This window comes from Liquorilactobacillus sp., assembly GCF_047719775.1.
Taxonomy (GTDB): Bacteria; Bacillota; Bacilli; order Lactobacillales; family Lactobacillaceae; genus Liquorilactobacillus.
The window spans coordinates 171,448-229,118 of sequence record NZ_JBDNTS010000001.1 but is presented as its reverse complement, the minus strand read 5'-3'; the positions used below and the strand labels follow the sequence as shown (position 1 = coordinate 229,118).

General features: G+C 36.8%; 48 protein-coding genes and 1 pseudogene (1 of these 49 running past the window's edge). 15 read left to right on the top strand and 34 right to left on the bottom strand.

Going from position 1 to position 57,671, the window contains the following annotated elements; all coding sequences use genetic code 11:
• Positions 1-1,231, bottom strand: partial view of a sigma 54-interacting transcriptional regulator gene (locus ABF682_RS01120; RefSeq protein ID WP_415618736.1) — the start only. The gene continues 1,610 nt to the left of window position 1, outside the view; 1,231 of the gene's 2,841 nt are visible here — the first part of the coding sequence; the start codon lies at positions 1,229-1,231; the stop codon falls past the left edge of the window.
• Positions 1,232-1,466: 235 nt separating this feature from the next.
• Complete coding sequence (locus ABF682_RS01115) at positions 1,467-3,092, bottom strand: peptide ABC transporter substrate-binding protein (protein ID WP_415618735.1); 1,626 nt, start codon at positions 3,090-3,092, stop codon at positions 1,467-1,469.
• 287 nt (positions 3,093-3,379) lie between these two features.
• Between ABF682_RS01115 and ABF682_RS01110 the strand changes: the two genes are divergently transcribed.
• From ABF682_RS01110 to ABF682_RS01095, 4 genes are all read left to right on the top strand, one after another.
• Positions 3,380-3,811, top strand: coding sequence for an Hsp20/alpha crystallin family protein (locus ABF682_RS01110; protein WP_289978679.1), 432 nt, complete (start codon positions 3,380-3,382; stop codon positions 3,809-3,811).
• 373 nt (positions 3,812-4,184) lie between these two features.
• A complete protein-coding gene (locus ABF682_RS01105) occupies positions 4,185-5,408 on the top strand; it encodes an OFA family MFS transporter (RefSeq protein WP_289978681.1) in 1,224 nt (407 codons plus the stop codon).
• A 165-nt stretch (positions 5,409-5,573) separates the two neighbouring features.
• Positions 5,574-6,515 (top strand): DMT family transporter, encoded by a 942-nt coding sequence (locus ABF682_RS01100; RefSeq protein ID WP_289978683.1) that lies wholly within the window; start codon positions 5,574-5,576, stop codon positions 6,513-6,515.
• Positions 6,516-6,539: 24 nt separating this feature from the next.
• Positions 6,540-7,409 carry an NAD(P)-dependent oxidoreductase gene (locus tag ABF682_RS01095; protein ID WP_415618734.1) on the top strand — a complete coding sequence of 290 codons (870 nt, stop codon included), beginning with the start codon at positions 6,540-6,542 and terminating at the stop codon, positions 7,407-7,409.
• 622 nt (positions 7,410-8,031) lie between these two features.
• Here the strand turns inward: ABF682_RS01095 and ABF682_RS01090 are convergent.
• Both ABF682_RS01090 and ABF682_RS01085 read right to left on the bottom strand, forming a co-directional pair.
• The gene (locus ABF682_RS01090) at positions 8,032-9,240 is read right to left on the bottom strand and encodes an NAD(P)/FAD-dependent oxidoreductase (RefSeq protein ID WP_415618733.1); all 1,209 of its coding nucleotides are present in this window, start codon (positions 9,238-9,240) and stop codon (positions 8,032-8,034) included.
• An 18-nt stretch (positions 9,241-9,258) separates the two neighbouring features.
• Positions 9,259-10,170 carry a prenyltransferase gene (locus tag ABF682_RS01085; RefSeq protein ID WP_289978686.1) on the bottom strand — a complete coding sequence of 304 codons (912 nt, stop codon included), beginning with the start codon at positions 10,168-10,170 and terminating at the stop codon, positions 9,259-9,261.
• 105 nt (positions 10,171-10,275) lie between these two features.
• On the opposite strand from ABF682_RS01085, the gene ABF682_RS01080 reads away from it, so the two are divergent.
• Entirely contained in the window at positions 10,276-11,256 is a 981-nt protein-coding gene (locus ABF682_RS01080; protein WP_415618732.1) for a polyprenyl synthetase family protein, read from the top strand.
• Positions 11,257-11,466: 210 nt separating this feature from the next.
• Here ABF682_RS01080 and cydC read toward each other — a convergent pair whose 3' ends face one another.
• From cydC to ABF682_RS01060, 4 genes are read right to left on the bottom strand one after another with little or no spacing between them, the layout of a single operon-like run.
• Entirely contained in the window at positions 11,467-13,224 is a 1,758-nt protein-coding gene (gene cydC, locus ABF682_RS01075; protein WP_415618731.1) for a thiol reductant ABC exporter subunit CydC, read from the bottom strand.
• Between the two features lies 1 nt (position 13,225).
• Complete coding sequence (cydD, locus tag ABF682_RS01070) at positions 13,226-14,941, bottom strand: thiol reductant ABC exporter subunit CydD (RefSeq protein WP_415618730.1); 1,716 nt, start codon at positions 14,939-14,941, stop codon at positions 13,226-13,228.
• Complete coding sequence (cydB, locus tag ABF682_RS01065; RefSeq protein WP_289978696.1) at positions 14,941-15,957, bottom strand: cytochrome d ubiquinol oxidase subunit II; 1,017 nt, start codon at positions 15,955-15,957, stop codon at positions 14,941-14,943. Before cydB ends, cydD begins: the two co-directional genes overlap by 1 nt.
• Entirely contained in the window at positions 15,957-17,375 is a 1,419-nt protein-coding gene (locus tag ABF682_RS01060; protein WP_289978698.1) for a cytochrome ubiquinol oxidase subunit I, read from the bottom strand. Before ABF682_RS01060 ends, cydB begins: the two co-directional genes overlap by 1 nt.
• A gap of 448 nt (positions 17,376-17,823) precedes the next feature.
• On the opposite strand from ABF682_RS01060, the gene ABF682_RS01055 reads away from it, so the two are divergent.
• Positions 17,824-18,900: a glycosyltransferase gene (locus ABF682_RS01055; protein ID WP_415618729.1), complete on the top strand. Its 1,077-nt coding sequence runs from the start codon at positions 17,824-17,826 to the stop codon at positions 18,898-18,900.
• A gap of 202 nt (positions 18,901-19,102) precedes the next feature.
• On the opposite strand, the gene glmS is transcribed toward ABF682_RS01055, so the two are convergent.
• The 8 genes from glmS to ABF682_RS01015 all read right to left on the bottom strand — a co-directional run bounded on the left by glmS (position 19,103) and on the right by ABF682_RS01015 (position 29,221).
• Complete coding sequence (gene glmS, locus ABF682_RS01050) at positions 19,103-20,923, bottom strand: glutamine--fructose-6-phosphate transaminase (isomerizing) (RefSeq protein ID WP_415618728.1); 1,821 nt, start codon at positions 20,921-20,923, stop codon at positions 19,103-19,105.
• Between the two features lie 241 nt (positions 20,924-21,164).
• The gene (locus ABF682_RS01045) at positions 21,165-22,319 is read right to left on the bottom strand and encodes a mannitol-1-phosphate 5-dehydrogenase (protein ID WP_415618727.1); all 1,155 of its coding nucleotides are present in this window, start codon (positions 22,317-22,319) and stop codon (positions 21,165-21,167) included.
• Positions 22,319-22,762 carry a PTS sugar transporter subunit IIA gene (locus ABF682_RS01040; protein WP_289978702.1) on the bottom strand — a complete coding sequence of 148 codons (444 nt, stop codon included), beginning with the start codon at positions 22,760-22,762 and terminating at the stop codon, positions 22,319-22,321. Before ABF682_RS01040 ends, ABF682_RS01045 begins: the two co-directional genes overlap by 1 nt.
• Before the next feature lie 8 nt (positions 22,763-22,770).
• Positions 22,771-24,840: a BglG family transcription antiterminator gene (locus tag ABF682_RS01035; RefSeq protein WP_415618726.1), complete on the bottom strand. Its 2,070-nt coding sequence runs from the start codon at positions 24,838-24,840 to the stop codon at positions 22,771-22,773.
• A 15-nt stretch (positions 24,841-24,855) separates the two neighbouring features.
• Positions 24,856-26,661 carry a PTS mannitol transporter subunit IICBA gene (locus tag ABF682_RS01030; protein ID WP_415618725.1) on the bottom strand — a complete coding sequence of 602 codons (1,806 nt, stop codon included), beginning with the start codon at positions 26,659-26,661 and terminating at the stop codon, positions 24,856-24,858.
• A 246-nt stretch (positions 26,662-26,907) separates the two neighbouring features.
• Positions 26,908-27,090 (bottom strand): hypothetical protein, encoded by a 183-nt coding sequence (locus ABF682_RS01025; protein WP_415618724.1) that lies wholly within the window; start codon positions 27,088-27,090, stop codon positions 26,908-26,910.
• Positions 27,091-27,491: 401 nt separating this feature from the next.
• Entirely contained in the window at positions 27,492-28,268 is a 777-nt protein-coding gene (locus ABF682_RS01020) for an ABC transporter permease (protein ID WP_415611596.1), read from the bottom strand.
• Positions 28,269-28,279: 11 nt separating this feature from the next.
• On the bottom strand, positions 28,280-29,221 hold the full coding sequence (locus ABF682_RS01015) for an ATP-binding cassette domain-containing protein (RefSeq protein ID WP_415611597.1): 942 nt from the start codon (positions 29,219-29,221) through the stop codon (positions 28,280-28,282).
• 138 nt (positions 29,222-29,359) lie between these two features.
• On the opposite strand from ABF682_RS01015, the gene ABF682_RS01010 reads away from it, so the two are divergent.
• On the top strand, positions 29,360-29,866 hold the full coding sequence (locus tag ABF682_RS01010) for a MarR family winged helix-turn-helix transcriptional regulator (RefSeq protein WP_415611598.1): 507 nt from the start codon (positions 29,360-29,362) through the stop codon (positions 29,864-29,866).
• 375 nt (positions 29,867-30,241) lie between these two features.
• Here ABF682_RS01010 and ABF682_RS01005 read toward each other — a convergent pair whose 3' ends face one another.
• Together ABF682_RS01005 and ABF682_RS01000 are read right to left on the bottom strand one after the other, a co-directional pair.
• Positions 30,242-31,714 carry a PTS transporter subunit EIIC gene (locus tag ABF682_RS01005; RefSeq protein WP_415618723.1) on the bottom strand — a complete coding sequence of 491 codons (1,473 nt, stop codon included), beginning with the start codon at positions 31,712-31,714 and terminating at the stop codon, positions 30,242-30,244.
• A gap of 11 nt (positions 31,715-31,725) precedes the next feature.
• On the bottom strand, positions 31,726-32,211 hold the full coding sequence (locus ABF682_RS01000; RefSeq protein ID WP_289978740.1) for a PTS glucose transporter subunit IIA: 486 nt from the start codon (positions 32,209-32,211) through the stop codon (positions 31,726-31,728).
• 179 nt (positions 32,212-32,390) lie between these two features.
• On the opposite strand from ABF682_RS01000, the gene treR reads away from it, so the two are divergent.
• The 4 genes from treR (at position 32,391) to ABF682_RS00980 (ending at position 37,371) form a co-directional block, all read left to right on the top strand.
• A complete protein-coding gene (gene treR, locus ABF682_RS00995; RefSeq protein ID WP_415618722.1) occupies positions 32,391-33,149 on the top strand; it encodes a trehalose operon repressor in 759 nt (252 codons plus the stop codon).
• On the top strand, positions 33,142-34,821 hold the full coding sequence (gene treC, locus ABF682_RS00990) for an alpha,alpha-phosphotrehalase (protein WP_415618721.1): 1,680 nt from the start codon (positions 33,142-33,144) through the stop codon (positions 34,819-34,821). Before treR ends, treC begins: the two co-directional genes overlap by 8 nt.
• 92 nt (positions 34,822-34,913) lie before the next feature.
• Positions 34,914-35,741: an undecaprenyl-diphosphate phosphatase gene (locus tag ABF682_RS00985; protein ID WP_289978744.1), complete on the top strand. Its 828-nt coding sequence runs from the start codon at positions 34,914-34,916 to the stop codon at positions 35,739-35,741.
• A gap of 319 nt (positions 35,742-36,060) precedes the next feature.
• Entirely contained in the window at positions 36,061-37,371 is a 1,311-nt protein-coding gene (locus ABF682_RS00980) for an amino acid permease (RefSeq protein WP_415618720.1), read from the top strand.
• A 154-nt stretch (positions 37,372-37,525) separates the two neighbouring features.
• Here ABF682_RS00980 and ABF682_RS00975 read toward each other — a convergent pair whose 3' ends face one another.
• From ABF682_RS00975 to ABF682_RS00945, 7 genes are all read right to left on the bottom strand, one after another.
• Positions 37,526-37,948, bottom strand: coding sequence for a YjdF family protein (locus ABF682_RS00975; RefSeq protein ID WP_415618719.1), 423 nt, complete (start codon positions 37,946-37,948; stop codon positions 37,526-37,528).
• Positions 37,949-38,303: 355 nt separating this feature from the next.
• Positions 38,304-39,728, bottom strand: a complete 1,425-nt coding sequence (locus tag ABF682_RS00970) for a glutamate synthase subunit beta (protein WP_415618718.1) — start codon at positions 39,726-39,728, stop codon at positions 38,304-38,306.
• Between the two features lie 12 nt (positions 39,729-39,740).
• Positions 39,741-44,213, bottom strand: coding sequence for a glutamate synthase large subunit (gene gltB / locus ABF682_RS00965; protein WP_415618717.1), 4,473 nt, complete (start codon positions 44,211-44,213; stop codon positions 39,741-39,743).
• A gap of 475 nt (positions 44,214-44,688) precedes the next feature.
• Positions 44,689-45,648 (bottom strand): ABC transporter permease, encoded by a 960-nt coding sequence (locus ABF682_RS00960; protein ID WP_289978753.1) that lies wholly within the window; start codon positions 45,646-45,648, stop codon positions 44,689-44,691.
• Positions 45,645-46,727, bottom strand: a complete 1,083-nt coding sequence (locus ABF682_RS00955; protein ID WP_289978754.1) for an ABC transporter permease — start codon at positions 46,725-46,727, stop codon at positions 45,645-45,647. The genes ABF682_RS00960 and ABF682_RS00955 overlap by 4 nt, the downstream gene beginning before the upstream one ends.
• Before the next feature lie 12 nt (positions 46,728-46,739).
• Entirely contained in the window at positions 46,740-48,263 is a 1,524-nt protein-coding gene (locus tag ABF682_RS00950) for an ABC transporter ATP-binding protein (protein ID WP_415618742.1), read from the bottom strand.
• Between the two features lie 147 nt (positions 48,264-48,410).
• On the bottom strand, positions 48,411-49,397 hold the full coding sequence (locus tag ABF682_RS00945) for a BMP family lipoprotein (RefSeq protein WP_415618741.1): 987 nt from the start codon (positions 49,395-49,397) through the stop codon (positions 48,411-48,413).
• A gap of 269 nt (positions 49,398-49,666) precedes the next feature.
• Here ABF682_RS00945 and ABF682_RS00940 point away from each other — a divergent pair, with 269 nt between their 5' ends.
• From ABF682_RS00940 to ABF682_RS00930, 3 genes are all read left to right on the top strand, one after another.
• Positions 49,667-50,608 (top strand): nucleoside hydrolase, encoded by a 942-nt coding sequence (locus tag ABF682_RS00940; protein WP_415618716.1) that lies wholly within the window; start codon positions 49,667-49,669, stop codon positions 50,606-50,608.
• 118 nt (positions 50,609-50,726) lie between these two features.
• A complete protein-coding gene (locus ABF682_RS00935) occupies positions 50,727-51,044 on the top strand; it encodes an ArsR/SmtB family transcription factor (RefSeq protein ID WP_415618715.1) in 318 nt (105 codons plus the stop codon).
• Between the two features lie 289 nt (positions 51,045-51,333).
• Positions 51,334-51,627 carry a putative quinol monooxygenase gene (locus ABF682_RS00930; protein WP_415618714.1) on the top strand — a complete coding sequence of 98 codons (294 nt, stop codon included), beginning with the start codon at positions 51,334-51,336 and terminating at the stop codon, positions 51,625-51,627.
• Positions 51,628-51,863: 236 nt separating this feature from the next.
• Here ABF682_RS00930 and ABF682_RS00925 read toward each other — a convergent pair whose 3' ends face one another.
• From ABF682_RS00925 to ABF682_RS00905, 5 genes are all read right to left on the bottom strand, one after another.
• Entirely contained in the window at positions 51,864-52,100 is a 237-nt protein-coding gene (locus ABF682_RS00925; RefSeq protein WP_289978761.1) for a hypothetical protein, read from the bottom strand.
• Positions 52,101-52,393: 293 nt separating this feature from the next.
• Complete coding sequence (locus ABF682_RS00920) at positions 52,394-52,744, bottom strand: PH domain-containing protein (RefSeq protein ID WP_415618713.1); 351 nt, start codon at positions 52,742-52,744, stop codon at positions 52,394-52,396.
• 10 nt (positions 52,745-52,754) lie between these two features.
• Entirely contained in the window at positions 52,755-53,171 is a 417-nt protein-coding gene (locus tag ABF682_RS00915) for a TetR/AcrR family transcriptional regulator (RefSeq protein WP_415618712.1), read from the bottom strand.
• Positions 53,172-53,381: 210 nt separating this feature from the next.
• Positions 53,382-53,576: a helix-turn-helix transcriptional regulator gene (locus ABF682_RS00910; protein ID WP_289978765.1), complete on the bottom strand. Its 195-nt coding sequence runs from the start codon at positions 53,574-53,576 to the stop codon at positions 53,382-53,384.
• A 2-nt stretch (positions 53,577-53,578) separates the two neighbouring features.
• Positions 53,579-53,890, bottom strand: coding sequence for a hypothetical protein (locus tag ABF682_RS00905; RefSeq protein WP_415618711.1), 312 nt, complete (start codon positions 53,888-53,890; stop codon positions 53,579-53,581).
• A gap of 141 nt (positions 53,891-54,031) precedes the next feature.
• Here ABF682_RS00905 and ABF682_RS00900 point away from each other — a divergent pair.
• Positions 54,032-54,307, top strand: a pseudogene (locus tag ABF682_RS00900) (tyrosine-type recombinase/integrase); the annotation flags it as partial.
• Positions 54,308-54,314: 7 nt separating this feature from the next.
• Here the strand turns inward: ABF682_RS00900 and ABF682_RS00895 are convergent.
• From ABF682_RS00895 to ABF682_RS00880, 4 genes are all read right to left on the bottom strand, one after another.
• Positions 54,315-55,019, bottom strand: coding sequence for a class I SAM-dependent methyltransferase (locus ABF682_RS00895; protein ID WP_415618710.1), 705 nt, complete (start codon positions 55,017-55,019; stop codon positions 54,315-54,317).
• A gap of 458 nt (positions 55,020-55,477) precedes the next feature.
• Entirely contained in the window at positions 55,478-56,164 is a 687-nt protein-coding gene (locus ABF682_RS00890; RefSeq protein WP_415618709.1) for an IS6 family transposase, read from the bottom strand.
• 521 nt (positions 56,165-56,685) lie between these two features.
• A complete protein-coding gene (locus tag ABF682_RS00885; RefSeq protein ID WP_415618708.1) occupies positions 56,686-56,859 on the bottom strand; it encodes a hypothetical protein in 174 nt (57 codons plus the stop codon).
• Between the two features lie 32 nt (positions 56,860-56,891).
• Positions 56,892-57,389 carry a hypothetical protein gene (locus tag ABF682_RS00880; RefSeq protein ID WP_415618707.1) on the bottom strand — a complete coding sequence of 166 codons (498 nt, stop codon included), beginning with the start codon at positions 57,387-57,389 and terminating at the stop codon, positions 56,892-56,894.
• Positions 57,390-57,671 lie beyond the last annotated feature (282 nt).

The window sequence follows — 57,671 nt, the reverse complement described above, 5'->3', positions numbered from 1 at the left end:
ATTCATAACTATCAACTTCAGCATACCTTTTTTGTGCAGCAGGCTTAATAATCATCTTAGCCTCTAATAATTTTGTTATTTCACCTAATTCATGTCGATTACCAGCTAAATGTGACAACCCATCTTTGATATTCGGCGGTAATTGTTCAAATTGCAATCTAATTTCATTTCTGTCTTGCATACTGTTCAAGAAACCCTGCGCACATACAAGTTGCACATTTGACTTGAGCTGTCCAACATTTCCGTATGTGACACTACCAATTAAAGCCTGTACTACATCCTCATTTAAACAAATATTTTTCTGAATTCGATTAGCTTCAAGTGTCAGTAGTTGTTCTAATAATTGAATCTTTTCATGCGCTGTTCTTTGTTGAAAAGCAGGTAACTGAATAATAATAGGAATTCTTCTTACAAATGTTTGAAGCAGTGAACTTTCTGGATTCTCAGTTGTGGCACAAACCAGTCTAACATCAGCATGGTGTACCTTAGTTGTTTCACCAAGTCTGCTATATATCCCATGATCCATGAAATAGAAGATCATCTCTTGCCCTTCGGGCGGCAAGCGATGAACTTCATCCAAGAAAAGCATTCCACCCTCAGCTTGTTGAATCAACCCATCATTATCCTCATTAGCTCCCGTAAAAGCACCCTTAACATATCCAAAAAGATGAGACATCAGCAGCTGCGGATTATGTGCATAGTCTGCACAATTAAATGTAATAAATTGCTTTTTCGTTAGAATATCGGAATCCACAGCAAACCGATACATAGTGTTGGCAAAATAAGTCTTTCCCGAACCAGTCGGGCCGATAATCAACGTGTTTAGACCATGAGGCGGATAGAGTAAGGCAGCTTTTGCTTGTTCAACTTGGTTTTTTAAACTATCATAGCTTCCTACCATGCTATCAAAAGTGTTTCCGTTTCTTTTAGAAAAAGGATTCAGCACTTTCTTCCCTTCAATACTTTTATCTGCAGCAAAACCCACCTTAGTGCTTTTAATCTTTTCTTCTTCAATCGGATCCAGCTGTATTTCGGTTGTATTGAGCCAATATCTTACCGGTCTGCCATTTTGTTTATTCACAAGCCCTTCGCGAACAAGCTGATTCAGCTCCTTACTGACATTAGATCTAAAAATACCTAATCCTGTCGCCACCTCACTGGTTGTATGGGCCCCCAGCATTCCAGTGTCATGACTAGCTAAATAATCAATAATTTTTTCACGCCGTGTCATGTATGTAACCCCTTTCGCTTTGTGTATCAAAAGTGTATCACTCATTTCAATTAGTTTCAATTTTTGACACTCAAAAACAAAAAAATCGATTTATTACAATAGCGTATACTACTACACAAAAAAGGGAATTGTCGAAAATCCAAAAACATTTTCGATAATCCCCTCCTCTTTTGAGGCTTTTTTAACTTACAACTTAGCTCTTTTTGATTACTTTAAAACTATCATTAATTCTTAATTATTTCACGTACGCATCTTTAAAGTTAAAGTTGACACCAGCAGAATTGTAAATAACGCCCTTAACCTTCGATTTAACCAAAGTCGCTTGTGATTGCTGATACAACGGTGCAACTCCTTGTTCTTTCATAAGAACTTCTGAAGCCTCTACCATATCACTCCAACGTTTCGCTGTTGAACCCGCATCCTTATCTTTTGAAGCAGAAATTAATGAATCATATTCAGAATTACTCCACTTACCATTGTTATATGAATTATCAGATGTGAATAAGTCTACGAAACTAATTGGATCTGAGAAATCAGCTCCCCATCCTGACAGAACTACATCAAACTGTCCATTTTGAGATTTACTTAAACGCGTCTTGAAAGGTACATTGTTCACAGATACCTTAATCCCTGACAATGTTTCTTCAAGTTGGCTCTGAATGTATGCAGAAACATCTTTTGCAGCATCTGTATCATCTGCTAATAAAGTAAACTGTACACTACTGGTTCCCAACTCTTTAAGCCCTTCTGCCCAAAGTTTCTTTGCCTCCGCTTTGTCACTCTTAACTCCGTCATAAGTTTTAGCATCCTGTGTAAAGTCTTTACCATTGTACGATGCAAGACCCTTCGAAACAATTCCAGGGGCAACTATAGAACCATCACCAAGAACCTTTTTGACTAATTGTTTACGATTGATTGCCAAAGAGATAGCTTGACGAATCTTCTTATTTTGGAAAACTTTTTGTGTTTGATTAAATTCAAGATAATTGATTCGGGCTCCACTGCGAGCCGTAAATTCTTTTGAACTTGACAATTGTTTTGCCTGCTCAGAACCTAAAAGCGTCTCATCAAGTTTTCCACTCTGATATAAATTATAACTAGTTGTCGTACTCTTATTAACCTTAAAATTAATTGCAGATAATTTTACATTTTTCTTATCCCAGTAGTCACTATTCTTCTTCAATGTCCAGCTAAGGTTGGAACCTGTCCAGCCGGTCATCTCGAATGGGCCACTATATACCATATACTTGGAAGCCGTTCCGTATTTACTACCATACTTGGTAACTATACTCTTATTTTGTGGGAAGAATGAAGGGAATCCCATCAAAAGTTTAAAATACGGTACTTTCTTTTCAAGTGTGACTACCAGCTTGTAGTTACCTTGTGCCTTTATTCCAAGTGTACTAACTGCCTTTTTACCTGCGACAATGTCATCTGCATTTTTGATACCACTAAATAAGTATGCATATTCTGAAGCCGTTTTCGGATTGACAGTCCTTTGCCATGAATAAACAAAGTCCTTGGCCGTCAATTTTTCACCATTACTCCACTTTGCATCTTTACGTAAAGTAAATGTATAGGTCATCCCATTATTAGAAATCTTGGTAGATTTCGCAATTCCCGGCTCAATCTTACTATTCTTGCCCAAACGATATAACCCTTCGTTTGTATTGTTCAACATATCAAAACTAATCGTATCTGTAGCTTTTGAGATATCCATTGATGGTAACTCAGATGCTTCACTCCAATTAATAACTTGTTTTGAACTAGAACTGGATGAACTACTTTTGCCACAAGCCACTAGAATCAGTGAACAGGCAGCAACTGCCATCCCCAAACTAAACTTTTTTTGTATCTTCATCAAAACATCCCCTTTTTTCATCAAAAACTCAACACGTTAACATGAAATTAATTCTAAGTTAAAATATAATTAAAAGCAATATTTTTATTTAATTTTGCATAATTCTGTTGACAAAAAAATGGCGCCCACCTTCCGCAGTGGACGCCTCACCGTATAATAGAATCTTAAGCTTATCAGTTAACTTAGAAAAAGTCAATAGCAAAAAGGGAACCTAAGTTCGTTTTTATTGCCTTTTTTCATAAAAAGACTAAAATAGAGTTGAAAATTAAAGAAAGGAAGTCTTAGTAATGAGTAACGAATTAACAAACAGAATCAACAATTGGATGGAACAAGACGATTTCTTCAGCAATTTAGGTCATTCGTTTTTTGAAGGAGCAAAATCTCTTAATCAGTCTCTCAAAACTGATATCAAAGAAACAAATGATGCATATAATGTCAAAGTTGATATCCCAGGAATAAGTAAAGACGACATTTCTTTATCTTATGATAGCGGAGTGCTTTCGATTAGTGCAAAAAGAGATTCTTTTGAAGATAAAAGTGATAAGGATGGAAACATCATTACCAGTGAACGCAGCTATGGCAGTTATTCTCGGCAGTATCGTCTTCCTAATATTATTAAAGATCAGATTTCTGCAAAGTATACTGCTGGAGTATTAGAAATCACACTTCCAAAATCAAAGACTGATTCCTCACCCGAAAATCAGATTAAAATTGACTAATTGCTTTAACGCATTTTACTAATTAATCCCATTTTTTAAGTGCTACCAGTTATGCTGTTGTTTATTTATTCACCGTCCTCTCATATTTAAGAATTCACAAGTCGTTCGTTCTAATAAAATAACATAAGAGACCAAACTAAGAACTACATTCTGCTTGGTCTCTTATGTTATTTTATTAATCTTATTCTTAGAATAGGGGCTGGGTCAAAATTTAAATTTTGATTCAGTTTCTCTATTTAGCATTCAATATATTGTTCGCAAAATAGTCAATAAGTATCTTACAAAATATATTATTATGTGATATAATCCAAATAAGCATACTATTATGTTTTAAACTACAATATAGTTCGTATTTTGCGAAGGAGAGTTCGATTTGAAAACAAATAGATATATTGTTGCTTTAGCAGGAATTATGTTACATCTGATGATTGGCTCAGTTTACGCCTGGAGCGTTTTTACAGGCCCCATCGCTAAACAGACCGGTTGGGCTGAATCTTCTGTTGCAGGAGCATTCAGCATCGCAATCTTTTTTCTAGGAATGTCCGCGGCCTTCATGGGTAGAGTCGTTGAAGCAGCTGGGCCTAGATTAACTGGTACAATTTCTAGTATCTTATATAGTCTTGGAATAATTTTGACAGGTTACTCAATTCACATCCACTCACTTGTTCTTTTATATATTGCATACGGAGTTATTGGTGGTTTAGGACTCGGATCCGGCTACGTTACACCAGTATCAACCATCATCAAGTGGTTCCCTGACAAACGCGGATTAGCAACGGGACTTGCAATCATGGGCTTTGGTTTTGCCGCGATGCTCACGGGTCCAGTTGCACAAAAACTAATATCCATAGTAGGACTCGAAAGAACGTTCTATATTCTTGGCATATTCTACTTTATTGTAATGATTATTTCTGCACAATTCATTCGCAAACCCAGTACTTCAAATAAAACCGTAAATCTTGAAAAAAAAGGCATTCGAATTACTACAGGTCCTGATTTGACCGCTAATCAGGCAGTTAAAACAAAATCATTTGCTCTTCTTTGGCTCATGTTCTTTATCAACATCACATGTGGAATTGGTCTTGTATCCGCAGCTTCACCAATGGCACAAGAAATGACTGGTATGTCAGCAGCTACGGCGGCCGTCATGGTTGGAATAATTGGACTGTTCAACGGATTTGGGCGCCTTATCTGGGCAACTCTTTCTGATTTTATTGGCCGGCCTGTCACTTTTAGTGCTATTTTCATCGTAAATGTTATAATGCTGTCTATCATCCTTACCTTCAGCACTCCATTAATATTTGTAATTGCATTATGCTTAGTGCTGTCATGCTATGGCGCTGGTTTCTCAGTAATTCCTGCCTATTTAGGGGATACCTTCGGTACAAAAGAACTTGGTGCTATCCATGGATATATTTTGACTGCTTGGGCTGCTGCCGGGATAGTTGGTCCTTTGCTCTTATCTTTCACGCACCAAGTTCTCCATAGTTATACAGTTACATTAATTGTTTTCATTATAATTGATATTCTTGCATTGATTTCATCATTTTGGATTCAACGAGGATTTATCAAACTGGGAAGATTAACAGATAAGTAACCATCTAAGGAAGACTTACGGAGCTTTGAGCAACTTCATGTTCCGTATTTTTTTGTAAAAAAATCTCTTTGGCTTTACTGCTTATTTTTATCTGCTAATATGTAGACATAGATTACTAAAAATTGACTATCTATCATAATTTTTACAAAGCGAGGTTATAAAAATATGTACTTATTTGCTATTGGTGTCCTCATAGGCATTTTTTTGCCACTACAGACAGCAATTAATTCGCGCCTGCGTGTCTCCGTAATTTCTCCTTTCATTGCTTCTACAATTTCTTTTAGCGTGGGTACCGTCTTCTTAGGAATTCTTGTGACTGCTACTCATGGCGTACTAATTCCGAGCGCCACACTCATATCAAACCAACCATTGTGGATTTGGTTAGGTGGAATTCTTGGAATTGTCTTCTTAACTGGTAACATTTTTCTTTTCCCACATATCGGCGGAGTCCAAACAGTTATCATGCCCATATTGGGTCAAATACTTTCAAGCATGTTAATTGATAATTTCGGATTATTTTATTCATCACAGCATCCGTTGACCTTGCTTCGCCTTTGTGGAGCAGTACTAGTTTTTGTGGGAGTAATTGCTGCTGTGGCACTCCCAAGTATCCTTCATAAAGATAAGCTTGTTGCAAAAACAGAGACAAGAGAGTCACCACTCCTATTATTTTTTTGGCGTCTTTTCGGAATTATCACGGGATCTCTTAGTGCTATCCAAACTGCAATTAATGGTCATTTAGGTGTTATACTTAGTTCATCGATTAATGCTGCTTTCTTTTCTTTTTTAATTGGAACAATCTTCTTATGGCTAATCGTTTTAATCAAAGATCGTAAGAACCTCAAAAATCTAAAGAATCCGCAAATTATCTGGTGGAATTGGACAGGTGGTTTGTTAGGTGCTATTTTCGTAACTGGCAATTCATTCTTAGTTCCACATCTTGGAACGGGGGTTGTAACTGTTATTGTGTTGATTGGAATGATTATTGGGAGCCTCTTGGTCGACCATTTTGGCTTGTTTCACTCACCAAAACATCCCGTTCAATTTACACAAATCAGCGGAATTATTATTATGATCATTGGTGTTGGTATTATCAAGTTATTGTAAAAATTTGCGTTGTTGATAGAAAGGATGACAAAATTGAAAATTGGATTTATCGGAACTGGTGTAATGGGTGCTGCAATCGCAGGACATTTAATAAAGGCAGGGCATGACTTAACTGTCTATAATCGTACAAAAAGTAAAACTGACAAATTAGTCGCAGCTGGTGCAACTTGGGCTGAAACCCCAACTAAAGTCGCAAAGGCAAGCGACATTGTCTTCACAATGGTAGGCTTTCCTACTGATGTTGAAGAAGTTTATTTTGGTAATAATGGTATCTTTAAAGGATTAAAAGCCGGAAGTATTACAGTTGATATGACAACAAGCCGTCCAAGTTTAGCAGTTAAAATTGCAGACTATGCAAGAGAGCATGGTTTTCATGCCGTTGACGCCCCTGTTTCTGGTGGTGATGTCGGTGCTCAAAATGCTGCATTAACTATAATGGCTGGCGGAGAAGAAGAAACATATAACAAGCTTCTCCCTCTCTTTGAAGTCATCAGTAAAGCAACCAATCTTTTTGGAGCTGCGGGATCTGGACAACACGCTAAGATGGCAAATCAGATTATGATTGCTGGAACAATGACAGGCTTAACAGAAATGCTTCTTTATGCCCAACATGCTGGATTAGATGAACAAAAAGTTCTTGAAACGCTTTCCGCTGGCGGTGCAAATAACTGGAGCATGAATAATTATGTTCCTCGCATCCTCAAAGATGACTTTACCCCTGGTTTCTTTGCTAGACATTTTCTCAAAGACTTACGTATTGCTTTAGAGGAAGCTGATAAAATGGGACTTGATTTAAAAGCAACAGCTGAGGCTAAACGACTCTACGAAGTGATGGTTGATGTTAAAGGCCTTGGAAATCAAGGAACTCAAGGATTAATCAATATTTATAAATAATAACTCAAGAGTGTTTCATAAGTCGGGGAAATTTGACTTATGAAACACTTTTATTCGTAATTTATCATCCGACTTATATAAATTAAATCTTGCACAATCTTGTTTTGAAATAAATTACTAACTTCAAAGATTCTTTTATTAAACTTACTAAAGGCCATTGACAATTTGAACATAAGTGAGCAAAATATATAAAAGAAGCCAGGTCAAAGTTTAACTTCTGACCCAACATCTAATGTGATAACGTCAGACAAGAAAATCACTCTCCTAATTAAATTTATGAAGCTAAACTAAACTTTCAACGCAGATATCATTTCCTAAACACGGCCTCAAAGGGTCCTCAATCTTAAATCATATTTGTGCGTAGAAAGTAAAGGAAGTCATTTTAAAATACGAACTCGAAGTCCCAGGGGTTATAGTCGACCTTAGCTTCACTTTCAGTGTAAAACAAAAAGTTCTGATATTAACTGATTTTCACCAATTAATACCAGAACTAATCTTAAGTTGTTTTTTTCTGTTAATTGTAAATATCTCTGTCTCAAAACTAAGTTTAACCTCAAGATCTAACTCGAGTTACAAATACAACCCTTCTCGAACCATATTTGTAATTGCTAATTAAAATACTCTAATGGTACAAATCAAAGCGTCCCTTAGCAAGTACTTCTTTGACACCACCAGTAGCAAATAATGACTTATCCATAATGGCTTTCTTAACGAATGATGCTGGATAGCCCTTGATTGCTGACTTACCAACCATCCCAAATGCATGGGTATTTCCAATAGAAGCAACTGAACCAAGCGATTTAAATGTAAATCCTTCGATGCTACTACCATTTAGTTGCGCAAGTAAATGCTTTGCAGCGTAATCACCCATTTTAAGAGCAACTTGCGCTGTTGTTGGATATGGGCGATTGTTTTCCTTATTCATAAATGCTGCAACATCACCAACAATATAAACATTATCAAAATCAGAGTCTGTCAAATTATCACTCACGATGACGCGTCCACGTCTTTGTGAGAACCCAGAAGCCTCCATTACTTGGCTGCCACTTACACCGGTGGTCCAAATAATTGTATTAGCAGAGAGCTCTTTGGTGGTACCAGTTTCTTTATCATCCTGATAGATAACTGTATTTGGTCTAATCTCTTTGATGGGTTTGCCGGTAAGAAACTTGATACCCCAATTCTTCAAACTAGAAATCCCGTAATCAGCCAAGTCTTCATCAAACATTGGTAAAAGGCGAGTAACAGCTTCAACACAATAGATTTCTAATTGAGTATCAGATACACCTGCAATCTTAGCTAAGGCTGCCCGAGATTCAATAAGAGCACCTAAGAGCTCGATTCCTGTAAAGCCAGCACCACAGACAACAATTTTTAAATCATCTGGATTTTGTGTCTTGTTGTAGTCTTGCATCTGTCCAACAATATGACGATATACTTTCTCTGCACTTTCAATATCCACCATTTCAAGTGCATTGTCTTCAACACCCGTAATTCCGAATGATTCAGAACGAAAGCCAAGAGAAACAATTGCATAATCGTAGTTAAGAACTTGACCATTGTCTAACGTAACCGTCTTTGCTTCACGATTGATAGTTTCAACTTTAGCTTGAACAAATGTCGTCACTGAAGGCTTGACAACATCAGATATTGTATAGGTAATCTTTTCCTTTAATTGCGTACCTGCTGCGACCTCATGTAAGTCTGTCGCCTCATAATGGTAATTATTGCGATCAACAAGAGTAATATGAAAATCACCCTTGCTTGCTTGTAACCGATGAAGGGCACGCAAACCGGCATATCCTGCACCTAAAATAACTATTTCCTTCATTTCTACATCTCCTTCTTCTTAATTATTAATGAACGGCATGTAAATCAAAAAAGTTAATGTTTGACTTACGGCTCCAATGGCAAGTATTTTGATAGCGCAGCTGAATGTTTCTTTTTTTACTTGTTTGTTCAAAAACAGCCTAACTTGCCTAATAATGACTGGCAATACAGCCAAGGATAAAAGCATTGTCCAAGGTGCAATTTTCAAAACAAATGCAGCCACCAGAGCAATTATAGCTACAAAGTTCATTATAACAAATAATTGTAATGAATGTCTCTTCCCAAGATAGTGAACTAGAGTGTATCTATTATTTTTTTCATCTTCTGCAAGGTCGCAGATATTATTAGCCAACATTAAGTTCGAAATCCACATCGTATTGGGTAGTGAAATCACCAAGATTGCGCCCACGTTTACTAAACTCCAAGAAAAATTCTGATATGAATTAATATACACACAAATTAGTGTAATCATAAATCCCATTGTAGGACCTGAAAAAACCTCTCCTAAAGGTAAGCTGGAAAGCGGTCGCGGACCAGAAGAATAAAAAACCCCAACAAAATAACAAATCCCCCCCATTATCAATAATGGCCAGCCTGTTATGTAGGCTAAAATAAAACCGATAATTGCCGATACAGCGATCATACTAATCATAATTCCAAATACAAGCCTCAATGATAGGTTCTCACGTCCAATAATATTTGTTTCTTTCTTGTAATCATGTGCTTCAGTCGCATTTAGATAATCATTGTAATTATCTAAAATATCAACAGCCATATTGAACAAAAACATTGCAATAAAAAACATGACTAGCAATCCAAGATTTAATGAACGATAATTGAACCAGCTAAAACATGTCCCTAATAAAAACGGTAAAATGCTTGCCGTTTTAGCCTTTATTTCGACTAATTCTAAAAATACTGGAACAGTCAATTAAATCACTCCTTTTCTTTATTATAGCTAAACTGCTGATTTTGGTTTAATATAGTGTAGAACATATTATGGTCATCGCTCATCGGAAAGGAATTCAATGTTAATATGCTAGATATATGGTCCCACTACCCAAATGTTGCTCAAAAACTCAATACTGTCAGTTCTTTAATCAATGAACACCTCAGCACTGATAACCCTGATGTGCAGCAGCTGCTTACTGCTGCAGCCCAAGAACAAGGGAAAATGCTGCGCCCAGGGCTTTTTCTTCTTTTTTCAGAACTTGGAGATAAACATGAACAAAATGAAGAACAATTACTTAAAATTGCTGCGTCCTTAGAAATATTACATAAAGCCACACTTATTCATGATGATATCATCGATGACTCTCCCCTTAGACACGGTGTAGTTACCATTCAGTCTAACTTTGGGAAAGATGTCGCTGTTTATGCAGGTGACTTATTATTTACCGCATTTTTTGAAATACTGATTGATACCATGAATGGTACATCTATGATGAAAGATAATGCAGCAGCAATGAAAAAACTCTTGTTTGGTGAACTCAGTCAAATGCATGCTCGTTTTAATCAAACACAAACAATTGAAAATTATGTTGAAAACATCAAAGGAAAAACAGCAGAATTGTTTCGCCTAGCATGCCTTGAAGGAGCATACTTTGGCAAGAGTTCCTCTGAAATAACTCCGGCAGCAGCCTCAATTGGTGAAAACATTGGAATTGCCTTTCAAATTTATGATGATATCTTAGATTATACTTCTTCAAGCAAGATCTTGAAAAAACCTGTGTTAGAAGACTTAGCTCAGGGAGTCTACACCTCACCACTACTCTTTGCGCTTGCAAAAGATCCACAAGCCTTTGCACCTCTTTTAGATAAAAAACAAAATATCACTGTTGCTGAAATTAAAACTGTGAGCAATCTGGTTCATAAACTTGGAGGTGTCAAAGATGCAATTTCTTTCGCCCAGAGCTACACGGAAAAAGCATTAGAAGAAATCAATAAATTACCACAAAATGAGATCACACACAGCATCAAAAAGCTAACACACAGCCTCTTAAACCGTAAGTTTTAAAAGCATATGCACCATAAGCCTAGAATGTTTGAATTTAGCTGGAGATTTTTGACTTATAAAATGCGTTTACTCGTAATAAATAGAGGAGCTGGTCCAAAATTTAGGTCAGCCCTCTTTTCTCGTATTCAGCCAATCCTTATAGGACACATTTTTTTGGTGGAGATACAGCCTACATTCTAATTCAAGGAAAAATTCTGGCCTAGCAATTATCTATTCAACCACATAATCACCATGGTCAATTGCTAAGAGTCTTCTGTAATGCTCATTGGAAGCCGCGAGTTTATCAGGGGAACCTTCAATTTTAAGTTCACCATCTTCAATAAAAACAACTTTATCCATCAGCGATAAACCCTGCAAATGATGTGTAATCCAAATTATCGTTTTCCCTGTTAGTTGCTGCATGAATGTTTCTATCAAATCCTGTTCAGTTAGGGGATCAAGACTAACCGTTGGCTCATCCAGTATCACTATTGGAGTATTTTTCAATAGTATTCTAGCCAATGCTAACCTGTGGCGCTCTCCCCCTGAAAATCGAAGACCTGCTTCATCAACCACCGTTTCAAGGCCCTCAGGGAGACTTGTTACAAGGCTTTTCAACCCTACACGTTCTAATACCTTCCAAAGGCTAGCAGTTGTTGCATCTTCATTCCCAACTCTGAGATTATTGCTGATTGTCGTATTGAAGAGATATGGAGCCTGATGAATAACACCAACATAATCACTAATAGATTCACCAAGTTCCTGCACATCAATTCCATTCAATTTCAGACTGCCTGCACTTGGCTGTAGGTCTCCACGTAATAGTTCAGCTAAGGTTGTCTTTCCTGATCCGCTTCGACCCAAAATTGCCAATTTTTGACCGCTATTAATATTCAAACTCAGATTATTCAAGACTCGTTTAGCATCAGCTGGATAATGAAAACTAAGATTATCTATGGTAATTACAAAGGGCGCTTCCAATTGCCCAACTTTTTTGTTTGTCTTTTTAACATCAGCGTCAGCGGATAATTCATTTAGCCGTTTTAAGGAATCTTGATAAATATTCGTTTCTTGTGCGGCATCACCTAATGGAGCAAAGGCATCAATTAATGGGAACACCACTAGGACAAACGCTGCAATCCAATTAGCTGCACCACCATGATTTCCGGGAAATTGAATTCCTGCCCAAAGTAATAAAGCAATCGCCATCACTCCAAACATCAATTGAACTCCCATGTTACGATAATGATTACTTGTTTTGATTTTGTGTGTCACCTGGTGAAGTTTGTCTTCAATCTTCTTGTGAAAATCTAAATATTCTTGTCCACGCTGACTGAATATCCAATCGGAAACACCCAAAATATTATCTGTAAGTTCTGTGTAAAGCTCATTTTTTAACATTTTTTGCTTTTCTTGCCGTGCGCCGTTAACAAGAATTGCCATGAGTGGGAACAAAACAACTTGTACAAAAAGCAATAATAGCATTATCAATGCAAACCAGACCGAAAAGAAACCAAGAGCTATTATAGTAAACACATAAAGTATCCAAGCTATTACTGTTGGAAAAACTGTTCTTAGATACAAATTTTGAATGTGGTCGATGTCCTCTGACAACAGACCTAAAATATCTCCAGTTTGATATTTATTTTTAAAGAAAACAGCATCCTTTTCCAATACCTTATATAACTTTAAGCGCAGTTCCGAAGTTAACTTCAGGACCCAATTATGACTTGTCAGGCGCTCTAAATATCTAAAAAGTGGACGACCTATTCCAAAGGCTCTTGTTAGTACGATTGGAACATATACTAAGAGGATATTCTCAGGATGTGCAGCAGACTTACTAATTAAATAACCCGAGTTAAACATAAGTGCCCCTCCACAAAAGAAGGTCATGAAGCCTAACACTAGTGCAAAGAAGAGTGACTTACGGTATTTACTCAAAAATGGCCTAATCCAAGTATCTTTCTTGAATAATTCAAATATTTTCATCCTATATTCTCCTCAAAGACTGCGTTAATTCTGCAAAAGCTCCATTACTTTGGCGTAATTCATCCAGCGTTCCAGCCTCAACTACTTGCCCCTTGTCCAGCACCAAAATCAAATCCATCTCTCTCATCCAGTGCAGCCTGTGAGTGGCAAAGAACACCAAGTGATTCTCCATCAAAGGCAGCATTCTTTCTTTTAACTCTACTTCAGTTTCAATATCCAAATGGGCAGTTGGTTCATCGAACAAAAGGACTCTTCGCTGCTTATCCAAGAAGGCCCGCGCTAATGCTATTCGTTGCGCTTGCCCTCCACTAAGAGCTCGTGCACCCTCACCGATTTGAGTATCTAATCCATTTGATAATTCAGAAACCAGTTTATCTAACCCCACAACTTCTACAGCCTGCCTAATCTGTTCCATTGTTGAATCGGGTTGATAGAAGACAATATTGTCCCGCAGTGTTCCCTTGAATATATAAGGATTTTGTGGAATATACGTCAGTTGTTTCTGCCAATCTTTTTGGGCAAAAGAACTAGTTTTTTCATTGTTGAATCTAATAGTCGCTTCATTCGGATTCAAAAAGCCACTTAGAATATTAATTAACGTCGATTTGCCCGAACCGCTCAATCCAATAATCCCGACTTTTTTATATCCAGAAACTGCCAAATTAATCCTTTTTAATGCTGGTTTATTTTCTGTGTAAGAAAAATTTAGATTACTAAGTTCCAGCTGTGAAGAATTACTCCATTTAGTGACAGGAACTGGTAAAATAGGAGGCTCTGATACATCCAAAATCTTGTTTATTGCATTCAATGCATTCTTGCCATTCAGCGTTGCATGGTAATCACTCGAAAAATCTCTAATCGGCAGAAAATACTCCGGACTAAGAATCAAAATCGTCAACGCTGGATAAAGAATCATATGATTATCAATCAAACGCAATCCTAAGAAAACAGCAACAACAGCTATTGATAAGGTTGTAAAAAAATCCAATGCAAATGTTGAAAGAATTGCAATCTTAAGTGTATTAAGTGTCGCCTTACGGAATTTTTCACTTGTCTTAAAAATACTGTTTGCATAATTCTTGCTAAGCCCGAAATACTTTAAAGTGTCGATACCTCTAAGGGAATCAACAAAGTGATTGGACAGCATCTGATATGAAGCATACTGCCTGTCTGCCCTTGATTGTGCAGCATAGCCCAAGACAATCATGAAAATAATAATGACAGGAAAAATGCCTAATAAGAACGCGGCCGACTCCCAATCAAAATAAAAAATTGCCACTAAAACAACCCACGGAACAATCATTAACGTCGTAACCTTAGCAAGAATCAGATGTAAATAATCTTCAACCTGATCAATTCCTTCAAGCGCCATTGTTGTGGTATTACCAGTTCCATTACTTTGAATAACAATTGGACCAAGATGAAAAACTTTATTCAATAACTTCCCTCGGATTTTACCAGCCTGCTCAGCAGCATAGTCATCCAATAGCCCTTCACGATAGAAATTGACTAGATGTCTGATTGCAAAGCATAAGAAAAAAAGTAAGATCCACTTAACTTGGTTACCTATCTCATTTCCACTCCACAGCCCAACTATTGCTGTCGACAAAAAGCAAGCTTGTCCAACAATTGCGACAGCTTGCATCAGAGCCAATCCGGTCAGGATTACTAACACTTTTTTTATCCCTGGCAACATCATCAGCTTTTTATCAATCATTATTTCGTCTCCATGACAGGTGCATGTTTTACTCTTCTTCTAAAAATATAATAAGTCCATGCAAAATATGCCAAGACTAAAGGTAAGAAAGTAATCGCTACATATGACATAATCTTCAATGTATATGGGCTAGAAGAAGAATTCGTAATCAATAAGTCATATTTAGAGTTGATTGAACTAATCATTACTCTTGGGAACATCCCCGTAAAGATCAGTGCAACTAATGCTACAAAGGTCGCACCGCTTGCAACAAAAGTTGTTATCTCGGCATCCTTCATGACTGCAATATTGGCAACTATCGTCAAGACAACAATCAAGATAAGTAATCCCAAAGTAGTTGCAAAATGTAATTCAAAAAAGTCCGTATTAAAATACATCAAAACAGCAAATGCAACCAAGCCAAGATACAAGACGCCATATAAGAACTTGGCATAATTTTTTGCACGATTACGAATAGGTCCAGTCGTCTTAAGAGCAATATAGTTCAATCCATGCAAGTAACTAAGCAAGACGACTGCAATCCCACCAACAAGCGAGAATAAATTAATATAGTCACCAAAGGTCGCAGACATATCACCATGCGCATCAATCGGCATTCCCTTAATCATGCTAATAAACATCACACCAAAGAAAAATGGAACAATCAGACTACCAATTGAGAGTGTCCAATTCCAAAACTGTTTTTGCTTAGCTGGAACATTCTTTCTAAATTCAAATGATACCCCACGAATAATAAGTCCAGTCAATATCATTAATAGTATCAAATAGTAACCACTAAATAATGTCGCATACCAGAAGGGATATGAGGCAAACAATGCCCCTCCAGCTGTAATTAACCATACTTCGTTCCCATCCCAAACAGGCCCAATTGTTGCAACAATTTGATCCTTCTCATTCTCATTATGTGTTAGAGATTGAACTGCCATCCCTACTCCAAAGTCGAAACCTTCGAGAAAAAAGAAGCCTGAGAATAAAACTGCGATTAAAATAAACCATAATAGTTGTAATCCACTCATTATTCAAATGCCTCCTTATCAAATGGATCAATCCGAGCAGCTCTTTTTTCTTGCTCATCGAGTTTCTCTTCATAATCTGGTCCCTTTCTAAGTTCACGAACAACTAATGAAATCATCGTTACCCCAATACCTGTGAACAAGAGAAAATAGACAATATTAGATATCAATAACGATGCAACTGAAACATTTGGTGAGATACTTTGTTTAATCGTGAATAAGCCGTAAACTGTCCATGGATAACGACCTAATTCCGTTACTAACCAACCAGTAGTATTAGCTAGGAATGGCGTGAAAGTACATAATCCTAAAATCCACAGCATCCATTTTTGTCGATATAAAAGCTGATTTTTCTTTCTCGTAAAGAACAGTCCCAGCAAGGAAACAAGTAGCATCAACGTCCCAAAGCCAGCCATTATTCTAAAACTCCAAAATAGTGTGTTAACTGGTGGATAATAGTTGCGGTTCCCATATTCCTTAACCAGCTGTTTGTTTATGGCATTCATTCCCTTAACAGAACCTGATGGCTCGTCGTATGCCAAAATACTTAATACATAAGGAACTTCAACGCCCCAAACACGTTTATGACCATTCTCATTTGCCCAAGCAACAAGTGTCCATGAAGCCGGATCACCTGAGTTCTTATATAAACCTTCAGTAGCTGCAAACTTCATTGGCTGCTCTTTTACTAGCTCCTTCATCTGCAGATCGCCTGCTGTTAAAACCGCGATTGATCCAAATAAGGCTACTAATAACCCGATATGCAATGATTGCTTGTAAAAATCAGGATTCTCAATTTTTTTCTTAAGCAATTGAAACGCTGATAATCCTGTAATAATTATCCCACCAGTTACGACTGCGGCAGCAATGACATGTCCAAATTCATACCATAATTGCGGATTCTTTAGAAGTGCACTGAAACTTGTCATTACAGCATGCCCATCTTTGATTGTATAACCCACAGGATGCTGCATAAAGCTATTGGCCGCCAAAATCCACAACGCCGACAGCGAAGAAGCTAAGGTTACAATCCACATAAAAGTAACGTGTAATTTAGGACTGACCATCTTCCAAGTGAAAATCCATAGTCCCAAAAACGTTGATTCCATGAAAAAAGCAAGCAATGCTTCCACTGCCAATGGTGCTCCAAAAATATCGCCGACAAACCGCGAATAAGCTGACCAGTTCATCCCAAATTGGAACTCTTGAATAATACCCGTCACAACTCCAACAGCGAAGCTTAATAGAAAAATATTACCCCAGAATTTCGTCATTTTAAGATATTTATCTTTTTTTGTAATAACATACATTGTTTCCATAATTGCAACTACCAATCCTGTTCCAATCGAAAACGGAACAAAAAAGTAATGATAAATCGTTGTCATCGCAAACTGAAATCGTCCAAGTTCAACAATACTCATACGAAACCCCTCCCTTTTGTTTTTTTAAGAACGTCAGTATTTCTCACACACCGTAAATTTATGTAAGAACATCAAACACATTCACTTAAAAATATACTACTATAATAAGTAAAATCAATTATTAGGCTACAAAACATTGTGAAAAACCTATTTTTTTATTCAATTTTAATATTACTTTCTATTTATCTAATATTCTCAATTATTCTTGTTTTAATTGCACTTAATTTGTACTAGTATTCTCTTACTGAAATATGCTTTTTTCTTTATTATTACAGCGATTTATAGTAATTTTGAGGAAGACAAATGGAGTACCGCTTTTTTATGAATAACTTTAAGCAGTCAGCACAAATTAGTTTGAGAATGTGCCTGAAGAAATAATACGTGGAACCATTTTTTGAGAAACTTTGTAAATAAACCTGGGAAGATTTCATATTAGGGGATGTAAATTATGAAGATATTAATTTGTGTAGAAAATCTAGTAATGGATGGACTTAAAAGAGTTGCAACAGTCATTGGCAATGAGCTTTCAAAAAAAATGGAAGTAACTTATTATTCTCTTTCAGATAACACTGCCTTCTTCAAGCTCACCGCGCCGCTCATTACATCAAAGTCTCCTGTAAATTCTGGAAAAAGCTTCAGAGGCAAGGAACCGTTTATTAACTATCGGGACCAAATAGTGGATTTGATTAAAGTATTGGAGGTTGGCGAATATGATGCAGTCATCTTAACTGCGGGTCTACTAACCAGCTTTATTCCAAAAATTAAAAAACAACTTCCCGATATCCATTGCATTGCTTGGATGCATAACAGCTATGAGACTTATATGAACAATTATTATCAATTCATGAAAACAGAATTCGTAGCTGGCTTGGCTGCAGCCGATAGATTAGTGGTTTTGACAGAACACGATCTGCAAGGCTTTTCGGAAAAACAGACGAAAACCTTAGTATTATATAATCCGCTCACCATTGATGTTACCAAATTATCCACATTAAATAATCCTATCATTAGCGCTGTATCTAGAATTGATACACCACAAAAAGGGTTAGATTTATTGCTCAGTACAGCTGAGCAACTACAAGATGGCTGGATTATCAAGTTAGCTGGTGATGGTCCTGACTATAATAATCTGCAAAATGAAATTAAGCGCCTAAAACTAGAAGATAAATTACAACTTTTGGGAACACTCTCAGATCAACAATTACAAGAACACTATCAAGCCTCTTCAATCTTTCTCATGACCTCACGTTGGGAAGGAATGCCGTTAGTAATCGGTGAAGCCATGAATTTCGGTTTGCCCGTTATTTCCATGAATAACACAGGTGCCTATGAATATTTACTAGACAATCAGTTTGGTATTATTACTGCTGACCATGATGTTGCAGACTTAGTTAAGCAGCTCAAACAGCTTACACAAAATAAAAAAACACGTGAGTATTGGGCAAAAAAATCTCGGGAAAGATCGCAAAGTTTTGTACTTCAAAATATTGTTGAAGAATGGCGGGTGATGTTGGAAGAAATCTGAATATTAAAAATTTAAGAACAGAGTTTCTTTCATCTACATTCGCATTACTTATAGTAAGGAATCACTATGTTATTTCAAGTTGGTAATTAAACTTTATCAACTTTTATGTGTCTCTTTTTATGGTTATATCAAAACAGCTATCTCAGAAAAAGTATCATTTTTTCTGAGATAGCTGTTTTATTGGAAACTTATATAATCCAGTTTACTCAACCGTTACACTCTTAGCCAAGTTACGAGGCTTATCAACATCATACCCACGCTGCAGGCTCGTGTAATAAGCCAATAACTGACAAGGTATAATTGCTAGTAGTGGCGTTAATAGTGAATGCACATCTGGCAAGATAACCTGATCACCATCTTCTGCCAAATTACGACTTACGATATTTATCACATTTGCGCCACGAGCCAAAACTTCTTGTGTATTGCTCCTAGTATGCTTTGCAGTTTTTGCTCCAGTAATAATTGCAATTACAGGAGTTCCTTCTTCAATTAATGCAATTGTTCCATGTTTCAATTCACCTGAAGCAAATCCTTCAGTTTGTACATAAGATACTTCTTTTAACTTCAATGCAGCTTCTTGTGCAACATCATAGTCAATTGCTCTGCCAATATAAAAAGCATTGCGTGTCGTTGCAAGAACATTTGCCGCAATCTGTTCATACTGGCTCTTTTCATCAACTAATTCTTGCATCCCGTTAGCAACCGTTGTAAGTTCATGTGCAACATCAAATGAAGTTGCAGCTGAAATGCCTTTCTCTTCACCAATTTTCTTCGCAAGAATTGCCTCAAGTGCAATCTGTCCAGTATATGCTTTAGTTGAAGCCACAGCTATTTCAGGACCAGCATACAATAATAATGTAAATGTTGCCTCCCGTGATAACGTCGAATTCTCAACATTTGTAATCGTTAAACTCTCATATCCCCACTTATTGACTTGTGCTAAAACTTGACGACTATCGGCAGTTTCTCCGCTTTGAGTCAAAAAGACAAAGAATGGTTTTTTGGACAACAATGGTGGATTATAACCAAATTCTGATGCTACATGAACTTCTGTTGGGGTCTTCGTTAATCCCTCAAAGAGTTCTTTACCAACAAGCCCTGCGTGATAACTCGTTCCAGCCGCTACGATATATAAACGATCTGCTTTTTTGATACTATCCAAAAGCGTGTCATCAATTGTAACTGACCCATCATCTGCAATATAATGCTTAATCAATGAACGCATTACAGTAGGCTGCTCATCAATTTCTTTCAACATATAATAAGGATATGCACCCTTTTCAACTTCAGAAGCATCTGTATCAACATGAAATGGCTTACGATCAATAACATTTCCCTGTGGATCTTCAATTGTTACACTTTGTGGTTTGACAATCACGATCTCACCATCAACGAGTTCAATAAAGTCATGTGTTTGATCAAGCATTGCAATTGCATCACTACATACCACATTAAAGCCATTACCTACCCCAATCAGAAGGGGGCTCTTGTTCTTTGCAACATACAGGGTTTCAGGTTCTTGGTTATCCATCAACAAGAATGAATATGAAGAACTTTCATCTACCAGTGAGATAACCTTTTTAAAAGCCTCTTTGGTTGCAAGATTTTCTTCTTTCGCAAATTTCGCAATCAACTGTACAATTACTTCGGTATCCGTGTCACTAGCAAATTTAACGTCTTGCAGATAAGTTGTTTTTAATTCTGCAAAGTTGCCAATCACACCATTATGTACCAAAAAGAAACGTCCATCTGCTGAAACATGTGGATGTGCATTCTCTTTGCTTGGTACTCCATGCGTTGCCCATCTCGTATGACCGATTCCACTTGTACCATGAACATCGGCCCCAATTTCTTCACGTAAGTCGTCAATCCGTCCTTTTTCCTTAACAAGATACTCTTTACCATCTTGCGAGTTCACATATATACCTGCAGAGTCATACCCTCGATACTCCAGACGTTGTAATCCATTCAACAAAATATCAACTGCATTTTTATTACCAGTAATACCTACTATTCCACACATACCAAAACCAGCCTTCCTAACCATTTTCTAATTAATTATTAATTTTCATTAAATTGGTCTATATCAAAATGTGATAATCTTAGCTTCAATACATCTAATATAGTACCTATTAATATGGTTGTCAAACTATAATTCAAATATTGGTATATAAAAACATATGACAAAAAATAAGGATATACCAAAAAGGCATACAGCTTCGTATAGTCTTTCAGCCGTATACCTTTTCTAGAAAAGAATCTAGTTATTTATTAGCAAGTGCTTTTTGATAAGAACTAACAATCTGTGTTACTAATTCATGATCATCCAATCCCGTTGTCTGTGCCACAACATCTGCAATTGGCTTATCTACGATTAACTTTTTCAAGTCTTGACTCTCAGTATCATTAGGCTCGTCAAAAGTATAAATCATCCCAACTGTCTCTAATAATGCTTCATATGATAGTCCTCTATCTTTTGCTTCACGAATTGGTCGAATGAACCGTTCGTCATATCCTAATTTGCGAATCGGAGTTCTTCCAACTCTTGCAATATCATCAGATAAATATTTGTTCTCAAACCTACCAATTATCTTACGTTGATATGCTTCATGGTTCGCACGATCAAAGTCCCATTTTGTAATTAATAAGTCGCCTGTCTCTTTCAAGACCCGCTTTAATTGCTCAAGAACTTGTTCATCGGCGATTGCTGAACCAATATCTGTATATCCTTTATATTTGCCTGTATATGCAACTGTTGCATGCCCTGTGTTTACGGAGAATAACTTACGTTCAATATAAGGTTCCAAATCAGGAGCATACTCTACACTCGTTAATTTTATTTCAGGAGCCTTCATCTGATGTTCATCAACAACCCATTCTTTAAATGGTTCAACTGACACAAACAAAGGATCTTCATGCTTTTGTAATGGAACAATCCGATCAACTGCAGCGTTAGGAAATCCGATTATCTCGTCTGCATACTTCTGATCTTCTTTAGCTAAGTGTGTGTATACTTCTTTCTTCAGGTTCTGACTTCCACCAATCATATTCTCACAGGCAATTACATCAATCTTACTCTCGTTACCTGCAGACTTCCTAGCAACAATTCCATCTGCAATTAATGGTGCAATGAATTTTAGAATCTTGGGTCCGATTGCTGTCGTTACAATATCAGCATCCGCGATTGCCTGAACAACCTTTTCTGGATTCTTAGCATTATTAATCCCGCTGACATTAGTTACTGTAATTTCTTTTTGAGATTCATCAGCCAACTGGATTGTGTAGCTTTTCTTCTCATTTAATACATCAATGATTGTCTCATTAACATCAACGAATTTGATTTCAAATCCATTAGCTGCTAATGTTTCTCCAATAAATCCACGTCCAATGTTACCTGCTCCAAAATGTACTGCTTTCATTATTTATCGACCTCTTTCAACAAGTTTATAATTTCTTGTTCCGATTGCGCATCCGCAAGCTTTACAACATTATTAACATCGCTACAAAAAAGTGCTATTTGTGACAATAAATTTAGATGTTCTCCATTTAGACCTGCTATCCCAAAGACTACAGTTACAACATTCTCATTCTGACTATCCTCTGAAAAGTCAACTCCCATTGGCACTTGAACAACTGAGATTCCAGTCTTCTTAATGAATTTCTTTCCATCTTCGGTTCCATGAGGAATTGCGATAAAATTCCCCATATATGTCGAAACATCATCATTTCTAGCAATCATAGATTCTACATATTCAGGTTCAACATCCCCACTATCTACAAGCAGTTTTCCCGCAAGACGAATAGCTTCTTCCTTGGTTGCCACATGCTGATCAAGCTTAATCATGTCTTTCTCTAAATCCATCTTCATCATCACTTTCCTTTCATTTCAATTTGCTCCAAGAACTGAGTAGCTATCAGGTCACGAACTTGATCCTGATTGCCCTTTTCAAAAATACCTGTAGTAAAGTTGCTCATTACGATTGCCCCACTGACTGTCCCCATCAAAATATTTTGAAAATCCGTCATTGGAGTTGGCCCCAGCATCAAAAGTATTCTACTGACTTTGATTGGAGCTTGATCCATCGCCAACATATCAATCGGCTTTGTGAGGTCATAAATATTGAAGAATGGGCGTTTTACATTGGAATTTGTAGCGTGAACCAATGCAATTGTTGCTCGCGGAATTCCAACTGGTGCTAAGCGTATTCGCTTTAAAAGTTCCTCTTTTACCACTTGTTTTTCATTTGTGATTTTTTCTGGAATTGAACCAAGTATCAAATCCAATGTACTCCCTAAATCACCTGTACTATTAACTCTAGAAACTTCGACTGAATTCGCAAACTCATTTGCTTCCTTTATCTCTTGGGCTAATCGCGTTAATTTTTCTTGACCTTTATCATATATGGCATTTGTCACTTTTTTATTTTGTGCTTCTACATACTCAAGCCGTCCACCGATTTTCCTAATTAAAGACTTAACTTGCTGAACTTCATCATCCAACAGGAGCGGGCTGACCACTAGATAATTCCAACCAAACCCTGGAAGGCTCACCGTTGACAAGATTAAATCATACTGACTGAGTTCAACATTATTAAGCTCTGAAACCTTTGCTATTTTAACTGCATGAATCTCAACTATCTCTCTTTGCAGACGGCTCTTCAAGATACTTGCTGTTCCAATTCCATTAGGACATACAATCAAAGTCTTCAGTTTTTGTATTTTAGAATCACTTGTATAGCTATTTGCGAAATATAATAGTATTAATTGTGCTTCCATTGGTGTAAAAATAAATTCAGGAAATACTTCGCGCAAAGCATCTTGTATTGCTTTGTAAAGTTCTTGATATTGTTGGCTAACATTTTCAAGTGTTTCAATTCTTGTATTAGGCAACTTGAGTGTGTTATTTTTCAGCAATAAGGTAATATGCTTGCTAAGCCTGTCAAACAAATCCCGATCGCGGCCAAAGTTCCACCCAAATGCATCTGAGACCCATTTAATCAATTCTTTAACATCATATGATATCTGTAACCCATAATCATCTGACCAGCTTTCAGCTGAAAAATGATAATCAAGGCCCTTCAACTGAACTGCTAAAAAATCAATTTCTCCAGATGTTATTTTTTCCTTTATTTCACTTCCAAATTTATCTAGTATTACTAAGACTTTCTGACGATACTTGAATATACTCTTTTGTTTTGCTGCAGAATAACTTTTTATGACTGTCGTCTTCATTCGCAGTATTGAGATTGCAACCAGCAACACCCACTGAACTTCCTGAATATCCGATTTTGTGGTATATTCTACCATTGCCTTTTTGAGTGCCGCAACACATTCAAACAAAATCTGTCTCGGTAATAAATTCAGAAAAAAGCTTTTAGCTGGTTTCTCATCAGTGGAGTTCAAATAATCAAAAAACTCATATTCGTTAATTTCATTTGTAAGAACTCCACATAATATTAGCCGCTTTTGTGCTTCCTCACCTGTACTTTGAACTCCAACAGACTTCCTCACATCCACTTTTATCCCATATTCTCTCAAAGCTTTTGCAATACCCTTCAAATCTCTTTGAATAGTATTTTCACTAACTCCTAGTGTAATGGCTAAAGAAAATATCTTAATTGGTTCAGTACCAAGCAGAAGCAGACAGACAACCGCCGCCTGCCTCTGGCTGCTCGACAAAGCAACCTCTGCAACCTGATTATTTAGTTCAGTCATTAATCTTTTTCGATTTTCATCTGATCCATGTAGCCAGTAACGCCCATCGTTGCTTGCAATACTTAAGCCATGTTGTAAAAGGTACAGTTTTAATTCTGAGAATTCCCGATATACTGTTCTTCTGCTAATCACCAACGAATCTTCAATCGCAGACATCGAAACACCCTCATCGTGCTTGCACAGCTTTTGCAGAATCTTTTTCTGGCGTTCTGACAACAAAATCAAGCTACATCATCCTTTTTAATTTAAATGTGCTACAACCGAATCATATTCGTCAGCTTCAAGCAAACTGGATACACTTAAAATCTGAACATTTGTATATCTCAATTTGAGATTCTTTTCTGCTTCCTTTGTCACTATAACCAAACGTTCTCTACTATCTTCAAGTTCATCTATTCCAATATTCTTGACTGGTGTCTTTCTACCAGCCTTCTTCAAACGATCTTTGAACATTGATGTTGCCATCGTAGCCGAACCTACTCGCTGATCGTGATGAATAAAGTCAACTTCTTTAATAGCTGTGAAGTTCAGATTTTGCAATCCTGTCTCGACTGTTGTGTCTTCATCAACAACAGTTGGTTTCTCTTCACTTGGAGAAATCTGGTTCAATGCCTTCAAGTTAAGAACTACTTCATCATATTTTGGACTGCTCAAGAAGTTATCAACTGAAATATGCATTGCACCTGGTGTCTTTTGTAATGCTCTTTCAGCCAATTCTGCCTGTGTAATAACAAGCAGTCCACTCTCGTCTTTCAAACGACTAATTGCGGTGTTTGTAACAGGAATATCTGTAATACCCGACTTTTTAACTTTGTCTCTCAACAAGGAAGCCCCCATTGCAGAAGAACCCATCCCCGCATCGCATGCAAAAATAATCTTTTTAACATCTTCATATGCCTTGACCTGTTCTGTAGCACTCTGACCACTAGCAGCAGTTGACGCACCACCCTTTGATTCAGACTTCATCGCATCCATCTGTCGTTGACGTGCTTCAAGGTCACTATCGTCTGTCATTGTTTTATCAGCCTTCAAGATTATTGCTGCAACCACGAATGATACAATTGCCGCAACCAAAACACCAATTAGAATCTTCAAATAATTTCCTTTGGGTGTCATCAATAAAATTGCGATGATTGAGCCAGGAGATGCAGCTGCTTTTAATCCTGTGTTCAATAATTGGAAAGTAAATGTTCCACTCACGCCACCAGCAATGGCTGCAAAAACTAATGCTGGTTTCATCAAAATATATGGGAAGTAAATCTCATGAATTCCGCCAAAGAATTGAATTATTGCTGCCCCAGGAGCAGATGCTTTCGCAGTTCCTTTACCAAAAATCATAAATGCTAACAAGATGCCAATCCCAGGACCTGGATTAGATTCGAGAAGGAACAAGACTGACTTGCCTGATTGCGAAGCCTGTTGAATACCCAAGGGTACCAAGATTCCATTCCCGATTGCATTATTCAAAAACAAGATTTTCGCAGGTTCGATGAAAATATTTGCAAGAGGTAGCATATGAATAGAAATAATCCAATCTACACCCTTACTCATGAAGTTACTCCCAGCAGTCACAAGTGGATTAACTACAAAAACACCAAAAATTGCTAATATCATTCCTAAAATTCCACTTGAGAAGTTGTTGTAAATCATTTCAAAACCAGACTTGATCTTATCTTGGAATAATTGATCAAATTTCTTAATACTCCAGCCACCAAGTGGTCCCATAATCATTGCTCCTAAGAACATTGGTACACTTGAACCGACAATCACACCCATGACTGCAATTGCTCCCACAACTGCACCACGTTCCTCATAGACCATTCTACCACCAACGTAAGCAATTAAAAGCGGGATCATATAATTAAGCATTGGGTTAATTAACGTCGCTATTTGCTTGTTAGGAAACCACCCAGCTGCCATAAAAATTGCTGTAATTAACCCCCAAGCAATAATTGCCACGATATTAGGCATAATCATTCCGCTAAGAGTGGTTCCTAGTCTCTGAATTTTAGCCTTAAGTGAACTCTTTGATTTCTTCATTTCCATTAAAATTCCCTCCTTTTTACATCTTTATTTTACTTTCTTGTTGCAAGCGTTTTCAAGACAAAGTAAATAACATTAAGTCACATTAACTTGTGCCAGTTTAAGTTAATGTTTTCACATGTAGGCTATTAGCTCACTCCTGCAAGTAATCTCAATTGTTTTTTAGATTATACTAAAAGAACTTCACCAGAAAATTTTCTCTAGTGAAGCTCCTTATTTTGAAGACTGGGTTAAAAATTAAATTTTGATCTAGTTTCTATATTTATAAACCAGCTCTTTAATAAACAAAATTGCAATCGTCACTGGAAACTCAATGACAGCTATGAAGAAAAATCTTTGCATATCATTAGCCTTATCCGCCAAAACTATAAACCAGAGGAATGTTGTGGCTACTAAGCCTACATAATTATAGAAAATATTCTTTAAAGCCATAAATTATGTCTCTCCTTTACTTAACAACAGTGTAAGTAATTTGTTGGAAATAAAAAATATGGTAATATTTATAATCTGAGATAGTAATTTTTATTACCGCTATTCGCAGCGTTTATAACTTTAGTTTTATAGCCAGATTAGCACTTAATTGAGTAGCAATTGTGTTCGCCCAGCCAGTGACTCCCCCAAAAACGTGGAGCTATACCAGCAATGACAATTTTAAGAGAGCCGCTTTCCTTTATGATTTTCATATTATATGCTAACTGTTTCGTCTGTGCTTTAGTTAGGGCTAGGGTATAGTGCACCAAAAATGTTTTTCCCATTGCTGACGAATACATATACATTGTACCACTGATAATGCATAAACTATTCTGCCCTACACACACCCATAAGTTCGATTACTAACTGCGTTGCTGATAGACAAAAAGAGTTAATGGCATAAAAACCATAATAATTATTACACCACTGATAAGCACTAGAGTAGCATTATTACTCCAATTACCAGTTCTCAAAATTGTTCTGATTGCAGTAATTGTTAGACTGACGGGATTAATTCTAACTAGGGATTGCAAAAAACGTGGTAATGTATTTGTTGGAATAAAGGCATTAGATAAAAACGTCATCACTAGAATAATAATCATTGATAAACTGCCAATTAACTCCGCATTCTTGACCATTAAGCCAACTAAGGCAAAAATCCAAGAGATAGACCAGCCAATAAAAATAGCTAATAACATAACTATTACAAGTGTAGGAATGTTAACAGATGGTCGCCATCCCATCAAAAAAGACGTTGCTAATGTCATTATCCCAGAAATTAGTAGTCGAAACATGTCACCTACTAATTGTCCTGCTAGTGGTGCAATGGGTGAAATTGGTAAGGTTTTAAACCGGTCAAAGATACCTTCATTAATATCTTCACGCAATTGTTGTCCAGAACCTGAAGCAGCATTCAAGATACTTTGGACCAAAATTCCAGATACCAGCATCGGTAAGTAAGCATGTACACTACCCGCAATAACTCCCCCAAACAGGTACCCGAACAACAGAGTAAAAATCACTGGTTGAATAATAACGTCACTGAGGTTATCCGGATTATGCAAAGTCTTTAGTAAGTTACGGTGCGCCATGGTAAGTATATTGTTAACAACATAATTCTTTGTCAAGTTTAACTTCATAATTTTTCTCCTTAATTTTTACCAATCGTCATTTTCAAAAAAACATCATCCAACGATGGAGCTCCAATCTTCAGGTTGCTAATTAATATTCGAGCATCTTGAAGCTGATTCAATATTGGAGTAACTAACTGCATATCATTATTACCAAGTAATACCGTCAGTGTTCGCTCGGTAACACTAACAGGTCGTTCTAAAATACCTTGGACAATACTGCGAGTTTGCGCAACCATTTGTAAATCTGATACCTCTAACCGAAGTTGCATCCCACCTACTTGCTGCTTTAGTTCACTCGGCGTCCCGATTGCAATCATTTTGCCATGATCAATGAGAGCAATTCTATTTGCCAAGTGATCTGCTTCCTCCAAATATTGGGTTGTTAACAAAACAGTTGAACCACTCGCCACCAGTTTTTGAATAGCATGCCACATCTGTGTTCGTGTCCTTGGATCTAACCCTGTTGTTGGTTCATCCAAAAAAAGTATATTAGGATTTCCAATCAAGCTAATGGCTAAATCTAAACGACGACGCATCCCACCAGAAAATGTAGCTAAAGCTTGATCAGCTGAATTAGTTAAGTCAAAATCCGTTAATAGTTCGCTCGCACGGCTAGATGCGGCATTACGAGTTAAACCGGTTAATTTACCAAATATCAATAAATTCTCACGTGCGCTTAAATCTTGGTCTATCGCCGTGGCCTGCCCGGTCACACTAAATTGTTGACGTGCCAGTCGATTCTGCGTCATCGTGTTAAATCCATTCAAAAAAATCTCACCCTCATCTTGATGCAATAAAGTTGTCAACATCTTTAAAAGCGTGGTTTTTCCAGCTCCGTTTGGACCCAACAAACCAAATATCTCACCTCTTTTTATAGTAAAAGAAACGTTGTTCACTGCTTTTTTTTTCGCAAATCTTTTCTGAACATTCCTTACTTCAATCGCCTCATAGCTACACATGCAGCAGCACCTCCTTATAATTAATCAGGTAACCTGATTAAAAATATAGTAAGGCCACCTGATTAAAATGTCAAGGAACATTATTATGAAATTTCGGAATGGTGTATACTGAAGTAAACGTTAAGGGTAAGATTAATTATGAAAAATAGAGTCAAGGCGGAACTAGCTGCAGGAAAATTAGCAGAATATGAACAACTTAGTAAAATTTATGATGATATTGTTAAACAAGTTCGTCCTCATTTGACAGTTGAAGGTCAAGGAAAAATTTTGCTGGCACTGGCCGACGAAAACCATCTATCTCAGCACCAACTCGCAATACGTTTAGGAATGTCACCTCAGTCTACCAGCGAATTTGTCTATAAACTCGCCAAACGAAAGCTAGTAACTTTAACCAAATCACAAAAAGATCGGCGCGTAAATTTGATAAATCTAACTAATGCAGGTAGACAAGAAATCGAATCTGCTGATCAAGAAATTCCACCATTTGTTGATACCCTCTCTGAAACCGAACTGGATCAATTAATACCGTTACTTACTAAAATCACAACGGCTATGTATGCAGATATTGATGCAGCTAACCCCACCTTGGGAGTTAAGTTTCATAAGCTACTTGCCAGTCGATATTTAAAACAGTTTAAAAAATAGCTTTCATATTTAAGCAACTCTCAAGAGTTAGATTTTTTTGGATATTACTTATTCAACACAAAGACTGAAATACCTGTAATGCCTCTTTCTGGGGTATTGTTAGTTTTTCTGAGAAAATAAAAAAACCATTGAAATATTTCAAACACATCATAAAGAAAGATATAATATTTTTCAGATTAAAACAAAAAGAGCCCTAATCATAAAATAATTAGAACTCCAATGTTTGAATTTACCAATAGTTCCAATGAAAAATCAAAGATTCTTACTCTCTTTGGTAGAATTCTTTAGTTTGGGGATTATGACCCCGTTTCCTTATTAACTCCAATTGAACGTATCCCATAAGTTAGAAATCTACGTGTATCTTTTTAAAATCCTCTATGCCTTTGAAGGATTCTTTTTCTTTTCAACCTGTGTCCCCATCTTCATTTGATCATTATATCCCCAGAACCATGTAACCAAGAAACTAACTACTAAGGCAGCCAAACTTGAAAGTAAGAATGCATAAAAGCTGTTCAAATCTGAAGAATTTTTTGGATCAAAGAATGAAGAAAAACCAATTAATGAGCCAGTAAAACCAAACATATTTCCATGCATCAATCCTGTAACCAATCCACTTGCAGCGGAACCAATCAGACCTGAAATAAATACCTTGCGATAGCGTAAATTAACACCATATATGGCTGGTTCTGTAACACCACAGAAGGCGGAAATCGCGGCCGCAAAGCCTAGGCCCTTGATATCATCTTTCTTAGACTTAATTGCCACAGCCAACACTGCCGCACCTTGAGAAACCATCGTTCCTGAAATAATTGCATTTAACGCACTTTCGCCACTGCCAGAAATCTGTTGCGCAACCAATGGTACAACACCCCAGTGCAAACCAAAGATTACCAAGATTTGATAGAATCCACCAATAACTGCTCCACCAAACCAACCTGAAATGTGAACTAACCAATTAATAAAATCAGCAATCCCGTTCGCGGCTCCTTGAATTACGGGACCTGTAATAACCAAGGTGATTGTACTAACAACTAAAATTGTAATTAAGGGTGTAAAAATCATTTGTAAATAACTTGGAAGACTTTTCTTGAGCCAATTACCAATTTCTTTTGCAAACCAAGCTGCTAAAATCATTGGGAAAATCGAATAAGTATAGTTCAGAAACTGGAAGTTAAATCCACCTACCGAAAACATCGTCTTGAACTTACTTCCCCACTCAATAATCTGCGGATATGTTAATACTCCACCGATTACAGCTGTAATAATTGGATCTCCCTTCATATACCTCGCAGCTGCAAAGCCTACGAAAACAGGAAGAAAGAAGAATGCTGAATCTGCCATTGCACTAATCGTAAGATATAATGTACTTTTTGTACTTAATAACTGACCCAATTGGGGTAATGTCAATAATGCCAAAATTCCCTTAATAATGCCAGAAGCAGCAATGACTCCAATTACTGGTGTCATCGATCCTGTAATAACTCCAATCAATTTATTTATGTTGCGTGTTATCGGATTACCATCCGTACTCGGTTTTTTTGCATCATTAGCGGCACTGGTATCTGTGTCAGAATCAAGTTTCTTCGCAAATTCTGGTCCTAATTCTTCTACCACCGCATCATAAACATTTGTTACCTCGTTTCCAATCACAACTTGATACTGCCCAGATCCCTTTATCACATCGATTACACCTTCAGTATTCTTTAGTGCTTCATCTTTCGCGATACTTTCGTCCTTCAGATAAAATCGTAATCTTGTGATGCAATGAATCAAGTTATCTACATTTCCTTCTCCACCAACATCAGAAACAATTGTCCTAGCTAATCTTGAATAATCTTTGTTTGCCATCTTGCTTCCTCCTAGTTTTTTAACTTCAAAGTCCCAACTATCTCACCAACTGCATACTTTTTCTCCTCAACATCAAGGCTTTCAAGCTTATCATTGGAATTCGTGATAACTACCATAACAGTTGCCAATAACCCATTTCCCTGAATTTTTTGTCTATCCATTAACACTAATCTCTGTCCAACTTTGACTTTATCACCAACTTTAACTGGAACAACAAATGGTGAGCCTCCAAGTTCAACCGTATCAATTCCTAAGTGCAAAAGCACCTCTAATCCATCTGAAGTTGTCATACCTATAGCATGCTTTGTTTCCGCAACCACAGATATTTTGCCATCAAATGGAGAAATGATTTCATTGGCATTAGGTTCAATAGCAAATCCCTGCCCCATCGCTCCTGTAGAAAAAACCGCATCCTTTGTTTTAGAAAGCGCAATCAATTCACCTGAAACCGGAGCATGAATCTCTACCACATCTACTTTCTTTTTGAAACCGAACATTAATATCCCCTCCAAGTTTTTAAACGCTTACATACATTTTCTCTTATCTTATAGCTTGTATATACATCTGTCAAATAATTAAATATCATTCCCTTGTTAAATAGAATTATTAAATTTGTTGATTGCATAGACAAGAATGTTATAATAAAAAGAAAACGATTACTTAAGGAGGAGTATCTTTGCAAAAAAATACAAATAAACAGAATATCATCGCTAAAGATATTGCAGAAAAAATCCACCATGGACTCTATTCTCCAAAAAAATTTTTACCAAGTGAACATCAATTATGTGACCTATATGGTACTTCGCGGGAAACAATCAGGAAATCCTTAGATCAATTAACTGAACTTGGCTTAATTCAGAAAATAAAGGGACGTGGGTCACTTGTTTTAGATATTCAAAAATTCACATTTCCAATTTCAGGAATCACCAGTTTTAAGGAGTTAAACAACTCTCTTAGCATGCATGCAAGTACCAAAGTTTTGAAGTTAGAAAAAAGAAAAATTCCAACATCTTTAATAAAAGAAATTACGCCTCCAACGCGAGATGCTTTCTATATTGAACGGCTCCGTTTGATTGGAAATGAACCTGCTGTTTTAGACATTGATTATTTGTTAAGCCCCCCGGTTACTGAATTACCCGTGTCAGTAGCTGAAGATTCGATTTATGCTTATCTTGAAAATGAACTTAGTTTAGAGATTTCATATGCCACAAAAGAGATTACTGTTGAGACAGTTTCTAAAGCCATCAGTTCTAATTTAAAACTAAACTCTGATAATATCGCAGTGTTGGTCAAGAGCTTCACTTACCTTGCAAATACCAACCTACTGCAAATTACAGAATCATATCATAATCCGGAAAAATTCAAGTTTATTGATTTTGCAAGACGGCGAAAAGTCATGATTCATGATGAGTTAAAGGAGCATCGCTATGAGTAAAAAAAGAGATCTCAGTGAATTAGGGAAAAAAGTAATTTATCAGATTTATCCCAAGTCATTTTATGACAGCAACGGCGACGGAATTGGTGATATTCGTGGAATAATTGCGAAAATAGACTATTTGATCAGTTTGAATATCGACATGATCTGGTTTAATCCTTTTTTCATTTCACCGCAAAATGACAACGGCTATGATATTGCAGATTATTACAACATTGATTCCGTCTTTGGCACAATGGACGACTTTGAAGAATTAGTTGCAAAACTTCGGGCAAATCATATTGGTGTAATGCTTGATATGGTTTTTAACCATTGTTCAACATCACACCAATGGTTTCAAAAGGCCTTAGCAGGAAATCAAAAATATCAGAATTATTTTTATATTCGTTCAACAAAAAAAGATGGTTCCCTCCCCACAAACTGGCAGTCAAAATTTGGTGGCCCAGCTTGGTCAAAGTTTGGTAATACTGACAAATTTTATTTACATCTATATGATCCAACCCAGGCTGACCTTGACTGGCACAATCCAGATGTTCGCTATGAAGCTGCAAATATTATCAATTTTTGGCAAAAAAAAGGAGTCACTGGTTTTCGTTTTGACGTCTTCAACGTTACTGGCAAATCCGAAACTCTTGTTAATTCAAATGGCGATGAAGCTGCTGAAAAAAAGCTCTATACAGACACACCCATTGTTCATAAATATCTACACGAACTGAATCGAGCAAGTTTCGGACAAGATTCTCAAATTATAACAGTTGGTGAGATGTCCTCTACCACAATTGCAAATTCAATTGATTATACGAATCCTAAGAATCAGGAACTTTCCATGGTTTTCACTTTCCACCATCTTAAGGTTGACTACAAAAATGGTGACAAATGGCAAACTATTCCTTTTGATTTTATGAAACTCAAGGAATTACTGTTTTCATGGCAGGAATCTCTTGATAAAGGACATGGATGGAATGCATTATTTTGGAATAACCATGATCAACCGCGAGCACTTAGCCGCTTTTGCAATACACAAACATATCGTATTCAAAGCGCACAAATGTTAGCTACGGCCATTCAGCTACTTCGAGGAACTCCTTTCATCTATCAAGGTGAAGAAATCGGTATGCTTAATCCAGACTATACTTCCATTGAAGAATATGTTGATGTTGAAACCAAGAATGCCTACCATATACTGCAAAAAAGCGGTTTTTCAGAAAATGATGCATTTCTAGCTGTTAAGCAGAAGTCTCGTGACAATAGTCGAACTCCAATGCAGTGGACTGCTGCCAAATATGCTGGCTTTTCACATAACAAGCCATGGCTGGCTTCTACTAATCAAGACACTATAAATGTCGCGGCTGAACTAGATCATGGTAAGATATTCAAATTCTATCAAAAGCTGATTGCACTCCGAAAAAGTGAGCCACTTATCAGTGATGGTCACATTATGCCCTTGTTGCGCGATGACCAAAGAGTTTTTGCCTATAGCAGATATTTGGCTGATTCTGCATTAGTTGTTCTTACCAACTTTTATGATAAAACCACAACGATTGAACTACCATCAAAATATAAAAGACGTCACGGATCAGTTATTCTTTCAAATTACAATCGAACTCTAGGAGAACTGCCTAGAGTACTCACGCTAAAGCCATATGAATCACTAGTTTTTAAATTTAGTTGATCATTCTTAACCATTCCCTAAATTGTTTATCTACTTAAAATGAAGTATCATAGTGAGGTATGAAAACTTTTTAGTTGTGAAGGAGAAGTTGTATGTTTGACATTATAAAAGCGATTATTCTTGGAATAGTTGAAGGTATTACGGAATTCTTGCCGATTAGCTCTACAGGACATTTGGTATTGGTCGATGAATTCATTAAAATGGAACAGTCAAGGGCTTTCGTTGACATGTTCAACGTTGTAATTCAGTTGGGGGCCATAATGGCTGTTGTTGTTATTTACTTCAACAAGTTAAATCCGTGGGCATCACAAAAAAACTCACTTGAAAAAAAGCAAACTTGGACTTTATGGAAGAAAGTCATTGTTGCAGTTATTCCTTCGATGATTGTTGGTTTGCCGTTGAATGATTGGATGGATTCGCATCTGATGAACTGGCTAGTTGTCTCGGTTGCACTGATCTTTTATGGTATTCTTTTCATTGTCATTGAAAATCACAATGCACACGTTCAACCAAAAGTTGCAGATCTAAATACGCTATCATATAAGACGGCGATTATCATTGGTTTGTTCCAGGTTCTTTCATTGATTCCTGGAACTTCTCGTTCAGGCTCTACTATCTTGGGCGGAATCATGGTCGGAACATCTCGTTACGTAGCTGCAGAATTTTCATTCTTCTTGGCTATTCCAACAATGTTTGGCGCTTCATTGCTTAAGCTTTATAAATATTTTAGTCATGGGGGAAGTTTAGCTGGTCTCCAAGGTATTATCCTTGCAGTTGGGGTTATTGTTTCATTCGTTGTAGCATACGTTTCTATTAGATTCCTGCTTAATTACATCAAGACTAAAGACTTCAAGATTTTCGGTTGGTATCGAATTGTCTTAGGTATCGTTGTGATTGGATACTTCCTTATCTTCCATTAATTAATATAAGAAGACTATATTATAAACTTTAGAGACTGAATCAACGCTAACTTTTGATTCAGTCTCTTTATTTTTTCTCGAAAAATATGGTTCGTGAGTCAAAACTTCCTATCTGTTTACTAAATTTATAAACAGTTTCTAATCATTTTTCAGCTTAAATGAAATTAAATCATTTTTAAATGAACATGATGAATTTTACTATAATCAAAAAAAATTATAAACTAGATAAGGTATACCAAGGAGGTATTTCATAATCGTTAAGAAAACAGAAATAAATAAAGACGGAACACACCGGTCACTAAGTAATCGTCATGTACAAATGATCGCTATTGGAGGAACTATTGGCACTGGCCTATTTTTAGGAGCTGGAACTACTATTTATAAAACAGGACCTTCAGTTTTATGGGTTTATTTATTTTTAGGTGTTTTCTTCTTTTTCATGATGCGTGCCATTGGTGAAATGTTTTATTCTGATCCCACACAACATACTTTTGTTGCATTTATATCGCGTTACTTAGGAGATACACTTGGGAGTCTCGCGGGCTGGACATATTGGCTAGGTCTCATTTTTCTTTCAACAGCTGAATTGACTGCTGTTGGAACATATGTAAAATACTGGTTTCCCAATTCTTCTGCATGGCTTGTTGAATTAATTTTCTTATTCGTTTTAGTTATAATTAATTTAGTTGCAGTCCGCTTTTTTGGAGAAGCAGAGTTTTGGTTTGCTATGATTAAGATCATTGCAATTGTCGCACTCATTATCACCGGTATTTTCATGATTTTTACAAACGCTAAAACTCCTTTAGGACATGCTAGTCTTAACAATATATTCAGGAACTATCAATTATTCCCCAAAGGAGCTTTTAACTTTATTACTGCTTTCCCGATGGTTTTCTTTGCTTTTCAAGGAATAGAGTTCATCAGTATTACAATCGGTGAAGTTAAATCACCACATTCTATTATCCGCAAAGCAGTTAACGAAACTCTTGTTCGAATCCTAATTTTTTACATTGGTGCGCTTGTAGTAATTATGGGCATTATCCCATGGCATGCATTAACTGCAGAAAAAAGCCCTTTTGTGCAAGTTTATCAGTTGGCAGGAATTCCGGCAGCAGCAGCTATTATTAATTTTGTTGTTTTAACAGCTGCTGCCTCTGCTTTGAATAGCTCCATTTTTTCTGCTGGGCGCCACTTTTATCAATTGGCGCTTGAATCATCTCATCAAAGTTGGTTAAATCAACAATTTGCACATATTTCTAAAAATGGGGTTCCAGCAAGAGCAATTATTGCTTCAGCTATCTTGGTACTGATTGCACCCTTGATGAGTATTTTAAAGGGGATTAGTGAAGTTTTTACAATTGTTACTGGCGCCTCTAGTGATCTTTACATTATAGTTTACATTTTAGCTCTACTAGCACATCGGAAATATCGTACCTCTAATGATTTTTTAGCAAATGGTTTTCTTATGCCAGCCTACAGAATTACAAGTATGGCTACTATTATTTTTTTTGCTTTGGTCTTTCTTAGCTTGTTCCTAATTCCTGCAGATATTCCCGGAGCAATTGGAGCCATTATCTGGATAGTCGTTTTGTATAGTCTCATCTCAATAAATAAGCGTAAACAAATATAACCTAGACTACCTCTTCAAAAAGTTGTATTATCCTTCAAAATTTAAGTATTATTATTAAGGTTAATATGTATAAAAAGACCTCAGCTTTTTTAATCTGAGATCTTTTTTTGTATAAGCATTTCCCACAAGTCACCCATAATTAACGATAAATTGCTCAATGACCTTTATGTTTTTGCTTTTTCTTTGCTTGTCGCATTTCAAAAGCAAGTACTTCTTTTGCTTCCCTACCGGCCTGCTTTATTTGCTTTTTCTTAGTCTTTCGAATCTCTATTTGTTTCTGTAATGCAAGTTGTGCTTTCGTACTTACACCTTTCTCAACACTCTTCCTAGCCAGACGTTGAAGTCGCTTGGGATTAATTCTCTTTTCTAGAACAAGAGCATTTGAATCACTTTGCCGAAAGAAAACCACTCTTGACCAATGATTAGTAACTAGAGTATAGATATAGGTTAATTTAGGTTCTGAAGTTCCTAAGGTCACTTGTCCAACTTCATAAACTGAAGCATAACGCCTCTCAAAAATAGCCTTATAAAACGGTGGGTCAAATATAATGGTTAATGAACTTTTAATAGTTAACATTAAACATCCTCCTTAAAATTAATTAAGAAAGATGGACAACCAAGGAGGCAGGTTACTGATAGCCGAATCGCTATGTCCGGACTACCAACCGAACCGTGTTTTTACTTTCCATTCTTATTTTAACACGAAATTATTCGTAATTCTGATACTATTTATTCGCCCATCAGTTAATTTTCAAAACAACAATCTAGCTTATTTTCAGTACACTACAAAAAGGGATCAAATTAAAATTCTTTTAATCTGCCCCTCTAACTATTACGAATAAATATATTTTATACATCAAAATTTTTTCAGTTTACGATACGCACTCATTTACAATAACCTTTGTTTCACATGAAACCAATAAAATCTTTTTTTACACCTTAACCTGACAAGACTGATCAATCATATCCGCAGCCATTCGGCCCTCATAGATACCCCAAATTACAAGGCTAGCACCACGACGGGCATCTCCAGCCACATAGACTCTTTCTTGATCTGTTGTAAAGTCTTTATTTATTTCGGTAATATCAAAAGCATCAATCACCGATTGTTCAGCACCAGTAAAACCAAGAGCAATCACTACAAAGTCTGCTTCTAGTTCCTTTTCAGTTCCCGGAACTGGTTTGTACAACCGCGCTTTGCTTATAACAGTCTTTCTAAGCTTCCCACTTCTACCTTTAAAACCAATTGCAGTTGTTTCATAGATAGTCAGGTCTTCCTTGATTACACTATCCGCTTCCTTTTGACCGTAACCTTTCTTTGAAACAATCGGCCATTCTGGCCAAGGATTGCTTGTTCGTCTTTTCAGAGGTGGCTGTCGACTGATCTCAAGCTGTTTAATATCTGTTGCCCCTTGTCGCACTGCTGTAGCAATACAATCAGTTGCAGTATCACCACCACCAACAATCAGAACCTTCTTACCCGCTAATTTCTGGCTTGCAGCTACACCATCTTGTAAAACTTCTTTGGTAGCCAAGGTAAGATAATCAAGTGCCTGCATAATCCCCTTTAACTCGCGGCCTTCACCATTAATGTCTCGAGCTTGGCGTGCACCGACGGTTAATAATACTCTAGCATAACTCTCCTTGAGTTCATCGGCAGTAATGTCAACTCCGACATTGGTGTTCACAACAAACTTTATTCCAACATCTTCCATCACCTTAATTCGGCGCGCAACAATATCTTTAGGCAACTTCATATTGGGAATTCCGTACATTGCTAATCCACCTGGACAATCGTCTCTTTCAAATACAGTTACATCATAACCATACTTGTTTAGCTGCCAAGCGGCTGACAAGCCAGCCGGTCCACTGCCGACAATCGCAATCTTGATGCCATTTCTGTGGAGTGGTATCCCGCTTTCTCTGACCCAATCAAATTTAAAACCTTGCTCAATAATAAATTTTTCGTTATCTTTAATTGTAATTCCTTTACCATGAAGTGCTTCATTACAAGCAGCTTCACAAGGTGCTGGACACACCCTCCCAGTAAACTCAGGAAGTGGGTTAGTTTTGGTTAGTCGTTCAAAGGCCCGCTTATCCTCACTCCGGTATACCAAATCATTCCATTCTGGAATCAGATTATCATTAGGGCATCCACTAACAGCCTTACCACCAGCATAGAAGAAACCTGCATGACAATGCGGAACTCCGCAGTTCATACAGCGAGCAGCTTGCTTGCGTCGTTCTTCATCACTAAGTGAGTTCTGCATTTCTGCAAAGTCTTTAATTCGATCTTCCACAGAACGTGTGGGGTTATCTACACGCGGGTATTTCAAAAAACCAAACGGATCTGCCATTTTCGTTCCTCCTTACTTCATGATAGTTGGCTGAACACCCACAATTTCGTCAAATGCTTTTTGCTTCAGCTCTTCGTCAGTAACATTTTTGCTTGCATATTTAGCCATAATCTCATTGATATGTCTGAATTCTTTAGGATATACCTTTACAAAATGACCTGCTTCTACTTCCCAATTATCCAATATAAACTTGGCTTTTTGCGAATCAGTGTATCTAAAATGTTTACGCAGTAAGTCTTTGACAATCTTTTTATCCTGCTCATTATCAATCTCAAACAACTCAATCATTTCCAAATTACATTGTTGTGGGAAACTTCCCGCTGGATCGTATACATATGCAATCCCACCAGACATTCCAGCTCCAAAGTTCCTTCCGGTTGAGCCTAAAATCATCGCAATTCCATTAGTCATGTACTCACAACCATGATCGCCAATTCCCTCGGCAACCACATGTGCACCCGAGTTCCTAACACAGAAACGTTCACCTGCTCGTCCGTTAAAAAATGCTTCACCGCCAGTGGCACCAAAACAAGCAACATTGCCGACAATTGGGGCATTGCTATAAAGCTGTTGGGCAACTTTGGGTGCGCGAACAACCAATCGACCACCGCTTAAACCTTTGCCAACATAGTCGTTTGCTTCCCCTGTTAGATCTAGTTCTAACCCACGAGTAATGAATGCGCCAAAACTTTGACCAGCCACTCCAGTATATTCAAATTTAAGCTGTCCGGCAGGTAGACCTTCATTGCCAAAGCGTTGTGCAATCCATCCACCCATTCTTGCTCCAACAGTCCGCATTCGATTATTAATTGGCTGCTTAATAACAACAGGCTGTTCACTTGCCAGTGCCATTTCGGCAAAAGCATTCAGTTCTGGCCATTGATACTTAGGGACAAATGGGTCAACTGATTTGCGTTCAATTCCAACAGATGTACTTAAGATTCTGGAGAAATCAAGTGACTTAGCTTTCCCTTTAGCAATAAAGCGTGGAGTAATATTTTCAGTATGTCCTACCAATTCATCAATCGTCCGATATCCCAAAGAAGCCATTTCCTCACGTAAATCTTGGGCGATGAATCGCATGCAGTTCTTGACATGCTCCGGTTTACCAATAAATAACTTACGTAATCCTGGATTCTGCGTTGCTATTCCTGTTGGACATGTATTAACACTGCATACGCGCATCATAATACATCCTATGGATACTAAAACTAATGAGGCAAAGCTGAACTCTTCCGCACCAAGCATAATTGCAATTGCAACATCCCGGCCCGTCATTAACTTGCCATCTGTTTCAATTGTTGTTCGCTGCCTCAAATTATTTAAAGCAAGTGTCTGATGAGCTTCCGCCAATCCCATTTCCCATGGAAGTCCCGCATCCCTAACAGAATTACGCGGAGCAGCACCTGTTCCTCCATCATATCCACTAATGGTTACCTTATCCGCTCCGGACTTGACAACTCCTGTAGCAATTGTTCCTACACCTGTACTTGATACGAGTTTGACAGTTACCTTTGCAAAAGGATTAATCTGCTTCAAATCATGAATCAACTGTTTCAAGTCCTCAATTGAATAAATATCATGATGAGGTGGTGGTGAAATCAGGCGCACTCCAGGAACAGAACCACGAATTTCTGCAACCCATGGAAAATTCTTAGTTCCAGGAAGTTGTCCACCTTCTCCAGGTTTTGCCCCTTGAGCAACTTTAATTTGCAGTTCTTCAGCACTCATCAAGTATTCAGCATTCACGCCAAACCTTGCTGATGCAACTTGTTTGATCTTACTATTGAGATTTCTTCCATCTGGCTGCAGCTTAAATCTTGCACGGTTTTCCCCGCCCTCACCACTATTACTCTTAGCATTTAATTCATTCATCGCCTGTGCGATACATTCATGTGCTTCTTTAGAGAGAGAACCAAAACTCATTGCCCCCGCCTTGAATCTTTTCACAATTTGGCTGACTGGCTCGACTTCAGACAATGGCACCGCATCGTGCGTTCCTCCTTTAATCTCCCATAGTGAACGAAGAGTAGTTGGTGAATCTTGCTCTTCTTTCCTCACATCTTCAACATATTCCCTATAAATCGCATAGTCGCCTGTGCGGACAGCTTGTTGAAACTTGTACATCGTCAAGGGATTATACAGGTGATGTTCTCCATCACGCCGATACTTGAAACTCCCGCCTGACGGCAAGTCTTCAATCGCTCTTGTATTAAATGCTTTACGATACCTAACTAGATATTCCTCTTCAATTTGGTTTAAAGATAACCCACCAATCCGACTTTCAGTCCCAGTAAAATACTTATTAACTACCTTCTCAGAAAGGCCAACCGCTTCAAATAATTGTGCACCCTGATAACCGATAATGGTAGAAATTCCCATTCTACTCATAACCTTAACGATTCCCTTTTCAGCCGCTTTTCGATAACTTTCAAGCTTATCTCCTAGGTTATAAGAAAGCAATGTTGCATAGGCACCATACGGATGAATTGCTGATGCACCATATCCAAGTAACGTTGCAAAATGATGAATCTCACAAGCCTCACCCGTGTCAACAATAATTGACGCCAATTCTCTTTTTCCTTTACGTACCAGATAATTATTCAAGCCTGAGACAGCTAACAATACGGGAATAATCAATTGTTCTCTTGTTGCTCCGCGGTCACTCAAGATTAGCAGATTCGCACCTTGCTCAATTTGTGACTCAGCTTCCTTGAACATATCATCTAGTGCCTGCTCTAAACGGTTCGGTCGCCCTGCAATGTCATAACAAATTGTTACAACAGCAGCCTTGAACCCATTTTTCCCATTCAAATGTCTTAACTTCTCATATGCTTTCGCATTTAGAATTGGTGAATCAAGTTTGATTTTTTTTGCATTTAGAGGAACATCCTTTGTTATATCTCCGTCTGCACCAAGAAACATCTCAGTTCCAATAACTAATTTCTCTCTAATTGCATCAATTGGCGGATTAGTGACCTGTGCAAATTGCTGCTTAAAGTAGGTAAATAGTGACTGCGGTTTCTTACTTAACACAGCCAATGGAGAATCATATCCCATTGAAATAATTGGTTCCTCACCCTTTTGAGCCATTGGAATCAATGCATCACGAATAACATCTTCCGTATAGCCATGACGTCTCCATAATGTCCGCAGTGCGCTTTCTGAGATGTTTTCATCAACGTCTGCTTCTGATAGATCATCAAGCGTTAATTGTTCATCTTTAAGCCACTTGGTATAGGGTTGACTACTTGAGTATTTTTCTTTAATCTCTGCTGTTCTGTAGAACTTGCCTTGACTAGTGTCTACAAGAATCATGTCAGCAGGTCCTAAGATTCCTTTTTCAATAATATCCTCTGGTGCAACATCATAAACACCTGACTCAGAAGCAACCACCAAGAAGTTGCCTTTTACAAGATTATATCTCGATGGTCGTAATCCATTTCGATCCAGTGCCGCACCAACTTGAACCCCATCTGTGAAACACAATGCTGCTGGGCCATCCCATGGGGCAACAAACCCTGCATTATATTCATCAAATGCTGCTTGCTTTGCAGACACGTGGGCATCCTTGCCCCAAGCCTCTGGAACCATCATCAACAGAATTTGTGGAATATCCCTACCATTTCGGTACAGATACTCCATACAATTTTCTAACTTAGCCGAATCAGAATCTTCATCGTTATATATTTCTATATTATGACTCACCATCCAATTTTCAGTTCTCTTCAAGGTGTTGATCTCACCATTATGAGCAATAAATCTAAATGGCTGTGCACGTTCCCAGCTCGGAAAAGTATTGGTAGAGAAACGCGAATGAATCAATGCAATTGCAGATTCCATCGATTCAGCGTGTAAGTCTGGAAAGAATTCTCCTACTTGGTAAGCATGCAGCATTCCTTTGTAACAGATGGTCTTACTTGATAAACTTACAATTGCAAATTCTTCAGCAGAGAAGGTCTTTTCCAAGTGCCTACGTAATCGAAAAAGGGAGTCCTCATATTCTCTCCCTGGAGCTATATCAAATGGTTTCCCAATGATTACCTGCACAAAACCTGGCATCGTTTTTTGTGCTGTTGGTCCACAGCTCTCATATACGTATGGAACATCTCTTGCTCCAATAACACGAAATCCTGCATCGCTAACTTCATCTTCAATAGACGAGAGCATTGCTTCTTTTTCAGCCTGTTTTTGCGGTAAAAAGAACATCCCAACAGCGTATTCACCAAAAACTGGCAAATTTATCTTCTGCTTATTAGCGTATGTTCTAAAAAAATTATCAGGCATCGCAAATAATATCCCTGCTCCATCCCCCGTATCAGGCTCTGAGCCTGTACCACCACGATGATTCATTCTCTTCAACATAATCAGCGCTCGTTCGATTAATTCATGACTTGCTTTCCCATCAATTTGGGTAATAAATCCCATCCCACAAGCATCGTGCTCAAAGGATGGGCTATACATCGTATTATTGGAATTCTCCATCTTTACTCCCACCTTGCTAACAATCTGACTTCAATAAAATAAAATATCGATTAAACACTCTAATGTTCTTTTAATTCTAGTTATAAAATAATAAAAACACAAGACTAATCCCTCTATTGTTTGGAATCAAAAGAAATCTAACATCAAATGTTAATTATTATTAGCTGAAATTATCATTTCTATTTTTTCAAGCTCATTGTTATTCCATAAAATACGAACAATTATCTATAAATTTACATTTTATTCATTAATTTGCTTCTAATTTTATCGTGGATATTACTATAATTAGTTTTTATACTTAATTTAGATTAGATTTGACTACATATAGGAAGAGGCCAGATCAAAATTCAACTTTTGACCCAGCCTCCTAATACATATTCCATAAATCAATGATTTTCGTCTATTTTCAAATTAGCACTTAATTTCTACCGCTGCATTCCATATTATCCTATTTAATTTAAACCACAATTTCTGTTTACTTTCCTTTGATATAATTCTGACCATCCGCAGCTGGTGCAACTGCTTTGCCTAAGAAAATTACCAAAACAATAATTGTTATCGCATAAGGTGCAATTTGGAACCAAACTGAATTAACATGCGATAACACAGGAATGTAGGCACCTATAATTGGTAAGCTCTGAGCTAACCCAAAGAATAGTGCTGCACCTGTCGCACCTAGGGGATTCCATTTCCCAAAAATCATGGCTGCTAACGACATAAATCCCTGCCCTGAAATAGTACTTGCTGAGAAGTTCAGTGTAATCGACTGTGCCATTACAGCACCGCCAATACCGCCAAAGAAGCCCGAAATCAAAACACCCATGTATTTATACTTAACTACATTAATTCCTAACGTATCGGCAGCCATTGGATTCTCACCAACAGATCTCATTCTTAACCCTAAACTTGTTCGGAAGAAGAAATACCAGCACAAAACACCAACAATAATTGCAATAAAAGCGATAAGTGATGTATTCGTGAATAAAACCTTCCCCACAAACGGTATCTTGGATAAGATTGGAAAGGTAAAGCTGCCCATACTCTGATTGATAACAGGTGTTTGTCCCTTGCCCTCATATAGAACTCTTGTAAGAAATACTGCCAGTGCTGGTGCCATAAGATTCAAAACCGTCCCACTAATAATGTGGTCGGCTCTAAAGGTAACAGTCGCAATAGCATGTAGCAATGAAAACACCAATCCGAATAAGGCACCAATAAACAACGATATCCACGGAGTAAGGCTTCCAAAAGTACTTGCAAAAGTTAAATTAAATACCGTGCTTCCAAACGCTCCAATAATCATCATGCCTTCAAGACCAACGTTAACGACACCACTTCTTTCAGAGAAGGTTCCACCTAGGGCAGTGAAGATCAGAGGTGCTGCATATACAAAGGTCGTCGAAAAGACTGTCATTAAAATAGTTGTCAAACTCATTTTTCAGCACCACCTTTCTCTTCCCTATTCTTACGCTTGAACCATCCCTTTTTAGCTATAAGCTCAAATGCATACTTGATACCGACAAAGAAAATGATTGAAGCAATAACTATATCAACAATTTCACTTGGAGTATTAGAGTATACTGAAATACTTAGACCACCAATTTGTAAAGCTGAAAAAAGTAGTGCGGCAAAGACAATTCCAATTGGATTTTCGGCTGCTAACAATGCTACAGCCATACCATTATAGCCAACATTAGGCAAGTTATTAGAGACTGAAATATTTTGAAAATTCCCCAACCCATCAATAGCACCACCAAGTCCTGCTAATAAACCAGAAATTAGCATAGCAGTAATGATTGTTTTCTTTACATTGACACCTGCATATTGCGAAGCCGATTCATTTAACCCAACGGCTTGAATCTCAAACCCCGATTTAGTTTTATTGAAGTAAAACCAAACCAAACCCACAACTGCCAAAGCAATAAAGAAACCCCAATTAAAGGTTGAATTATCGGTAATACGTTGTAAAAATGGTGTATTCAAATTTGCTTTAGCAGCAATGTTTGGTGAAGAATCACTGCCTTTGCCAGCCAGCCAACTCTTCACCGCAAAATTAACAATGTACAAAACAATATAATTCAGCATAATTGTGGTAATAACTTCACTAGTTCCAAAGTATGCACGTAAGATCCCAGCAACCATAGACCATAAGCCACCCGCTAAGGCACCACACAAAAGTGCTCCAATTATCAAAATGATTGCAGGCAAGTATGAAAACTTCAGTGTAAAAACAATTGCACCAAACCAGCCAATCAGATACTGTCCTGGGCCTCCAATATTGAAAAAACCAGCCTTACTTGCTACTGCAAAACCCAAAGCAGTTAAAATTAAAGAAATCATGTTTCGCAGCGTTTCACCAATTGAATAAACACCACCGAATGACCCAACCAATAGATTTTGGTAATTCTGAAGCGGATCATATCCAAATATTAGCATCAAAATTGCCCCAACTATAAACCCGGCCAAAACTGAAACTAACGGTATCGTCAATCCTTTAAGTGATTTAGTATGCACTGTATGTTCCCCCTATCTTTCTTGTTCGATTGGTGTTTTTCCAGCCATCATTAATCCAAGTTCTTCGCTAGATGTATGTCTGGGGTCAATCTCACCCACAATTTGGCCTTCATGCATTACTACAATCCGATCCGAAAGCTTCAAGATTTCATCGAGTTCAAAGCTGATTAGAAGCACTCCGCGACCAGCATTTCTTTGCTCAATTATTTTCTCATGTATATATTCAATAGCACCTATATCAACACCACGAGTTGGATTAGCTGCAATTAAAAGATCTGGGCTAGCAGAAATTTCTCTTGCAACAATTACCTTTTGTTGATTACCTCCGGAAAGATCACCCGCAAGTTCTTTCTCACTTTGTGAACGAATATCAAAAGACTTAATGAGTTGCCTGCCCATCTCATTAATTTTCTTATAATTCAACAGTCCATGTTGACTGGCAGGCTTTTTATGATAGCTTTTCAAAACCAGATTCTCCGCAATTGTAAAAGGAAGTATTAACCCAACATTTTGCCGATCTTCTGGAATACAACCTATGCCAGCTTCTGAAATTTTACGAGCATTAAGATTTTGCAAAGCCTTGCCTTTTAACTCTACGGATCCTTTTTTTATTTTACGCAGGCCCGTAATTGCTTCAATTAATTCACTCTGACCATTTCCATCAACCCCGGCCACACCGACAATTTCTCCACTATGGACAATCAAATTCAAATCCTTAACTTTGAGTAATCCATGGGCTTCAACACTCAAGTTACTAACTGCTAAAACCGTCTTCGACTTATCAGTTTCTTCCTTTTCCACTGCAAAGTTAATTTTACGGCCAACCATCATTTCAGCAAGCGTTTCTTCTTTTGTCTCTGCAACTTGAACAGTTTCAACAACTTTCCCCATTCTAATTACTACGCAACGATCAGCAACTTCCTTAATTTCTTTAAGTTTGTGCGTGATAAATATAACTGAGTTACCTTCTGCTGCAAGTGCACGTAAAATTTTAATCAACTGCTCGATTTCTTGAGGCGTCAATGCCGCTGTCGGCTCATCAAAAATAAAAATATTTGCTTTGCGGTACAATGCCTTCATAATTTCGACTCTTTGCTGCATTCCAACTGTAATATCTCGAACTTTTGCATTCACATCAATATCCAAATGATATTTCTCTGCCAATTTTTCTATATCGTTAGCCGCTTTTCGATAATCTATCCTTGTTGCTTTCGTAGGTTCATCACCGAGGATAATATTTTCAAGTACAGAAAATGCTGGGATTAGCATAAAATGCTGATGAACCATCCCTATCCCCAATTTTTTAGCATTTCTGGGATTGTCCATCTTGACACTTTTGCCATTAATTAATATTTCACCATCAGTTGGTTCCAATAAACCTGAAAGCATCCCCATCAAAGTCGACTTACCCGCACCATTTTCACCTAAAAGTGCTAATATTTCACCTTTTTTTAATTGTAATGAGATATCATTATTTGCTTTGTAACTACCAAATTGTTTCGTGATGTGTCTCATCTCAACGACATAATCTTCCATGTGATCCTCCTTAAAGTTCATCGTTCACCCTCTGCACTAAAATGGTGAAGAATTGGTAATCCCCCCAATACTTCACCATTTTATACAAACAATTGTTAATTAATAGTACCAAAATGCATTTATCAATTGCAACCATTCTTTAATCTATTATTTAGCGCTAACCTCAATTGTCCCATTTTCAATCTTCTCTTGATATGATTGAACTGCCTTCCATGCACTTGCAGACATGTTATCATTTACAAGTCCAACACCATTGCTCTTAAGATCATAAGTCACAGTTTTCCCACCAGGGAATTTGTTCTTCATTGCATCATTCGAAAGGTCCTTGACGGCTGTTCCAACCTTTTTAATGGCAGAAGCTAAAGTAACGTTACCACCTTTGTATTTACCATCGGCTTTTTGATCTTGATCAACACCGATAACCCATACTTTTTTACCATTTTTTGCTACATTCTTCGCAGCAGTGAAGACACCAGCACCAGTCCCACCAGCTGCTTGGTAAACAACATCTTCATTATTGTTATACATTGCCGTTGCTAACGATTGACCGACATCAGCTTTTGTAAATGAACCAGCATACTTAACGTCAACTTTAATATTAGGATTTACAGCTTTGACACCTTGCTCAAATCCCTTTTGGAATGTTGTAATAACATCACTTTGAATTCCACCAATAAAACCAACTTTATTCGTCTTTGTTGTTTTAGCTGCAGCAACTCCCGCAAGGAATGAAGATTGTTCTGTCTTGAATGTTACAGAAGCTACATTCTTACGATTGCTTACAACTGAATCAATAATTGCAAAGTTAACATCGGGATTTGCTTTTGAAGCCTTTGTAATAGCATTATCAAGCTTGTAGCCAATTCCAAAGATTGTTGCGTATTTTGCCTTAACTAATTTATTAATATTTGGCAAAAAGTCTGAATCGTCAGTAGATTGAGCATAATTGTAACCATTAATACCCTTTTGGAGATTGTGACTCTTTCCCCAGCTCTCTAAGCCTTCCCATGCCGACTGATTAAATGACTTATCATCGATCCCACCGCCATCAGTTACCAAAGCTGCTGAATGTTTTGTTCCCTTGCTAGATGATGAACTATTTCCACAACCCACAAGAATTGCCCCTGCCATCATTGTCGCTGCTAATACTGCTAAGACTCTTTTTTTCACTAAAATACAGCCCCCAAAAATATAATTTTCTTAATAATCTAAAGTATACACAATTGGTTATGTAGAATCAATATGTTTTTTACAATTTTTTTGTAATCGTTCGCTTTTTACAAAGCATTTTCTAACAGAAGATGTCAGCTTATGAATAATTATCTATTTTGACGAACGGTACCATTTTCTGTATAATTCATTTTGCATTGAATTAAAATATTTTATGGAGGTCTAAATAACATATGTCAGAAAAGGTATATTTTAATCATGATGGTGGCGTCGATGACCTAATTTCTTTATTCTTGCTTTTGCAAATGGACAACATTGATTTAATTGGTGTCGGAGCTGTTGATGCAGATAGCTATGTAGGACCATCTGTTCAGGCAAGTCGTAAAATCATAGACCGTTTTGGACATGGTGCTAACCTAGCCGTGGCAACTTCAAACTCTCGCGGTGTTCATCCTTTCCCAAAAGAATGGCGTATTTCAACATATTCCGAGAATGCATTGCCTATTCTCAATGAAAGTGGCAAGATAATAACTCCTGAAGCCGATGAAGCGGCTCATTTAGACTTACTTCACAAACTACAAGATACCCCAGATAAAGTCACTTTGGTCTTTACTGGTCCATTAACAGACCTAGCTCGTGCGTTAGAACTTGATTCAAGTATTACCGAAAAAATTAAGCGCCTTGTTTGGATGGGCGGTACATTCTTAGAAAAAGGAAACGTTGAAGAACCTGACTCTGACAACACACAAGAATGGAATGCTTTTTGGGACCCTGCGGCTGTTAAGACTGTTTTTGACTCAGATATCCAAATTGATTTAGTTAGTCTTGAAAGTACAAATAATGTCCCATTAACCCAAGCTGTTCGTTTACACTGGGCAGCGCAACGTCGCTATCCTGGCCTTGACTTTATTGGCAACAGCTATGCCTTTGTTCCTGAACTAGGCCTCTTTGAAACTTATTCTACCTATTATTTGTGGGATGTTTTAACGACTTGTTACTTCTACGATTCAAGTCTTGTTAAAACCAAAGAAGTTCACTGTGATGTCAGCACCAAGACTCCTAGTGATGGACGGACTTTCTTAACAGAAAATGGGCGCAAAGCAAACCTTGTATATGATGTAGATAATGAAAAGTTCTTCGCATTGATTGATAAGTTAGCAAAAAAAGTTGACTGAAACCATTTAATTATCTATGTTTGTCCTTTTTAATATTATTCATTTTGGGGTATAATGAGCTGATATAATTTCAAATCGGGATTTCTATAAAACTTATTCTTACCTAAAGGTGAACTAAATGACAAAATCAGCTGAACATAACTTACCAAGTACCATTGAACTAGAACGTAGCGTACAGCTATTCAAAGCATTCGGCGATCAAACACGCTATAAAATTCTTTCATTGCTATCCAACAATAATTTGACAGTTAATGAAATTGCTGATGAAATTGGAATAACACAGTCAGCCATCTCCCATCAACTAAAGCTTTTGCGTCAAACTGGACTAGTGAAAGGGATTCGTGATGGTCAAAAAATCAACTATGAACTATCCGATCAGCATATTATTACGATCTTTGAACAGGTTCGCGAACATGTCCGTGAAGGAAATTTATAGGTTACTATAAAAACTTCTGTACCTTCTTCTATTTTCTAAAAGGATAATAATTTTACTTTCTCTATACATGTCATTTTAAGCACAAAAAAAGAGATATTAAACATTAGATTAGTATTTAATATCCTAATTAACAGATAACATTCTTCAAGCTGGGACTGGGTCAAAAGTTAAATTTTGGTCTGGTCCCTCAATTTAGTACGAATAAACGTGCTTAACTTATTATAGGATATTTGCAGTACCCTTTGAAAAATACTAGAATATATCTGTATCGAAGAAAGGCGGAACTATTATGATTATTATTAATGTTCTTTTAAAAGTTATCCCTGCAAAACGCGAAGAATATCTTACATATGTAGAAAATCTAGTTAATAAATCTCTTCAGGATGAGGGAAATGTTTTTTATTCCCATTTTGAGGATATATATCAAAAAAACCAGTTCATGATTGTTGAAAATTGGGCTAATCAAGCTGCAGTTGAGGCTCATAATAAAACAGATCATCTGCAAGATTTTCTCAAAAATATTGGAACATATTTAGTTGAAGATTGTAAAATTAATGTTGCTGTAACTGATACAGAGGGTTAAAACTTAGAAAGTATTTAAGCCCAAGAAGAGATAAAGGCTTATTTGCAAATTATATGCTGAGTTATTAAGGTAGTACAAAGTTAGTACTCAAATTTTGGCTTATGGACATGTTTATAAGAAATAAATAGAGAGATGGAGTCAAATTCCACTCCCAAAGGTAACATCTTTACAGACAATACTAATTTCATAACGAATAATTACCTATACCTGTTAAGTCTCCTATTTAACTATCTTTGCTATTCTTCATCAAATAAAATTGTTACTTCTTTGTTTGTTGAAACCTTTACTTTTGCACCGTAAAACATGCGACCTAACTCCACTTCGTTGTCTTTCAAAATAATTACGATAACGTCGGTAATATCAGTTGGACTGGTAACACCTACAATACCAGTATCGCTAACAAGAACATTACTATCCTCATTAGTGATAATTGCCCAACCATTAACTTTAACTTCTTTTGTTTTAACTGCCATAATTACTCCCCCCATCTAGTTTCCTTATTACTTTACCTACGTAATTCGAAAATTATATTAGAGAATGCCCCCCTTTAAAATATCTTTTTTTGCGTGTATGAATATCCTCACTACTCTTAAACTTAATAAATTTATATCAGTAAAGCCAGACTTGTCTACTATGTTAGTGTTTTTCAATTATCCGAGCGCCGTTACACACATTCCCATGTAACTATTGGGACTAAACGGGCGCTGGTATCTGAAATCGCAGTTTGTGCCAAATGAAGATACAGATCTTTCTTTAGATATAGTATTTAATTAATATTGTTGTTAATTAAATCAACAATATCTTCAGGCTTATCAACTCCTAAAACTAAACGAGTATACTTTTCATTTTTTAACTGAATTACTACTGGTTTATTCTCTCTTTTAATATTAAAAAAGCTTTCTTCACCATCTTTTTTAAAACTACCAGCCCAATAACCTGGAAGAGATGTGCCTGGTGCCCTTAGTCCCTTGCTATCATTTAGAATTCCCGTATCAATAGAAGCCCCAAGCACATGTTGCATTGGAATTTCTATTTTATTTTTTAATGCCGCTATTTTGTTAATACCTTGTGGAGCCACTAATAACTTATGATTTTGTATTTTTACTATATTTAACATTTTAGCTACCTCACTTTATTAATCCACTATGTTTTAATAATTCTAAGCCTATTTTTTCTGCTATCTTTTCGTTTTGATGTTCTGTATACCAAGTTTGGACAAGATCGTATACTTTTGTATTTCTAGATGTCACCTCTAGCATTGCCACTATAAGAAGCCCCCATTTTAATTGATTGTTACTCCCTTCTAAGCTTAATTTGAGAGCAGAAATAAACATACCCTGCTTACTTCCAAATGTTGCATACAAACTACCTCGAAGAAGTCCTGTACGTTCAACAATGTCATCTAGTGACGTGCCATTATACCCTTTTTCTATAAACAATTGCCCAATTTGAGAAAGAACATCGCTTGTGTCAAAACTTTTTTTTCTTCCCATAAAACGAATTATATATTTATTTGACTGATTAGTCAAATAAATATATAACAAATTGATTCTGCGGAGGATAGCTTACAAATAGACCTTGAAATTAAGCAACTCATATCTGTACTAGATTAAAGTGTAAAGAGACCTTAGTTAGGTTTGATTTGGCATGTTATGACAAAGTTAGGCGGAGTATTTTGACTTATGAAACACGTTTATTCATGATAAATAGAGGGCTGAATCAAAATTTAACTTTTGACTCAGCCCTCTAAGTAATTAATCTGATTCATAGAATAATTCATCAACCTTTGTATCAAATACCTTGGCTAATTTGAAAGCTAGTTCTAAGGAAGGTGAATATTTTTGCTTCTCAATAGCATTTATTGTCTGTCTAGAAACATTACAGGCTTCTGCTAACTTTTGTTGAGACCATCTTTTTAGTACTCGTTGCTCGTATATATTGTTCTTCAAAATTATGAATACTTCCTTTTATTGATGGAATAGCTAATCATATAAAGGATTAGACTTAACCCAATATAAAAGATTGGATCCCATCTAGAATAATTAGACAACTCAGGATCAAAAAGATTACCAAAAGCAGAAAACGCAAGTGTCATCATTAATCCAATCCATGAAAATGTAATTGCTTTAGTTCTAATTAAAAACTCCAATTCTTCAACCTTTTTCTGGCTGATTGGTTTTTTACCTACAAAGAAGGAAAGTATTCCTATTACTAAAATTCCTATTGTTGTTTCTATTAACCAGCCACTTAAAATACTAATCATTAGATAAATATCCCCTTTTTTAAAATGTTAAAAACAATAGTCATATTGTAAAACATATTTTACAGTAATGAGTGCACTATTGCAAATGTTAATTCAATATTACATTTCAGTACTTACAAATTAAACAGCTCAAATATGTTATTGGCACAAGAATGGCTCTTTCCTTCGATTCAATACCCAGGGCGCCATATCACTGAAAATCAGTTCTACAAAACCATGAGTAAGGTTGGTGATCTATTAGGAATTAATTATCTAGGTACTCATACCATGCGTAAAACAGGTGCTTATCGCGTTTATACGCAATCCAATTACAATATTGGCCTAGTCATGCACTTGTTGAATCATTCCAGCGAAGCTATGACGCGCTTAGATCAAGCTAACCAAGAAACCATGCTGGATCAAATCGATTTTGGTTAGCAATTTTTTATTTGGTCGCAGTTATTACAAAAGTTGGAACCATCGGGGTACCCCACCAACCGTTGTACCCAGCATTCACAATATTAACGTTTTGATATTCCAAGTCTTTAAGAATACGCACATATTTACTAGTTTCGTATCCTATATCCATAATTACCAACTGGCCTTTTTGTTTTTGAACTCTTGCTATGTTTACAAGCGCTTCTTTTCGTTTCTCAAATGGCTTAATATTATGCAGTACCAAACTAGATATAATCAGATCAAATTCATTATCGTTGAATGGCATGTCTAAGATATTAGCTGTTTTTAGCTTCGCTTTGTTAGACAAATTACTACTGTCTATTATTTTTTGAGTAGCTTCAATTGAATTGCTTCCCTGATCCTTGTTACTCCAGATATCAATTCCTATTATTTCACTTATGCTTGCTGCTTGTTTGTTAAATTGCAACATAAAGGCACCGTGACCACACCCAGCATCTAATATCTTACTGTCGTTTTTTAAATGAATACTGTTAACAATAGATTGCATTATTCTATACTTGCCAATTATGGAGGTGTGCATATATTTAAGCCCGCACAAAATTAATACTAAGACCATAATGGCTGAAACAGTGTTAAAACCACTTATTAACATAACAATTCCAATAATTAAAGCTGGGCCAAAGAAAAAAGCCAATCCTATTGGTGCATCTATCTCTCTAATACTTTTCATTAAAAACTCCTATATTAATGTATTTATCCTTTAAAGCATACCATATTGAATCAAATTGATTTTGGATAAAGTGAATTATTTTTTAGTTGTTGCCGAAGGTAACTTCTGAGACGCATTTTAAGCACAAAGCTCCCACCAGATTATGGTGGGGTGTAAGTGCGCATTGACCTCATTTCACTTGGTCTTCTGATTTCCCATTGATTAGTTTTAGTGTACTATTATCTTTTTAATTTAACTAGGAGGTTATCTTATGGTGTAAACATCAATTCAAAAACAAGAAACTAAGTTAAAAACCCTCAATCAAAAAATTAAAGACAAAAAAATAAGATTGAACAAAGACTTGGTAAGCAAGTTATCAGTCAAGCTAATTTAAATTATGCTAATTTGTCTAATGATAGTATCAAGTCCTTATCCAAAAAATTAGCCTTGTAAACTTCACGTTAATCTTACGTATAGTATTAACCAGCTATTAATTCATTCAACGATTGCAACGACGAAAAGCCAAAGAAATTCGGTTCCCTTTGGCTTGTTTTATGTAATTGGTGCATTATCTCAATTCCGCTTAATGTTTTCGCTGCTGTTAGTAGTGTTTGAAAGCTTGCAGACTTCACTAATACACGCTTGATTAGTCGATGATCTTGTTCAATTAAATTATTTCGGTATTTAGAACATTGGTGTTTTTCTTTCGTTAATAATCCATCTTTAATCACTTGCTTAATTGCTTTTAAGGTGGCTCCATATTGATCAGTAACTAGACAATTAGGGCGACCATAGGTCCTCAGTAATCTCTTCAAAAAATGATAAGCTGACTGATAATCACGATGTTTTCGTAGTTCAAAATCTAGGGTTAATCCATGACTGTCAATAGCACGATAGAAGTAACACCATTGACCTTTGATTTTGATGTAGGTCTCATCCACCCGCCAACTTTGATTATGCGAGCAGCGTTGTTTATACCATAATATTTTGAATAGTGGGCCATAATAGTGAACCCAGCGCATAACAGTCGTATGATGAACCGCAATTCCACGATCGCGTAGGATTTCAACGATGTCACGATAGCTCAATGCAAATCTGAAATAGTAGCCAACGGCTACCAAAATAATATCTTTCTGGAAATGCCGCCCTTTAAAATAATTTTTCATCATAGCTACCCTACTTTTTAGGCTAATTATACCCGAAATAAGTTAAACTGAAAATTTTTGCACCAGAACCTTCAAGATTATCCAATTGTAATGTTTATTTATTAGTCGAAGTGTCGCCATTTTTTATCTAAAAATGCATATTGAACATCTATGATGATTAAAGCTTGTTTTCCACTCATGATGTTCTTCCTCAAAACAATCTTGTTGAATGATATCTTAAATCAGCAACACGATCTATTAACAGACGGCGTTGATAAAATACCATCTCAAATGCTCGCGTATCAAATTGGTTGACAATATTTCATCGTTATATCGTGGAAAACGATGAAAAACAAGGCAAAACTGTTATAACTGCAATGCGCAAGTTTAAGTCGAACAACTTGGGGGGATTATACCTAAAATTAAATCAAATCGAGAATTTTTGCACCAGATTCGTTGGTTTTTCTATATATCAGCAAATGACTAAATGTTGGAAAAAACAGATGCCTTATAATTATTAGAATAGGTTATTCCTTATTGTGTTATTTATTTTTTAAAATCTTGTAAGTAGAAAAGGCAATAACCGGCATGGCTAATATTGTGATTCCTATTGTTGCGTTAACTTGTTCAGGATAGTCAACAAATGTTATGAGCCAAAAAGCAGCAGGAAATAACAATGATGCAATCAAGATAGATATATATGTTTCATTTTTCATTGTCTAGTCACCTCCCTAGTAGATATTATTCATTAACGATAATTATAAACAATATTTTGCCAAGGGCTATTATTACCATCATTATACCAATTTATACCACTCCATTCTAAACCTTTTCCTTTATTCTTAGCTGTAACTAAATGGTTATAAAAATTGACACGGGTCGGTTTAGTCAAATAAATAGCTATCCCCCAAAGTGCAAACGCAGTGCGTCCTAGGCCCCCCAACTGTTTTATTGGAGCAGTAATCAAGGCACTCCAAGTCCCAAATCCGTCAAGATAATAGTTTCTCTTATCAATATGTGGAATTAAGGCTTTAACTTGTTCCTTTGAATAGTAAAAAGTTGCCTTAATTCCTCCATAATAGCCTCTTGCTTTTATAGTAGATGGCTTTGTGTTTACTGTGGCTGCACTAACATGTGTTACAAAGGGTGTAACTGATTTTGGCTGAACGGCCATCAAGAAATTCATTAATAACGGAATCACCGTAATAGTGATCAGGGTACGAGAAAATATTTTATTTATTTTCATAGGATTCTCCTTTATTATAGTAATAACTGTAGTAAAAATGATTGAGAAATTAAATCAAATACAATTATTCTTGTAATAATTGTATTTTGCTCAACAGACATTTCTTTTGTAACAATCCACTGAACGATTACAAGAAATGCTGCAAGAAATAATAAAAAGCATGAAATTTTTTTGATAAGTGATATACTTTTCTAACTTCTTTTATTTTATTATTATTTACTTTAGCTAAAGTATCGATCGCGTATTTCTATAGTACAATGATAAGAATGAGTCTATAAGAAA

Coding starts and splice junctions, on each gene's coding strand:
- ABF682_RS01115 (WP_415618735.1), bottom strand. CDS start 3,092: ATGAAGATACAAAAAAAGTTTAGTTTGGGGATGGCAGTTGCTGCCTGT.
- ABF682_RS01110 (WP_289978679.1), top strand. CDS start 3,380: ATGAGTAACGAATTAACAAACAGAATCAACAATTGGATGGAACAAGAC.
- ABF682_RS01100 (WP_289978683.1), top strand. CDS start 5,574: ATGTACTTATTTGCTATTGGTGTCCTCATAGGCATTTTTTTGCCACTA.
- ABF682_RS01095 (WP_415618734.1), top strand. CDS start 6,540: ATGACAAAATTGAAAATTGGATTTATCGGAACTGGTGTAATGGGTGCT.
- ABF682_RS01090 (WP_415618733.1), bottom strand. CDS start 9,240: ATGAAGGAAATAGTTATTTTAGGTGCAGGATATGCCGGTTTGCGTGCC.
- ABF682_RS01080 (WP_415618732.1), top strand. CDS start 10,276: ATGCTAGATATATGGTCCCACTACCCAAATGTTGCTCAAAAACTCAAT.
- cydC (WP_415618731.1), bottom strand. CDS start 13,224: ATGAAAATATTTGAATTATTCAAGAAAGATACTTGGATTAGGCCATTT.
- cydD (WP_415618730.1), bottom strand. CDS start 14,941: ATGATTGATAAAAAGCTGATGATGTTGCCAGGGATAAAAAAAGTGTTA.
- cydB (WP_289978696.1), bottom strand. CDS start 15,957: ATGAGTGGATTACAACTATTATGGTTTATTTTAATCGCAGTTTTATTC.
- ABF682_RS01060 (WP_289978698.1), bottom strand. CDS start 17,375: ATGAGTATTGTTGAACTTGGACGATTTCAGTTTGCGATGACAACGATT.
- ABF682_RS01055 (WP_415618729.1), top strand. CDS start 17,824: ATGAAGATATTAATTTGTGTAGAAAATCTAGTAATGGATGGACTTAAA.
- glmS (WP_415618728.1), bottom strand. CDS start 20,923: ATGTGTGGAATAGTAGGTATTACTGGTAATAAAAATGCAGTTGATATT.
- ABF682_RS01045 (WP_415618727.1), bottom strand. CDS start 22,319: ATGAAAGCAGTACATTTTGGAGCAGGTAACATTGGACGTGGATTTATT.
- ABF682_RS01040 (WP_289978702.1), bottom strand. CDS start 22,762: ATGGATTTAGAGAAAGACATGATTAAGCTTGATCAGCATGTGGCAACC.
- ABF682_RS01030 (WP_415618725.1), bottom strand. CDS start 26,661: ATGGAAATGAAGAAATCAAAGAGTTCACTTAAGGCTAAAATTCAGAGA.
- ABF682_RS01025 (WP_415618724.1), bottom strand. CDS start 27,090: ATGGCTTTAAAGAATATTTTCTATAATTATGTAGGCTTAGTAGCCACA.
- ABF682_RS01020 (WP_415611596.1), bottom strand. CDS start 28,268: ATGAAGTTAAACTTGACAAAGAATTATGTTGTTAACAATATACTTACC.
- ABF682_RS01015 (WP_415611597.1), bottom strand. CDS start 29,221: ATGTGTAGCTATGAGGCGATTGAAGTAAGGAATGTTCAGAAAAGATTT.
- ABF682_RS01010 (WP_415611598.1), top strand. CDS start 29,360: ATGAAAAATAGAGTCAAGGCGGAACTAGCTGCAGGAAAATTAGCAGAA.
- ABF682_RS01005 (WP_415618723.1), bottom strand. CDS start 31,714: ATGGCAAACAAAGATTATTCAAGATTAGCTAGGACAATTGTTTCTGAT.
- ABF682_RS01000 (WP_289978740.1), bottom strand. CDS start 32,211: ATGTTCGGTTTCAAAAAGAAAGTAGATGTGGTAGAGATTCATGCTCCG.
- treC (WP_415618721.1), top strand. CDS start 33,142: ATGAGTAAAAAAAGAGATCTCAGTGAATTAGGGAAAAAAGTAATTTAT.
- ABF682_RS00985 (WP_289978744.1), top strand. CDS start 34,914: ATGTTTGACATTATAAAAGCGATTATTCTTGGAATAGTTGAAGGTATT.
- ABF682_RS00980 (WP_415618720.1), top strand. CDS start 36,061: ATGATCGCTATTGGAGGAACTATTGGCACTGGCCTATTTTTAGGAGCT.
- ABF682_RS00975 (WP_415618719.1), bottom strand. CDS start 37,948: ATGTTAACTATTAAAAGTTCATTAACCATTATATTTGACCCACCGTTT.
- ABF682_RS00970 (WP_415618718.1), bottom strand. CDS start 39,728: ATGGCAGATCCGTTTGGTTTTTTGAAATACCCGCGTGTAGATAACCCC.
- gltB (WP_415618717.1), bottom strand. CDS start 44,213: ATGGAGAATTCCAATAATACGATGTATAGCCCATCCTTTGAGCACGAT.
- ABF682_RS00960 (WP_289978753.1), bottom strand. CDS start 45,648: ATGAGTTTGACAACTATTTTAATGACAGTCTTTTCGACGACCTTTGTA.
- ABF682_RS00950 (WP_415618742.1), bottom strand. CDS start 48,263: ATGGAAGATTATGTCGTTGAGATGAGACACATCACGAAACAATTTGGT.
- ABF682_RS00945 (WP_415618741.1), bottom strand. CDS start 49,397: ATGATGGCAGGGGCAATTCTTGTGGGTTGTGGAAATAGTTCATCATCT.
- ABF682_RS00940 (WP_415618716.1), top strand. CDS start 49,667: ATGTCAGAAAAGGTATATTTTAATCATGATGGTGGCGTCGATGACCTA.
- ABF682_RS00935 (WP_415618715.1), top strand. CDS start 50,727: ATGACAAAATCAGCTGAACATAACTTACCAAGTACCATTGAACTAGAA.
- ABF682_RS00930 (WP_415618714.1), top strand. CDS start 51,334: ATGATTATTATTAATGTTCTTTTAAAAGTTATCCCTGCAAAACGCGAA.
- ABF682_RS00925 (WP_289978761.1), bottom strand. CDS start 52,100: ATGGCAGTTAAAACAAAAGAAGTTAAAGTTAATGGTTGGGCAATTATC.
- ABF682_RS00920 (WP_415618713.1), bottom strand. CDS start 52,744: ATGTTAAATATAGTAAAAATACAAAATCATAAGTTATTAGTGGCTCCA.
- ABF682_RS00905 (WP_415618711.1), bottom strand. CDS start 53,890: ATGATTAGTATTTTAAGTGGCTGGTTAATAGAAACAACAATAGGAATT.
- ABF682_RS00895 (WP_415618710.1), bottom strand. CDS start 55,019: ATGAAAAGTATTAGAGAGATAGATGCACCAATAGGATTGGCTTTTTTC.
- ABF682_RS00890 (WP_415618709.1), bottom strand. CDS start 56,164: ATGAAAAATTATTTTAAAGGGCGGCATTTCCAGAAAGATATTATTTTG.
- ABF682_RS00885 (WP_415618708.1), bottom strand. CDS start 56,859: ATGAAAAATGAAACATATATATCTATCTTGATTGCATCATTGTTATTT.
- ABF682_RS00880 (WP_415618707.1), bottom strand. CDS start 57,389: ATGAAAATAAATAAAATATTTTCTCGTACCCTGATCACTATTACGGTG.